Source organism: Antarctobacter sediminis (assembly GCF_019218285.1).
GTDB lineage: Bacteria > Pseudomonadota > Alphaproteobacteria > Rhodobacterales > Rhodobacteraceae > Antarctobacter > Antarctobacter sediminis.
Genome location: NZ_JAHUZG010000001.1, coordinates 1,409,719 through 1,465,036 on the forward strand (window position 1 = coordinate 1,409,719; position 55,318 = coordinate 1,465,036).

A 55,318-nucleotide genomic window follows, 5' to 3' on the forward strand; every position below is an offset into this window, starting at 1 on the left:
GATCCGCGCCCGCGCCCCAACGCGCCGCGACCTTGCGGCTGACCCGATGGTCGACGATCCGGTCGCCCGGATCAAAGACAAACAACGCCGGACTGCGGACGGCCTCGTGCCGCCTGCGATGCACCGCGCGCACCGCGGCGCCCATGGGCAGAACCGCAAGACTGGGATAGCGCGAGGTCCACAATCTTCCGTGCGCCTCGCTGCGCGGGGCAAAACCGATTTCGCGCCCCGCCAGCCAAGGCACCCACCAACGCGCGCCCGGCCATGTGATCAGGGCCGTCTTGGGATCTGCCAGCTTGAAGTTGGGTGAAACCAGAACCGTCCCCGCCACCTCGGCACCCATTGTCTCATGCAGCGCAAGGGTGGCCAGCGTTGCCCCTGTGGAACAGCCCATGACCAAAACACGCCGCCCGATCTGATGTCCGATGGCCAGCGCCTCGGCCATGTCCTCCATCCAGCCCTTGACGCTGGCCTCGGCCATGGCAGCCCCGTCACGGCCATGGCCCCGAAGTCGCGTAAAGAAAAGATTCGCCCCCAAGCCCCGCGCCACGATATCGGGAACCGGGCGAATTTCCTCTGACGCGGCCGAAAAACCGTGAACGTAAACCACGGCCCATTCGGCCCGGGTTTCGGGCGCTTCGGCCCAGATCACCCGTTTTTCGGCCCCAAAGCGCAGATTGGGCACCGCCTGCTCGCTTGCTGCCAACCAAGGATCGACCCCATTCGCCAGCTTTTCGGCATCAAAGGTCACATCCGTCACCACCGGCTCACGCTGGGCAAATGCGCCATAGACACCGCCCGCGGCCATCAAGGCACCCAGTCCCCAAAGCAGGCCGCTCATGCCCCTTCCTCCGCGAATTCTTCGATCCGGGTCCAATCGCTCAGCAATTGCCACCCCGGCAAGCCAACGGTCATCACGTGGCCGCCGCCACCGGCGGGCTGGTCATGGCTGCGATCAATCCCGACGCCCAGCAATTGCGCCCGCAACAATGCCCCGATACCGCCATGGGCAACCACTGCCAGATCGCCCTCGGGCGCCTCGGCCAGCACACGCTTCAGCGTCATCACCACACGGGCCTGCGCGTCAATGGCGCGCTCCCAGCCGCGAACCTTCTCGCGCGGGCGGGCAAAAAAGGCATCTGCCACCGCCTCGAATTCCTCAGGCGGCAGATAACCGGTCGCAGAGCGATCATTCTCATGCAGCGCCAGAACACTCCGCGCCCTCAGCCCCTGCGCCGCGGCAAGGATCTCGGCGCCGTCCACCGCCTTGCGCTCCATGCTGCAAAACACGGACCCGACTGGCGGACAAACCCGCGCAAAAGCCTCGTGCCGCGCGCGCCCCCGATCTGACAGCCGCCATTCGGGCACCGGGACCTCCGGCTCCATCACCACATCCGCATGCGTGATGAAAAACAGCCGCCTCACCCAAGGACCTCGGCAATCGCCGTTTCGATCATGGCCAGGCAATCCGGCGTCGACAGACGATGATCCGCCCCCTTGACCAGCGTCAATCGCAGATCCGGCCCCTCGATATGATCCAGAAACCGCAGCGCGGTTTCGCGGCTGACGGCTTCGTCCTCGGTGCCCTGCAACAATCGCACCGGCCATGGCATCGCCAAGGGCTGTCGCAGAACCAGGTGCTGCCGCCCGTCCTCGATCAGCTTGCGGGTAACCAGATAAGGGTCCTCATAGGCCGAAGGCATCAGCAGATGGCCATCCTCCATGACCTGCCTCCGCTCGTCCTCGGAAAACCCGGCCCAGAACCCGTCCTCGGTGAAATCGGGCGCCGCTGCAATGCCCACGAAACCAGCCACCCGGCTCAGACGCCGAGACAGGATCGACGCGATCCAGCCCCCCATGGACGATCCGACCAGCACCACCGGCCCCGGAGCGGCATGGGTGATCACCGCCTCGGCATCCGCAGCCCAGTCACCGATACAGCCCTCTTCGAACACCCCGCCGGATTGCCCGTGCCCGGCATAGTCCAACCGCAAAAACGCGCGCCCCGCCACCGCGGCCCAGCGCTCCAGATGCACCGCCTTGGTCCCTTCCATGTCCGACCGGTATCCGGACAAAAAGACAATGCAGGGCCCGCGCCCCTCCGTTTTCGCAAAGGCCAGCCGGTCGCCTCTTGGCCCATCGACATGGGACACGCTTGCCATCTCACACCTCCTGTCCTTGCGCCCGAAACCATAACGCCCCGCCCGCCAAAGCAAAATCCGGTTTCGCCTTTCTTCTGTCCTCAAATATCCCGGGGGTGAATTGGCCATCAGGCCAAGAGGGGGCAGCGCCCCCTCAGCCGTCGATGCTTTGCGCAAGGACGCGGCTGATCACCGTCAGGCTTTCGCCGCTCTCTGCCTTCCATGTGTTAAAGGCATCCTGCACCGCCGCCATGGCCTTTTTCGAGGTCGGAGCCTTGTCGATCACCCCTTCGGCCACCAATCGCGCCACGACCGACCCCGACAGGACATAGCTGTCCTTGCCCAGAAATCGCAGCGTGTAGGCCCCGGTCGCCCCGCCCAGCCGCGCGCCATTTGTCTTCAACCAGGCCAGCAGACCGGCAAAATCCTCGGCTGGCCATTCCCCCACCCTGCGCCCAAAGGATCCGGCCTCACTGGCGACCTCCTGCACAAAAACCGCGTTCTGCTGGATCGCCCGCACCTTGGGCGGGCTGCGCACAATGCGCGGATCGGCGATCAGCGCGTCGAACCAATCCTCGGACATCATGGCCACGCGTCCCACGTCGAACCGGTGAAAGGCATCCTCGATGTCGGGCCATTTCCGGTCCACAACGGTCCAGCTGATCCCGGCTTGCAGAATACCCCGTGCCATCTGCGCCAACCAGCGGTCGTCGGGAATCGCGGCCAGTTCGTCGGCGCTCAGAACCTTGGGCATCTCTGCCAGAACCGCCCCACGCCCGCCTTTGCGATCCGCCGCAAGGTCAAGAATTTCCTCGTAGCTGCGCATGTCCCGTCCTCCTGCCAGTTGTCCGGCAGAGTGACAGAGAGACCGAGGTGGGGAAAGACTGCATTGAGCGCCGATACCCCATGGCCTTACCCTGCACGCGGGCAGCTTGGCGTTTCGATGACAGAGTATCCGCTGACAGATTTTCGCATGCAGGACGGCTCGCGCAATTTCCTGACGCTGCCAATTCATGTCGGGCCCCGCGTCCTGTGGCGCAGCCTGCGGCCTCTGGCTCTGGTCAAGCGCGGGCGAATCCTTTTGACGGTGACGGACAGCTGGATCACCTATCACTGGAAGGGCTGGCCCATGTCCATCCACGATCCCTATGGCGAATATTGGTTCTACGCCGAAGACGCCCTGACGCCCGAACCCGTCCTGCACGCCATACGTGACCATTTCCTCGCCGTCGCCCTGTAAATTTCTCCTTCGCCGATCCGCGCTTGACACGCGCATTCTGCGGGCGCAGAACCGCCGCACACATATAACCCGCAACCGGGCGTTCCGTGGGCGCCAAACCGACGAGGAGACTAGGCCGATGAGCCAGATTTCCCTGACATTTCCCGACGGCTCGAAACGTGACTACGACAAGGGCATAACCCCTGCCGAAGTGGCCGCGAGCATTTCCAAATCGCTTTCAAAAAAGGCGATCTCGGCCACCGTGGGCGATGCCCACTGGGACCTGCAATGGCCGATCGACAGCGATGCGACCATCGCCATCAACACGCTGGCCGACGATGCCCCGGCGCTCGAGCTGATCCGCCACGATCTGGCGCATATCATGGCCCGCGCCGTGCAAGAGATCTGGCCCGCGGTAAAGGTCACCATCGGCCCGGTGATCGAGAACGGCTGGTATTACGATTTCGACCGCGAAGAGCCCTTCACCCCCGAGGATCTCGGCCTCATCGAGAAGAAGATGAAAGAGATCATCAACAAGCGCGACCCCGTGACCACCGAGGTCTGGGAACGCGCGCGCGCGATCGAATTCTACAAGGCCAATAACGAACCCTACAAGGTCGAGCTGATCGAGGCCATTCCGGGCAACGAGCCGATCCGCATGTACTGGCACGGCCACTGGCAGGATCTTTGCCGCGGCCCGCACCTGCAACACACCGGTCAGGTGCCCGGCGACGGGTTCAAACTGATGAGCGTGGCCGGTGCCTATTGGCGCGGCGACAGCAACCGCGCCATGTTGCAGCGCATCTACGGGGTCGCCTTCAAGAACAAGGAAGACCTGAAAAAGCACCTGCACATGCTGGAAGAGGCCGCCAAGCGCGACCACCGCAAGCTGGGCCGCGAGATGGACCTGTTCCACATGCAGGAAGAGGCGCCGGGCCAGATCTTCTGGCATCCGAACGGATGGAAGATCTACACCACGCTGCAGGACTATATGCGCCGCCAGCAAGGCCGCGACGGCTATGTCGAGGTGAACACTCCGCAGGTCGTGGACCGCAAGCTGTGGGAGAAGTCCGGGCACTGGGACAACTACCAGGAAAACATGTTCATCGTCGAAGTGGACGAGGAACACGCCCGCGAAAAGGCGATCAACGCGCTCAAGCCGATGAACTGCCCCTGCCACGTGCAGGTGTTTAACCAGGGGCTGAAGTCCTACCGCGACCTGCCGCTGCGCATGGCCGAGTTTGGATCGTGCAACCGGTATGAACCTTCGGGCGCTCTGCATGGTATTATGCGGGTACGCGGCTTTACCCAAGATGACGCCCATATCTTCTGCACGGATGAGCAGATCGAGGCAGAGACCGCCAAGTTCATCAAGTTTCTCGCCGGGATCTACGATGACCTTGGTTTCCATAACTGGACGATCAAGCTGTCGACCCGCCCTGAAAAGCGCATCGGTTCCGAAGAAAGCTGGGACCGGGTGGAAAAGGCGCTGGGAGATGCCTGCAAGGCCGCCGGTTACGACTTCGACATCCTCGAAGGCGAAGGCGCGTTCTATGGCCCCAAGCTGGAATTCACCCTGACCGATGCCATCGGCCGCGAATGGCAGTGCGGGACCCTTCAGGTGGACCCGAACCTGCCCGAGCGTCTGGACGCCACCTATGTCGGTCAGGATGGCGCCAAGCATCGCCCCGTGATGTTGCACCGGGCTGTCCTTGGCAGCTTTGAACGGTTCATCGGTATCCTGATCGAAGAACATGCCGGCAAGCTGCCCTTCTGGCTGGCCCCACGGCAGGTGGTCGTCGCCTCCATCACTTCGGAGGCGGATGACTATGTGCAAGAGGTCGTCGACAGCCTGATCAAGGCGGGTGTCCGGGCCGAGGCCGACATCCGCAACGAAAAGATCAACTACAAGGTCCGCGAACATTCCGTGGGCAAAGTTCCGGTGATCCTTGCCGTCGGCCACCGCGAGGTCGAGGAACGGACCGTGACCGTGCGGCGGCTGGGCGAAAAGCAGACGCAGGTCGCCACGCTGGACGAGATCACCGCCGAACTGGTCAAGGATGCGACCCCGCCCGACCTGCGCGGCTGATCCTTGCGCATTGCACCCAATCGGGGCCGCCCACGCCGGGCGGCCCTTTTTCTTTGCGCGATGGCGACGGAAAGACCCCGCTCATGCGTTACAGGCATGACAGATTGCGTGAGAATGCATAGCCCGGCTCGTCCGGCCGGCATCTGGCCTGTAACATTCTGCCGCGCAGCGTCATGGCGGCCGCAGGATTCGTTACAAATCCGCGCCGAACTTCCTTTGTTTCGCGTCATTCCCCTCTCGTGGATCACACGAGACCTGACGGGCGCGTGATGCACGCGGGCGTGAGTCGATCGGATCCCCCCGGCACGGCAATCTGGCTTCACCGACGGGCAGATCAGCCCGAGGCCAAGTTTCGCAACACTGCAAACCACCGGAGGAACTCCAATGTCCAAGACTCTCAAAGCCGCTGCCCTCGTGGGTGCCGTCGCCGCCGCTGTTGCCGCCACCGGCGCACATGCCATGGACCAAGAAAAATGCTTTGGCGTTTCGCTCGCCGGCGAAAATGATTGCGCCGCAGGCCCCGGCACCACCTGCGCCGGCACCTCGACCGTTGACTACCAGGGCAACGCATGGACGCTGGTCGACGCAGGCACCTGCGCCGAGATCGAACTGCCCGCGATGGCCGACGGCACCGCGCGCATGGGCTCGCTGGAAGCGCTGGAGCGTGACCTCCCCGAGGCCTGATCGCACCCCCGGGGCGGGCCCTTGGGCCTGCCCCACCCCAAAAGACGGACGGACCCATGTTCGATACATCCAGCACCCTCCCCCCCTTGCCCGGCGTCGGCTACAAGCCTCAGCATTACTCGGCCATCCTCAACGCTCCCGCCCCGGTGGGCTGGTTCGAGGTTCATGCCGAGAATTACATGGGCGATGGTGGCAGGCCGCTGGCACAGTTGCGCGCCCTGTCCGAACGGTTCCCGATCTCGGTCCACGGAGTTGGCCTGTCGATCGGCGGGCCGGACCGGCTGGACCCTGAACACCTTGCACGGTTGAAGAAGCTGATGGGCTGGCTGAACCCCGCCAGTTTTTCCGAACATCTTGCCTGGTCCACGCATGACAGCCATTTCCTGAACGACCTGCTGCCCTTGCCCTATACATCGGCGACGCTGGCGCGGGTCTGCGACCACATCGACGAGGTGCAGGAGGCGCTTGGCCGCAAGATCTTGCTGGAAAACCCTTCCAGCTATCTGGCTTTCACGGAAAGCACGCTGGAAGAGACCGATTTCATGCAGGAAGTGACCCGGCGCACCGGATGCGGCCTGCTGCTGGATGTGAACAACGTCTTTATCTCGGCGACCAACCTTGGCTACAGCCCGCAAGACTATATCGCCCGGTTCCCGCTGGAGGCGGTGGGCGAAATCCATCTGGCTGGCCACGACGAGGATCACGACGACCATGGTGCGCCGCTGCTGATCGACAGTCATGGACGCGAGGTGGCCGAACCCGTCTGGGCGCTGCTGGATCTTGTTCTGGACCACGCAGGCGCGCGGCCCTTGCTGATCGAATGGGACAATGACGTGCCCGACTGGCCGGTACTGGCAGCAGAGGCCCAGCGGGCCGAGGCCGCGCTGGCGCGGGTGGCGGCCTGAGCGAAGGGGGCGCTGCCCCCTCGGCCTGCGGCCTCACCCCCGGGATATTTTTGGACAGAAGAAACACGAAAGGGTTTCCGATGACTTTGGCCAGCACGACCGAGACCGGCTTTCGCGACGCGCTGCTGCGTGGCGACGCGCCGGTGCCCCATGGCTTGACCGATGGTGCGGGACGGCCTGCGGGGCGGCGTTATGATGTCTATCGCAACAACGTGGCCGTGGCATTGCGCGAGGCGCTGGAAAGTGGCTTTCCAGCCGTGGCCAAGCTGATCGGGGCCGAGAATTTTTCACGCGCGGCGGGGATGTACCTGCGGGCGGAACCGCCTTCGACCCCGCTTATGATGCATTACGGTGCCGGGTTTCCGGCTTTTCTTGAAAAGATCGAGGCGCTGCGCGGCATTGGCTATCTGGGCGATGTGGCCCGGTTGGAACTGGCGCTGCGGCAAAGCTATCACGCGGCGGATTCGGCACCATTCGATGCCACCCGGCTGGCCGCCCTCGACGAGGACGCGCTGATGGCGGCGCGGTTTTCGCTTGCGCCCGAGGTGCGGATCTTGTCGTCGCGCTGGCCGGTTTTGTCGATTTACCGGTTCACGATGGAGAGCGGCCAGCCGAAACCGCCTGCCCGGGCCGAAGAGGTGCTGATCGCGCGTCCTGGTTTCGACCCGCAGTTGAACCTGTTGCCGCAAGGTGGTGCCGGTTTCCTTGCCGCGCTTGGGCGGGGCCAGAGCCTTGGTCAGGCTGCCGAGACAGCCGTTGACGATTTCGACCTTTCCGCGACGCTGACCCTGCTTTTGCAGCAGGGGGCGTTTTCCGACCTTCAGACCGACTAGAGGATCCCATGGACCGTCTCATCACTTTGCATAATTCCGTCTTTGGCCTCGTCGAGCGGCTGGGAGACCAGGTCCTGCCGCTGCTGACACGGCTGGTCTTTGCGGCCACGCTGCTGCGCTATTACTGGAATTCCGCCGGCACCAAGGTCTGGGACCGCAAGGGGGAGGAAGGCCTTTTTGATTTCTTCACTCTGGAATCGGGGACCTATGCGCAGATGTTCCCCAAGGCGTTCGAGGCGGCGGGCTACAACACGTCGAAACTCGGGTTTCATTACGATGTCATTGCCTACGCCGGCACCTATGCCGAGTGGCTCTTGCCGTTGCTGATCGTGATCGGGTTGGTGACGCGTCTGGCGGCGCTTGGCATGATCGGATTTGTCTTTGTGCAGACGGTGGTGGACGTGACCGGCCATGGCGCGGATCTGGGCAGCCTGTTCGACACCCGCTACGAGTTGCTGGATGAACGTTTGCTCTGGGCTTTTGGCCTGCTGATCCTCGTCATCCGGGGCGCGGGGGCGCTGTCCATCGACCGGCTGCTGGGATTGAACCCGGCCCCCCGTGAGGCAATGGCCTGAGCACAGGCCGAAGGGACGGTGGCAGGGGCGGTGCTTTCACCAGAAAGCGAGCGCCCCTTGCCTGGTGTCAGAAATGCGCCTTGGGCTCGTCCGGTTTTCCCGCGGCCAGCGCAAGGACACCGCCAAGTGCCGCAAATCCGATCGGGAACATGGTGAAAACATTGAAGCCGAAGGCATGGTACATCGCCGCCGCCGAAGCCAGCAGCAAAACACCGCCCCACAGCGCGCGCGCCTTGGCCATGGCGCCACCGGCAATGGCCAGCATGGGCGCAAGGAAAGAGACGATGCGCACTGTCTGCGGATCGTCGAACATGCCGAACATCTCTTCGACCTCGCCCATGCGGCTGGCCAGTTCGGTATAGCCGTAGCCAAAGAAGCCGACGATCATGCCGATCACACCGGCGATGATCCCCAGGGTCAGGGCTGCGTTTCTCATCTGTCTGTCTCCTTGCGGCTCAGCCGACACCCAGCGCGGATTGCGCGGCCTTGTCCCAGCCCAGAACGAGGCGCTGTTCCTGGACGATCAGAGGGCGCTTCATGACTGTCGGATGGGCGCGGATCACCGCTTCCGGGGTCAAGGCGCGTGTTTCTTCGTCGAACCCGCGCCAGGTCGTCGACCGCGTGTTCACCAGCTTGTCGCCAAATTCGGTCAGCGCCCGGTTCAGGATGTCCGCCGGCACACCGGATTCACGGACATCGACAAACTCTGCCTCGGGCAAGGCTTTTCGCGCCTTTCGGCAGGTGTCGCAGGTCTTCAACCCGTAGATAATCATGCACAATCCCTTGGCAATTGGCGATCCTGTGCCGTGAGATAGGCAAGTTTTGCGTGAAATGCGAGTGCGGGACTCTTGTATTTCGCCTTTCTGCGCTAATGTCAGACCTGTGATATTCACCTGTTCCGCTTAGGCGCCCTTGGTGTTTCGCGGCCGGATCCGGTGGATATGGCCTTCTCCGTGTCGGGCGGGGATGAACGCGAGGACTTGAATAGGAGCACGGGAATTATGCCGAACGGCACCGTGAAGTGGTTCAACACCACCAAAGGCTATGGCTTCATTGCACCAGAGGAAGGCGGAAAGGACGTTTTCGTTCATATCTCCGCGGTCGAACGCTCGGGATTGACCGGGCTCGCCGATAACCAGAAGGTCAGCTACGAACTGCGCGAAGGACGGGATGGCCGGACCATGGCCTCTGACCTGAAGATTCTCTGAACAAGGGGCGGGCCGCCTTCGGCCCGGAACCCGTTGTCCTGCACATCAAGCCGGGCGGCGTCGCCCGGCCATTCGGTTGATTGCCGTACGGACGGGGTCCTTTCCCTGCCGGACCTATCGCTTTCAAATTAAATGCCGCCTTTTCCTTGCTTTGCGCGGCATCGCGCAGCCTGTACCTTGGCCACGCCGGGCCTTTGCCCTGACCCGTTGATGCGGAGCCCAGACCCGGCATGTCACCGGTTGACCGACCAGAGGTGCCAATGCCGCCGATCAGATGGTTCACATATGCCGCCGTTCTGGCCTCTGTTGCGCTGTTGGTGGCAGGGGTCAACCGTTTGCCGCCTTTGACGCAGGGGGGCCTGCCCCGCACCGGATCGCCGCCGCCCGGCCTTGCCACCGCCCCGGCAGATCCGGCCCTTTGGTGCCGGTCCAACCTGACCGATGTTGATTGCGCCTGCTTCGCCCAAAAGGCCGGTGAGGTCATGAGCACCGCACATGAACCTGTGCAGGGCATGGCCTATGCAAACCGATGGGATCTGGCCCGCGCGCAAGCCGGTCAATCCTGCTGACCCAGCGCCACCAAGGCAGCCCTCCGAACCGCTGACGTCCAACGGATTTCCTCCGAAAGGCCGCTCGTGTTACCTTGGGCAAATTACGAGTCAACTTTTGTTTTTCCGAAGCATTTTGCATCAGGGGGAACACGATGCCTCAACCAACTGGCAAAGGCCGGCCCGTGACCGGCACTGATTTCAACGACATTCTGCAAGGGTTCGCACAGCGCATCATCGGCGGCGACGGCGACGATGAACTGATCGGTTCTGGCAACGGCGAAACGATCATCGGCGGCGATGGCAGCGACCGGATCATCGGCAACGGCGGCCCGGATGTGATCTTTGGCAATGGCGGGATCGATACCGCCGTCTTTACCGGCAGCCTTCAGGATGCGATCCTGACCGAGGGCAATGGCGGGCGATTGTTTGTCGAAACCGCCCTTGGAACCGCCGAGACAAGGCAGCTTGAGTTCCTCGAATTCGACGATTTCATCTTTGCTGTCGGGCAGAACAACGCGCCATTTACCCGCCCTGACCATGCAGCCACGGATGAGGACACGCCATTGGCGGCGATCAACGTGACGGGCAATGACTTTGACATCGAGGGCGATGCCGTCACCCTGTCACTGGTCAGTACGACATCGACCATGGGCGCTGCGATCTCGGTCAACCCGGATGGCAGTATCGCCTATGATCCGACCGGCGCCCCACAGTTGCAAGGGTTGGACACGGGTGACACGGCAACCGACAGTTTTCTTTATCAACTGACTGACAGCGAAGGAAATCTGTCGCCGCTTCAGGTTGTCCTTGTCGATGTGACGGGCATCACGGACGCGACTCTGATCGACTTTGACGAAGGCATCAGCCGGACGTTCAACATCAGCTACGTCAACAATCTCTTTGCCGTCCGCACCGGCAACTATACCGAAGACGGCATGTCCTTTGGCTGGACCGTCGAAGACAAGAACAGCCCCCGCATCTTTTCCAACCCGCCACGGGTCAATCCACCGGACCCGGTCAACGACACGGCCGAGGACGGCAACAACGCCTTTTATTTGCCGAACGACAGCTGGAGCGGCGGGCTGGATCGCGCCACGCTCGCCTATTCGGACCCGGGCGGGTTCCATATCCTCGACTTTGACGTCCTGGGGGATGACGGGCTGGACGAAAACGGCTCTGTCATCTTTTCCATGACCGGGGCTGACGGCAGCACGCGCTACACGCTTAGGGGTGCCGATGACGGATTGGATGAATGGGACCTTCTCACCTACGAAGTGGTGAACGGTTCCGCCGTGCTGGTCGACAGCCTTGCGGATGTTCCGCTGGACACAGCCTTGGCCGAAGTGGGCGAACTGATCTATTTCACCGCCACCCTTTCGATCAACGAAGACAATCGTTTTCCCTACGATCCGGGCACAGGGATCGGCATCGACAACCTGTTGATCGGCTAAGGCGGCAGGCGGCGCGCGTTACGCCGCCTGCAATCTGCGGGCCTCTTCCCCGGCCAGCCGGATCAGCAGTTGCATATAGGGTTTTTCAAGATCCTCGGTCCGTACCGCCGCATACAGCCGGCGGGTCAGCCCCTCTTTTGTCAGCGGGCGGGTGATATAGTCCGAGCTGTATTTCACCTCGCGCACAACCCAATCGGGCAGCACGGAAACGCCCCGGTTCGAGGCGACCAGCAACAGGATCACCGCCGTCAGTTCCACCTGCCGGATGGCGGCGGGCTCTACCTTGGCCGGGGTCAGCAACTGGCTGAAGATGTCCAGCCGCGCGCGGTCCACCGGATAGGTGATCAGCGTCTGCCCCCGGAAATCCTCGGCCTCGATCCAGTCCTTTTCCGCCAGCGGATGCGACGCGGAGGCCACGAAAACCGGGCTGTAGTCAAAAAGCGGCACAAAGGTCACGCCCGCCAGTTCCTCGGGATCGGAGGAGATCACCACATCCACCTCTTCCTTCATCAGCGCAGGCAGCGCGTCAAAGGCCAGCCCGGGCCGGATATCCACGTCCACATCACCGAACTGCTTGCGAAAACCTTCGAGCACCGGGAACAGCCATTCGAAACAGGCGTGGCATTCGATGGCAATGTGCAGGCGCCCGGCCTTGCCACTGCGCAACCCGTCGAATTCGGCCTGCACCGCCTCGACCTGCGGCAGGATCTGCTCGGCCAGCCGCAGCAGGCGCATCCCCGCCGCCGACAGCTTCATCGGCTTTGAACGGCGCACGAACAATTCGACCCCTGCCTGATCCTCCAGCCCCTTGATCTGATGGCTCAGCGCGGATTGCGTGATGTTCAGCATGTCCGCCGCCCGCGCCACTCCGCCCGCGTCATGGATGGCCTTGATGGTTCGAAGGTGACGAAATTCGATATGCATCGGCGCTTCCTCGCATCCACCTCATGTTGATCTTGAGATTTATGAGTTTGTCTCACAATGCTGCGCGTGCGACAAGGGCTGCAACAGATCAGAGGAACTTCGCAAATGCAGCGCCCCGAAATCTCTTTCGAATTCTTCCCGCCCAAGAACATCGAGGCGACCTTTCGTCTCTGGGACGCGGTACAGGTTTTGGGACCGCTGGCGCCGCGTTTCGTTTCGGTGACCTATGGCGCGGGCGGAACCACCCGCGACCTGACCCGCGACGTGGTGGCCACGCTGCACCGCCATTCCGGCCTGAGGACGGCGGCGCATCTGACCTGCGTCAATGCCACCCGTGCCGAGACCCTGGCCATCGCCGAAGGCTTTGCCGAGGCTGGCGTAACCGACATCGTTGCCCTGCGCGGCGACCCGCCCAAAGGCGCGGCGGGCTTTGCTCAGCATCCCGACGGTTTCGCCAATTCCATCGAACTGATCGAGGCGCTGGCCCAGACCGGGCGCTTTGCGCTGCGCGTCGGTGCCTATCCCGATTGCCACCCCGAAGCCGCCAGCCAGCAGGCCAATATCGACTGGCTCAAGCGCAAACTGGACGCCGGTGCCGAAGAGGCCCTGACCCAGTTCTTCTTCGAGGCCGAGACTTTCTTCCGCTTCCGCGATGCCTGCGCCAAGGCGGGCATCGACGGCGACAAGCTGGTGCCGGGTATCCTGCCGATCGAGAACTGGAACGGCGCGCGCCGCTTTGCCGAAAGCTGCGGCACGCATATCCCGACATGGGTGTCGGACGCCTTCGAAAAGGCCCAGCGCGACGGTCGCGAGGATCTGCTGGCCACCGCCATCTGTACCGAGCTCTGCTCGGACCTGCTGGAACAGGGCGTGGACAAGCTGCATTTCTACACGCTGAACCGTCCGGAACTGACCCGCGATGTCTGTTTTGCGCTGGGCGTCACGCCCGAGGTCAATCTCGAACGGGTTGCCTGAGCGGCAGCGCCCAAAAGGACGGTGGGCGGGGCGCCTTTCGCGCCGCAGGCGCGGAACAGCGTCCGACCACCGGCCCCTTCATTACCGGAACATCGGCGGACGCGCGTCCATCCAGACGCCACCCGCCTTCCCGCTTTCGGCCACCGCGAACACCGCCGCCATGGATCGCAGGCCATCCTCGGCCCGTGGATACAGATCTGCCGCCGGATCCATGTCGCGCCCCTCCTTGCGCGCCCGGATCCCCTCGGCAAGGTCGGAATAGAGGTTGGCAAAAGCCAACGGCATCCCCTCTGCATGGCCCACTGTCACCCGGCTGGCGCGATCCGCCTCGGGCGACAGACCCGGCCCGCCACGTTCCATGACCTCCAGACGCCCGCCCAGCGGCATCCAGTACAGTTGGTTCGGCTGTTCCTGCGCCCAGCGCAGGCCGCCCTTCTCGCCAAAGACCTGCAAGGTCAGCCCGTGCTGACGCCCCAGCGCGATCGACGAGGTCCAAAGCCGCCCCGCCGCGCCACCGTCAAAGCGCAGGTTCACCTGCGCGTCATCCTCCAACACGCGGCTGTCGATACAACTCACCGTATCCGCCGAAAGCCGCGTGACCTCTTGCCCGATGACAAAGGACGCCATGTGCAGCGCATGAATCCCGCAATCGGCGAATTGCGCCGAAACGCCGGCCTGCGCCGGGTCATAGCGCCAGCGCACGCGCGGATTGTCCGCGTCAGCGGCATCGGCATGGTGCCCATGGGCGAACTCTGCCACCACCATGCGCACACGGCCCAGATCCCCCCGCGCCACCATGGCCCGCATGTGCCGCACCAGCGCATAGCCGGAATAGCCATAGTTAACCGCGCAGATACGTCCGCTCTCACGCGCGAGGCCGACGATTTCCTCACCTTCCTCCACGGTCATGGTCATGGGCTTTTCACACAGCACGTGAAACCCGGCCTCCAGATAGGCCTTGGTGATTTCGAAATGCGTCGCGTTTGGCGTGGCCACGGTGACAAGGTCGACCCGGTCGTCGCGCCCCCGCTCCCCCTCCAGCATCTCGCGCCAGTCGCCATAGGCCCGATCGGCGGCCAGCCCCAGCCGCTGACCATAGTCGCGGCCCGCCTCGGGCCGGTGGTCCAACGCCCCCGCGACAAAGTCAAAAGCCCCGTCCAGCCCCGCGCCCAACCGATGCGCCGGGCCGATCTGACTGCCTTCGCCGCCCCCGATCATGCCCCAGTTCAATCTTGCCATGCCCTGTCTCCTCCCCGGACTGCTCAAAACTCGCTGACCCGCGCCCAGCCGCCCGAAGCAACCGAAGCCCGCGCCGCCGCGATCACCCGATGCACCTCGACCCCGTCGGCAAAGCTGGGCCAGACCGGCGCGCCCCCGTCGATGGCCGCAAGGAAATCCTTGGCCTCGATGATGATCTGATCCTGATAGCCGGTGCCATGCCCCGGCCCCGGACAAAACCCGCGATAATCCGGGTGCGCCGGACCGGTCAGCACCTTGGTAAAGCCCGCCCGCTCGGCGGGGGCCGTGCCATCACAAACCCACAGCGCGTTCTGATCCTCCTGATCGAACCGCAGCGCGCCTTTGTCCCCCGTGACCTCGTAGGCATAGCCCATCTTGCGCCCCGTCGCGACGCGGCTGGCAAAGAGATGCCCGCTGGCACCACTCTCAAAGCGCAGGGTCATCAGAACCTGGTCATCATTGGTGACGGTCACGCCGTTACGCTCGGGAAAAACCGTCTCGATCATCGCGTGAACCTCGGCAATCCGCCCGCCCAGCGCCAGCGCCGCGTTCACCGGATGCGGCGCCAGATCGCCAAGACATCCGTTCGCCTCGCCCTGCGACCGCCATGGCGGCAGGATCGAGGTCAGGTGAAAATCCTCGGTATGTTCGATGCGCAGATGATGCACCCGGCCCAGTTCACCCCTGCCGATCAACTGGCGGGCAAATTGCGTCGCCGGTGTCCGGCTGTAGTTATAGGCGACCATATTCGCCACACCGGCGCGCTCCGCCGCCGCTTGCATGGCCCGCCCCTCGGTCAGGTTCAGCCCCATGGGTTTCTCGCACAGCACCGGCTTGCCCAGCGCCAGGGCCGCCTCGGCAATCTCGCGATGAGTGGATTGCGGCGAGGCGATCACCACCGCCTCGACCTCCGGGTCCGCGACCAGCGCCTGCCAGTCGCGCGCCCCGCGCTCGAACCCATAGGCCTCTGCATAGCGCGCCCCGCTCTGGGGCGAGGATCCGGCGATGCTGACCAATCGCGGTTTCAGCCGCGTTTCGAACACCGTCCCCACGGCGGCCATGGCGGCGGAATGCGCCTTGCCCATGTAGCCGCCGCCAATGATCCCGATCCCGATCCGTGGCATCGCTCCCCTCCCCTGTTAGCGCAAACCAGCCTTGCAAGCGCCAGCGGATGGGAACAAGCGCTATTTCGGCGCGCGCTTGGTCAGGCCCAGTTTTTCTCTCACCGCTGAGGGAGTCATCACCCGCGCGCCAAGATTTTCGATGATGCCCACGGCCCGATCCACCAGCTGCGCATTGGTTGCCAACACGCCCTTGTCGAGGAACAGGTTGTCTTCCAGACCCACACGCACATTGCCCCCCGCAAGGACCGAGGCAGCCACATAGGGCATCTGGTGCCGCCCCAGCGCGAAGGCGCTAAAGGTCCAGTCGTCCGGCACATTGTTCACCATGGCCATGAAGGTGTTCAGGTCATCCGGCGCGCCCCAGGGCACCCCCATGCACAGCTGCACCAGCGCGGGGCCGTCCAGCACCCCTTCCTTGACCAGTTGTTTGGCGAACCACAGATGGCCGGTGTCAAAGGCCTCGATCTCCGGCTTCACGCCCAGCGCCGTCATCCGCGCGCCCATGTCACGCAACATGCCGGGCGTATTGGTCATGACGTAATCGGCCTCGGCAAAGTTCATCGTTCCACAATCCAGCGTACAGATTTCCGGCAGGCACTCGGCCACATGGGCCACCCGCGCCTCGGCCCCGATCATGTCGGTCCCTTCCGCCTTCACCGGCAACGGTGCCTCGGTCGAGCCAAAGACGATGTCCCCGCCCATGCCCGCCGTCAGGTTCAGCACCACGTCCACCTCGGCATCGCGAATGCGTTCTGTCACCTCGCGGTACAGCGCCAGATCGCGCGAAGGCGCGCCGCTCTCCGGGTCACGCACGTGGCAATGCACCACCGCCGCACCGGCCTTGGCCGCATCGATGGCGCTGTCGGCGATCTGCTTGGGCGAGCGCGGCACGTGCGGGCTGCGGTCCTGCGTCCCGCCCGAACCAGTCACCGCGCAGGTGATAAAGACGTCCCTGTTCATCTCAAGCGGCATTGATGCCTCCCTCTGCTTGTCTCATGGTCAAACGGATCAGCGCATCCGCCGCAACCGCCCGCGTCGCGGTAGAGATCAACGGGTTGATCTCCACCTCTTCGATGTCATCCGCATGCGCCGCGACAAAAGCCTGCACCGCCTGTACGGCCGCCACAATGGCCTCCATCTCCGCGCCCGCGGCCCCGCGATAGCCCGCCAGCAAGGGCGCGATCTTCAACCGGCCCAACGCGTCGCGCACATCCTGCGCCGTGACCGGCAACAACAACACCTGCGTGTCGTCCAGAATCTCGGTCCAGACCCCGCCCGCGCCCAGCGTCAGCACAAAACCATGCGCCGGGTCGCGCAATACCCCCAGCAACAATTCCACCACCGCGCCCCCGACCATCTCCTCAACAAGATAGCCCGCCGCGTCCATGGCCTCCGCCGCCGCACGGACGGCCTCACCCGTCTCCAGGTTCAGCCGCACCGCGCCCGCCTCGCTCTTGTGAGCAAAGCCTTCGCCCTTCAGCACCACGGGAAATCCGACCCGCCCCGCAGCCGCACAGGCCTCCAGGGCCGACGACACCCGCTCGAACCCCGGCACCGCCAATCCCGCCCGCGACAGCGCCGCCTTGGCGACCGCCTCGGGCAGAACACCATCCTGTGCTTCTTCTTGGTCCAAATACTCAATTTCCGACGGCTCAGCTTCCACCAACACCGGGAGCGGGGCACAGCCGCGGCCCAGAAAGGCCGCCGCCGAAATCGCCTCCTGCGCCGCGGCCATGTCACACAGCGGCACGATCCCACGTGCCACCAGCCGTTCGGCCACCACTTCGGGCAGGGTTTCGACGATGCTGGCAAGGATCGCCATCGGCGCCTCCGCCTGCACAGCGGCCACCGCCTCGATCACCACGTCCCAATCCTCTGCCGAACAACGGTCAGCGCGGGGGAAATCCAGCACCACCACCCCAAGGCCCAGATCCTCACCCCACATCAACCCGTCGAAACAGGCCGTGGTCGCGGTCAGGTCACCCCAGATATAGGTGTGGTAATCCAACGGGTTGGCCAGCGCCACCTTGGGGCCCAGCGCCGCCCGCAGCGCCGCCTGCTGTGCGGGCACCAGCGCAGGGAATTCAATGTCGAACCCCAGCGCCGTATCCGCCATCAGGCTCGCCTCGCCGCCCGAGCACGAGGCCGACACCACCCGGTTCGACGCCAATGGCCCTGCCACATGCAGGATCTTGAGGGTCTCCAACAGTGCCGACAGCGACGACACCTGCGCCACGCCGATCCGCCGCAGAAAGGCACGCGCCCCCGCATCCGACCCGGTCAGCGAGGCTGTGTGCGACACCCCCGCCGCATTTGCCTGTTCCGAGGCCCCCAGCTTCAGCGCCACCACCCGTTTGCCCAGATCCCGCGCCCGCGCCGCCAGTACCTCGAAACCGCGTATGTCCTTGATGCCCTCGATGTACAGGCCCAGCGCCGTGATACGCTCATCCTCCAGCAAGGCCATGCCCAGCGCGCCCAGATCCACCTGCGCCTGATTGCCGACGGTCCCAAGAAAGGCAATCGGCAGCCCGCGCTTCTGCATGGTCAGGTTCAGCGCCACGTTCGAGCTTTGCGACAAGATCGCAACGCCCCGCTCGACCGGCACCATACCATGCTGGTCCGGCCACAAGGGCGCCCGGTCCAGCGCATTGACAAAGCCATAGCAGTTCGGACCAAGAACCGGCATCGCGCCCGCAGCAGACAGCAGCTCCGCCTGCAAGGCGGCGCCATCGCCCAGTTCCGCCTGCGCCTCGGCAAAGCCCGAGGCGAAACAGATCGCCCCGCCCGCGCCCCGCGCCGACAGCAGGCGCACCGCCTCGACCGTGGCCTCGCGGTTGATGCCGATAAAGGTCGCGTCGGGCACCCCGGGCAGGTCCTCCAGATGCGCAAAGGCGGGCAGCCCGCCCACGTCGGCGCGTTTCGGATGCACCGGCCAGATCGGCCCGTCGAACCCCATCTTGCGACACTCGCGGATCACATTGGCGCACCATGCCCCGCCGCCGATCACGGCAATGGAACGCGGGCGCAACAGGCGCGACATATCCGTCATCTCACATCCTCTCCAACTGCCGTAGGGCGGGATTTACCCCGCCTCGCCTCACGCTCCCAGCGGCCGAAAGATCTCGCGGCTGATGATATGGCGCTGGATCTCGCTGGTGCCGTCCCAGATCCGCTCGACCCGCGCATCACGCCAGAACCGCTCGATCGGGAAATCATCCATCAACCCCATACCGCCGAAGATCTGCAAGGTCGTATCCGTGACCCGCGCCAGCATCTCGGTTGCATAGACCTTGGCCGAGGCGATCTCGCGGTTGGCGGGCAACCCCTGGTCCAGCCGCCAGGCCCCCGACAGGGTCAGCCAGTCGGCGGCGTCGATCTCTGTCACCATGTCCGCGACCTGAAAACTGACGCCCTGGAACTTGGCGATTGCCTGCCCGAACTGCTTGCGCTGCGCCGCGTAATCCACGGCATAATCGAAACAGCGCCGCGCCCGGCCCACGGAAAAGGCGGCGACGGTCAGCCGCGTGGCGTAAAGCCATTCGTTCATCACGTCAAAACCGCCGTCGACCTGCCCCAGAACCTGCGCATCCGGCAGGCGGCAATCGGTGAATTCGAGGATGCAGTTCTTGTAGCCACGATGCGAAACCGAGTTGTAACCGTCGCGCACCTCGAACCCCGGATGCCCGCGATCCACGAGGAAACAGGTGATCCGTTTCTTGGGGCCTTTCGGTGTTTCATCCACCCCGGTTGCGATGAAGACGATAAAGAAATCCGCATGTTCCGCGCCCGAGATAAAGTGCTTGGTGCCGTTCACGACCCAATCGCCGCCCTCCCGCACCGCCGAACATTTCATCCCCCGCACATCCGAGCCCGCATCCGGTTCGGTCATGGCCAGCGCGTCCATGCGCTCGCCCCGCACGGCGGGCAGCAAATAGCGTTCGCGCTGTTCGCCTTCGCACGCCATCAGGATGTTCTGCGGACGGCCAAAGAAATGCGTCAGCGCCATGCTGCCACGGCCCAGTTCCCGCTCGACCAGCGTGAAATCAAGGTGCGACAGGCCCGCGCCGCCCACCTCTTCGGGGAAATTGCAGGCGTAGAAGCCCAGATCCAGAACCTTGCGCTTGATCTCTTCGCCTAGTTCATGCGGCACCTGCCCGCTGCGCTCGACCTCGGCCTCATGCGGATAGATCTCGTTCTCGACAAAGCTCCGCACGGTCGAAACGATCATCTCCTGTTCGTCGCTCAATCCGAACTGCATGGCACCCTCCGCTTGCGTGATGGCGCCACTAGACGGTAGATCGCAGGTCATGGATATGCAGAACGCCCCAGAAAATCCGCAGAATGCGACACGCCACGTGGCGGTCCTGTTGTTTCCGCGCTTCTCGAACCTCTGCCTTGCCAATGCGGTCGAACCGCTGCGCGCGGCGAACGCGCTGTCACGCAAACCGCTTTATTCCTGGCAATACATCGGGCTGACGCGCGAGACGCTGACCTCTTCCTCGGGGCTGCCGGTCGCGCCCGAAGAAACGCTGGCCCGCCATCCCGGCGGCGATTACCTGATGCTGCTGCCCAGCTATGACACCGAACATCTGACCACCCCTGACACGCTGCGTGCCCTGCGCGCGGCGCGGCGACGGTTTGACACGCTGGTCGGGCTGGACATGGGCAGTTGGCTTCTGGCGGCGGCGGGGCTGCTGGACGGACGGCGCGCAACCCTGCACTGGGACGAACTGGACCGCTTTGCCGAAACCTTCCCCGAGGTCGAGGCCCTGCCCGACCGCGTGGTGCAGGACGGCGACATCCTCAGTTGCGGCGGCGGCACCACGGCGCTGGAACTGATGCTGAACCTTGTCGGCCAGCACCACGGCCCGCTGCTGCGGTTGGAAACGGGCGCGCTGTTCATGCATGGCGAACGGCCCGAGCCAAAAGACCTGCCGCCCCGCCTGACCGACGATCAACTGGTCGAGGCGGCGGTCTCGATCATGCGCCGCCATGTCGAGGCTCCCCTGCCCGTCGCCGCCGTGGCGCGCCGTCTTCAGGTCACGCCCCGGGCGCTGGAACGGCGCTTTCGCGACGTTCTGGGCCGCGGCCCCGGCGCCACCTACCGCGCGCTGCGCCTGAACGCCGCGCGTCGCCTGGTGGAACAGACCCGCCTTTCGATCAGCGAAATCGCCACCCGTTGCGGATACGAGGATGCCTCTGCTCTGACCCGGGCCTTTCGCACGGCCTTTGGCGAAACGCCCCGCGACTTGCGCAAGTCGCCCTGACGTCACCTTCGGACTTGCCCGATCTGAAATAACATGTATGACAAGGTGACAAGCGACATGCACTAATATATCACCTCGGGAGGAGGAGCATCATGACCGTTCACGCGGGCTCTAACGTGAGCCTTGCGCGCCGCGCCTGGTCAATCCGGCGGCTTGCGCTGCGCATGGCAGAGGTTCAGGGACAGGGCTATATCGGTCAGGCGCTTGGCGTGGCCGATGTATTGGCCACCAGCTATTTCCACGCGCTGACCTACCGCCCCGAGGACCCTGACTGGGAAGGCCGCGACCGCTTCTACCTCTCGATCGGCCACTACGCGATTGCGCTTTATTCCGCGATGATCGAGGCTGGCATCCTGCCCGAGGATGAGCTGGAAACCTACGGCATGGACGATTCACGCATGCCCATGTCCGGCATGGCCGCCTATACCCCGGGGATGGAAATCACCGGCGGTTCGCTGGGCCATGGCCTTGGCATCGCCGTCGGTGCCGCGCTGGGACTGAAACGCAAACAGAACCCGGCTTTCGTCTACAACCTGATGTCGGACGGCGAACTGGGCGAAGGCTCCACCTGGGAGGCGGTCATGGCCGCCACATCACACCGGTTGGACAACCTGATCTGCGTCGTTGATTTCAACGACCAGCAGGCCGACGGCCCGACGACCCAGGCCCTGGCCAAAGGTGCCGAAGCCCCGAAATGGGAGGCCTTCGGCTGGCACGCCCAAGAGGTGGACGGCAATGACCTGAACGCGTTGGTCACAGCCTTCGACACAGCGCGCGCCCTCACCGATCCGCGCCCACGCGTCATCATCTGCAAGACCCAGATGTGCAAGGGCGTGCCCTTCCTCGAAGACCGCGAGATCACCCATTTCGTCCGCGTCGAACCTTCGGAATGGGCCCGCGCCATCGCCATCCTCGACGAAACCATCCCGGCCTGAGACGGAGCAGAAAAGATGCAAGAAGCCCCCATCGGCGCCCTCTCCCGCCGCAAGTCCAAATACACCGCCCGCCAGGTCCCCGTCAGCGAAAGCGGCGAACGCCTGACAACCTCCGCCATGATCGCCTCGCTGGATGCCGAGGGCCGCGAAACCGTCGCCGCGCCTTTCGGACAGGCGCTCTGCGACCTGGCAAAGACACGCGATGACATCGTCGGCCTGACCGCCGACCTGTCGAAATACACCGATCTGCATGTCTTTGCGAAAGAGCATCCCGACCGCTTTTACCAGATGGGCATGGCGGAACAGGTGATGATCTCCACCGCCGCCGGTCTGGCCCGCGAAGGGTTCACCCCATTCGCCACCACCTATGCCGTCTTTGCCTCGCGCCGCGCCTATGACTTCATCATCATGGCGATTGCCGAGGAAAACCTGCCGGTCAAAATCGTCTGTGCCCTGCCCGGGCTGACCACCGGCTACGGCCCCAGCCATCAGGCAACCGAAGACCTCGCGATTTTCCGCGGCATGCCCAACCTGACCATCGTCGATCCCTGCGACGCGACGGAAATCACCCAGGCCACACATGCCATCGCCGACCACCCCGGCCCGGTCTACATGCGCCTCCTGCGCGGCAAGGTGCCCGATGTGCTGGGCGAATACGGCTACCGGTTCAAGCTGGGCAAAGCCCAGCTGATCCACGGCGGCAACGACGTGCTCTTCATCTCCACCGGTTTCATGACCATGCGCGCACTGGACGCCGCCAAGGCGCTCAAGGCCGATGGCACCGATTGCGCGGTCCTGCACGTGCCCACGCTGAAACCGCTGGACACGGAAACCATCCGCGCCGAGGCCGCCAGAACCGGCCGCCTCGTGGTCACGCTGGAAAACCACACCATCGTCGGTGGATTGGGAGAGGCCGTCGCCGCCGATCTCATGCGCGCGGGCATCCACCCGGCCTTCCACTCCATCGCCCTGCCGGATGAATTCCTCGATGCCGGCGCCTTGCCCACGCTGCACGATCAATACGGGCTCTCGGTCAAAGCCATCACCGCCAGCGTCAAATCAAGGCTCTGACCCGCCGCTTCTTCTGTCCGAAAATATCCCGGGGAGTCGCGGCACCGCCGCGACGGGGCAGAGCCCCTCCCCGGCCAGCCACGGGAAACCACCATGCTTCTAGCGAACAAGACCGCCATCATCACCGGCGCTGCCAGCGCCCGCGGCCTCGGCAAGGCCACGGCACAGCTCTTTGCCGAACACGGCGCGCGCATCGCCGTGCTGGATCTCGACGGCGAGGCCGCCCGCGCCGCCGCAGCCGACCTGCCGGGCGAAGGCCACATCGGCCTCGCCTGCGACGTCACAAGCAAACCCCAATGCGCCGCCGCCGCGCAAACCGCGATCGACGGTTTGGGTCAGGTCGACATCCTCGTGAACAACGCCGGCATCACCCAGCCGCTGAAGCTCATGCAGATCGAACCGCAGAACTACGAGGCCGTGACCGACGTCAACCTGCGCGGCACGCTCTACATGAGCCAGGCGGTGATCCCGCATATGCGCGAGCGCAAGACCGGCAGCATCGTCAATATCTCCTCGGTCTCGGCGCAGCGCGGCGGCGGCATTTTTGGCGGACCGCATTATTCCGCCGCAAAGGCGGGTGTGCTGGGCCTGACCAAGGCCATGGCCCGCGAACTGGCCCCCGACGGCATCCGGTCAAACGCGATCTGCCCGGGCTTTATCGCCACCGACATCACCGGCGGCGCGCTGACCGACGAGATGATGGAACAGATCCTCTCGGGCATCCCCATGGGCCGCGCCGGGGCGGCCAGCGATGTGGCCGGTTGCTGCCTTTTCCTCGCCTCCGATCTCTCGGCCTATGTCACCGGCTCCGAGGTCGACGTGAACGGCGGGTCGCTGATCCACTAAAAACGCAAAAGGCCCCGCGACGGGGGCCTTTTCCTTTTCCGGGCAGGCTTTTACTCTGCCGCGACCGTGGTCTGGCGCTGCTCGCCCAGCCCTTCGACCCGCACAACCATCTCGTCACCCGGCTTCAGGAAGCGCTGCGGTTTCATGCCCATGCCCACGCCCGAGGGCGTGCCGGTGGCGATGATGTCCCCCGGTTGCAGCATCATGAATTGCGACATGTAGCTGATGATCTCGGCCACGGAAAAGATCATGTCCGACGTATCGCTGTCCTGCACCGTCTCGCCGTTCAGGTCGAGGCTCAGCTTCAGCGCCTGCGGATCCGGCACCTCGTCCGCCGTCACCAGCCAGGGGCCGGTCGGGCCGAAGGTCGGGGCCGACTTGCCCTTGACCCATTGGCCGCCGCGTTCGATCTGGAATTCGCGCTCGCTCATGTCGTTGATGACGCAATAGCCCGCCACGTGGGACAGCGCCTCCGCCTCGCTTACGTAAGAGGCCGCCTTGCCGATCACCACGCCCAGTTCGACCTCCCAGTCGGACTTGACCGAATTGCGCGGGATCACCACCGGGTCATAGGGACCGGACAGTGCCGAGGTCGCCTTTGAAAACAGGATCGGTTCCTTCGGCGGCTCCGCGCCGGTTTCGGCAGCGTGTTTGGCATAGTTCAGCCCGATGCAGAAAAAGTTCGGCACCGAGGCAAGGCACGAGCCGATGCGCCCCGGTTCCGCCACCAGCGGCAGGCTGGCGGGATCAATGGCCCGCAGCGCCTCCAGCGCCTCCAGCGAAACGGACGCACCGGCGAAATCGCTCACATGGGCCGACAGGTCGCGCACCTGTCCGTCCGCATCCAGCATCCCCGGTTTTTCCTGACCCGCCGGGCCAAATCGCAGTAGTTTCATGTCGCTCTTTATCCTTGTGTCTGAGTCTTGTCTGTCTGGTCGCTCATTGCACGGGTTCAGGCGTATCACCGCCTTCGGCCGTGCCCGAGGACTCGAAAAAATCGGCCACGTTGATCAGCAGGTGATCCAGATGCGCCTGTAAATGCGCCTGCGCCGCCGTCGCATCGCGCGCGCGCAAAGCCGCCACGATCTGTGCGTGTTGGTGCAGGACGCGGTCCCGCGATCTTTTGCGGCTGGCCGAAAGATACCGCGCCCGCCACAGCCGGGCCAGAAGCGACTGGTGCATCTCGGCCAGCACCGGATTGCCCGCCGCCTGCGCGATGGCACGGTGAAAGCTCATGTCGATCTCAAAGACCTCCAGCATGTCGAGACTGTCGTAGTCGCGTTCCATCTGCTCGGCCACGCGGGCGATCTCGTCGATCTCTTCGGCGCTGGCGCGCTCACAGGCCAGCCGGGCCGACAGAACCTCCAGCGCGGACATGACCTCGATGTTCTGAGCCACCTCTTCAAAGCTGGGCTGGGCCACAATCGGAGAGCGCGCCGGACGCAGTTGCACCAGCCCTTCCTTGGCCAGCATTCGAATCGCTTCGCGCAGCGGCGTGCGGCTGACGCCCATCTCGGCTGCATGGTCGCGTTCCTTGACCGGGGTGCCGGGTTGCAGCACGCCCCGCAATATGTCCCGCCGCAACCGAGTCGCAATCTGCTCTGGCAGTGTCTCTTCCGACATGGCGCAGTCCACCTCCCTGAATCCGCACCCTTTTTTCCGCCCCTTGGGACGAACTCTCATGAGGGAAATTTGGTATACCAAAAATCCTTGCCTGTCGACATGGCTTTGGTTAGCTTGCTTTCACGCGATGGTATACCATCCGGGGACGGGGCTTGCCCCGATAACCATACGGCGGGGGGGAGCCCGCCACAGGGAGGAACAAATGAAGAAGTTTCTGACGACGGCCGCGGCCGTTGCCATTGCTGCATCCGCGGCCAGCGCGCAGGACGTGACCCTGCGTATCCAGACCCACTATGCATCCGAGCACCCCTCGGGCGTTCTGGCAGCCCAGTTCGCCGATGACGTGCAGGTCATGTCGGGCGGCGAAATCAGCATCGAGATGTTCTACAGCTCGTCCGTCGTGGCCACGACCGAAACCTTCGACGCCGCCATCAACGGCATCCTCGACTGCGACATGACCGGCGGCGCCTACCAGACCGGCAAGAACCCGGCGTTCCAGTTCGTCGGCGACATCATGGGCGGTTACGACACCCCGTGGCAGCAGATCTCGTGGCTGTACTACGGCGGCGGTTACGACGCGGCGCAGGAACTGTACAACGCACAGGGCATGCAGCTGATCGGCTGGTGGCTCTACGGTCAGGAATCGCTGTCCTCGTCCAAGCCGATCGCCGGCCCCGACGACCTGAAGGGCTGGAAGTTCCGCTCGCCCCCGGGTCTGGAAACCGAGATTTTCACCGAAATGGGCGCCACGCCCATCGTGATGGATTTCACCGAGATCTTTACCGCGCTTGAAACCGGCATCATCGACGGCGCCGACGCATCGGGTCTCTACAACAACGTGGGTCTGGGCCTGTACGACATCGTCAAGCACGCCACCTACCCCGGCTTCCACTCGATGCCGTCGGACCACCTGGCTTGCAACCAGGCCGTCTGGGAAGGTCTGAGCGAACAGCACCGCCGCATCATCGACACCGCGATGCAAAAGCTGACGCTGCACACCGCCCTGTCGAACGAGAAGAAGAACGCCGAAGCCGCGGCTGAACTGACCGCCGCTGGCGTGACGCTTTACGACTGGTCGCCGAAGGACCGCGCGGACTTCCGCAAGGCGGCGCAGACCGCTTGGGATGGCTGGGCCGCAAAGACGCCCGAAGCAGCCGCTCTGGTGGCAAGCCACCGCGAGTACCTGACCGCACTTGGCCTCATCGCCGAGTGATCGCCGGGCTGACCGCCTCGTGACACCGCGGCGAGCCTTTCCCAAGGCTCGCCGTTTTTGTCTCTGCCCCCCGACGGGACCGCAGGGCACACGAGGGGGCAGCTGCTCCCTTTCCTCACAAATGGAGTGACCGCGCATGCAACAGGACAGCGTCTGGCTGGGTTCTCTCAGGGCCCCCGTCCGCGCCGCGATGATCGGCTTCGCCGGCCTGACCATCGCCCTCTGGGCCATTCTCGTCGTCAATCAATTCATCTCGTCCGAGGCCATCGGCATGCACGAGATGATCCGCCCCAAGGGCAAACCCATGGTGATCCTCACCCTGGCCAGCTTTGCGCTCGCGCTGTTCTTTGCCTCGCTTTACCTGAGCGACGACAAGGGCGCGATCGAACAAGACCGCACCGGTCCCTTCGACATCCTCTCACTGGTCTGTTCGCGGCTGGCCATGATGTCCATCGCCTTCATCGTGATCGTGATGTTCTACGAGGTCGTCTCGCGCTATGTCTTCAACCAGCCGACCATGTGGGCGAACGAAATGTCGCTCTGGATCGCCAGCTTCCTGTTCCTGCTGGCCGGTCTCTATGCCATGCAACAGCGCAGCCACATCCGCATCTATGTCATCTACGACATGATGCCCCGCTGGATGCAAAAGGCGGCCGACTGCGTGTCCGTCCTGCTGATCTGGGTCTTTACCTTCTGCCTTGTCTGGGGCGGCTACAATGACGCCATGCGCCGGATGCTGCGGATGGAAACCTTCGGCACCGCCTGGGATCCACCGCTGCCGGGCACCGTGAAACCGGCCATCCTCATCATCATCGTACTCGTCGCCATTCAGGCCCTGTCGAACCTGATCGCCGACTGGAACCGCGCGCCGGAACACCACAACCCGGCCGACGAAATCGACGAAACCGAGATCGAAAACATCCGCCGCACCTTGGAAGGGGACAACAAGTAATGGTCGATATCGGCACTCTCTCCCTTATCCTGCTGCTGGCGATGTTCGCGTTGCTGGCCATCGGGATGCCGCTGGGCTTTGCCTCGGCCTTTCTCGCTGTGGTCACGCTGGTCCTGAAATTCGATGTCGACATCCTGTTCCGCACATGGGGCCAGGGGCCGTTCAACGTGCTGGGCCAGGCGGTCTATCGACAGATGACGAACTACGTGCTGATATCAGTACCACTCTTCATCTTCATGGCGGCCTTGCTGGAACGATCCGGCATCGCGCGGGACATGTATTCCTCGCTCAATGTCTGGCTTAGCCGCGTGCGTGGCGGCATCGCCATCGTGACCTCGGTCATGGCTGTCATCATGGCCGCCATGTCGGGCATCATCGGCGGCGAAGTTGTCCTCCTGGGCCTGATCGCCCTGCCCCAGATGCTGCGGCTGGGGTACAACCAGAACCTCGCCATCGGCACCATCTGCGCCTCGGGCAGCCTCGGCACCATGATCCCGCCCTCGATCGTCCTGATCTTCTACGGGCTGGTGACGGAAACCTCGATCAAGGCGTTGTTCACCGCCTCCTTCCTGCCCGGCTTCATGCTGGCCAGCTTCTTCATCGTCTACATCATCATCACCACCCAGCTTTCGCCGGAAAAGGCCCCGCTGCCGCCCGAGGAACCGGGCGCGCCGAAGGGCCGTGAAAAGGGGCTGATGTTCCTCGGCTTCCTGTCGCGCTTCGGCATCTGGGTGACCGTGGTGCTGATCGGCCGCGCGCTGTTCTTCACCGTCACCGGTGTGAACGAAGTGGTCGAAGGCGTCGATCCGATCTTCCTCGGCATGGTCTCCGACCTGCCCTGGCTGGCGGGTGCGCTGGTGCTCTTCATCGTGGTGGTTTTTGTCATCGTGGGACGCGAACGCACCGCGCAGGGATGGGAGATGGGCAAGGGCCTGGTGGCGCCCATCATCGTCATCGGCGTGGTGCTCGGCTCGATCTACGGCGGCATCACCGGCATCACCGAGGCGGCGGGCATGGGCGCCGTGGCGGTCTTTGTCATCGGCCTGATGCGGCGTGAAATGACATGGGAGATCGTCTGGGACAGCCTGATGCGCACGCTGAAATCCACCGGCACGATCATCTGGGTCACCATCGGTGCCGCGGCGCTGGCCGCCGCCTACACGCTGGCCGGTGGCCCGCAATACGTGGCCAACATGATCGTCGGGTCGGACATGCCGACCATGGGCGTGATCCTGGTGATGATGGTGATCTTCCTCATCATGGGCATGTTCATGGACTGGGTCGGCATCGTGCTGCTCATCATGCCGGTCTTCCTGCCCATCGTGGTCCGCCTCCCGGCGGAAGAGATCGGCTGGCTCGGCCAAGTGGAGGCGCGCTATATCCCGATCTGGTTCGGCGTGGTCTTCTGCATGAACATGCAGGTCAGCTTCCTCTCGCCGCCCTTCGGACCCGCCGCCTTCTACCTGAAATCGGTGGCCCCGGCGCATATTTCGCTGACCGACATCTTCCGCGGCTTCCTGCCCTTCATCGCCCTGCAACTGCTGGCGCTGACGGTGCTTCTGGCATGGCCGCCCATCGTCACGATCTTCCTGTGACGTCCGGGGGACCGGCCCAGCCCGGTCCCCCATTCCCCCCTCAGGCGTCTCTTGTGTGAAATTACTCCGGGGCGCCCCAACAGGCGACGGGGCCAGCCCCCGCAGGAGCCCCGCCATGCCCCTCATGCTGACTTCCGAACAGGTCCACCAGTTCGACACCCAAGGCTACCTCGTGGTCGACAACGTGCTGGACAGCGCAACGCTTGACGCGGTCAAGGCCGAATACACAGTGCTGCTGGATCGGCTCTATGCCGGGTGGCAGGCAGAGGGGCGCGTGCCGCCGGGTGACCACCTGGATTTCTGGCAGAAACTTCTGGTCTCCTACCGCGCCGGCTGCGACTGGTTCCAGCCGATGGACATTTCGCTGCCGGGCGGAGAAATCGCCGCCGATACGCCTTTCCACTTCGGCCCCGCCGTCTTCGACATGCTGACCAACCCGCGCTTGCTGGATATGGTCGAGGACCTGCTCGGCCCCGAACTGACCTCGAACCCGATCCAGCACGTCCGCCTGAAACCGCCCGCCGACACCCTGCACGGCGACGAACTGCGCGCCCATGTCACCTCCACCGACTGGCATCAGGACCGCGCCGTCGCGCACGAAGACGGCGACCGCACACAGATGGTCACCGTCTGGCTGGCAATCTCGGATGCCACGGTGGAAAACGGCTGCCTTCAGGTGGTGCCCGGCAAACCCCGGATGTACCCGCACTGCCCCCAGAAACAGACCGCCATCGCCCCCGGCCATCTGGACATGGATCGGGCGGTCCCCCTCCCGGTCAAGGCCGGCGGCGCGGTGCTGTTCCACCCGCTCACCCCACATGCCTCGCTCGACAACCGTTCCGATGCCTTCCGGTGGAGCTTTGACATCCGCTTCAACGTCACCGGCCAGCCCACTGGCCGCGGGCATTTCCCGTCTTTCGTCGCCCGCTCGCGCAGCGCGCCGCAGACCGAAGAACGCGACTGGCGCGCATGGAAGGCAAGCTGGGAGGCCGCCCGCGCCCGCCTCGCCCCCGAACCGCATATCCCCATCCACCGCTGGTCCGCCGACAGCCCCGTCTGCGCCTGATCCCGCTTCCCTGCCTTCTTCTGTCCCCAAATATCCCGGGGGGAGCCGAAGGCGGGGGGCAGCGCCCCCCTTCAACAGCCGAGCCAAGACATGCCCCAGACCGTCCGCCTCTCCGACGCCGACAACGTCGTCACCGCCGTCACCCCGCTGGAAACCGGGCAGGACGGCGCCACCCAACTGATCCCGCGCGGCCACAAGCTTGCCACGCAGGACATCGCCAAGGGCGCGCCCGTCATCAAATACGCGCAGGTCATCGGCTACGCCGCCGAGGACATTGCCGCCGGTGCCCATGTCCACACCCACAACCTCGACTTCCGCAATGTCGATACCGAGTATGAGTTCGGCACCAACCTGCGCCCGGCCACCCCGGCCACCAAGCAGGATACCTTCATGGGCTACCGCCGCGCCTCGGGCCGCGTGGGGACGCGCAACTACATCGCGGTGCTCACCTCGGTGAATTGTTCCGCCACCGCCGCGCGCAAGATCGCCGCCCATTTCACTGACGACCGGCTGGCCGCCTATCCCAACGTCGACGGCGTCGTGGCCTTTGTGCATGGCACCGGCTGCGGCATGGCCGGTCAGGGCTCCGAAGGCTTCGAGGCGCTGCAACGGGTCATGTGGGGCTATGCCCGCAACCCCAATATCGGCGGCGTGCTGATGGCCGGTCTGGGCTGCGAGATGAACCAGATCGACTGGCTGGTCGAGGCCTATGGCCTGCAACCCGGCCCGCTGTTCCAGTCGATGAACATTCAGGACGTGGGCGGGCTGCGCAAAACCGTGGACCTGGGCATCGCCAAGATCGAAAAGATGCTGCCCGAGGTGAACAAGGCCACGCGCAGCGAATGCCCGGCATCAGAACTGATGGTGGCCCTGCAATGCGGCGGCTCGGATGCCTGGTCGGGCATCACCGCAAACCCGGCGGTGGGCTATGCCTGTGACCTGCTGGTCGCGCAGGGCGGCACCGGCGTGCTGGCCGAAACGCCCGAAATCTACGGTGCCGAACACCTGCTGACCGCCCGCGCCGTCGACCGTGCCACCGGCGAGAAACTGGTCGGCCTGATCCGCTGGTGGGAAGATTACACCGCCCGCAACAAGGGCTCGATGGACAACAACCCCTCGCCCGGCAACAAGAAAGGCGGGCTGACCACCATTCTTGAAAAAAGCCTCGGCGCGGCGGCCAAGGGCGGCACCACGCCGCTCACCGGTGTCTACAAATACGCCGAGCCGGTGACGGCAAAGGGGTTCACCTTCATGGACAGCCCCGGCTACGATCCGGCCAGCGTGACCGGCCAGATTGCCAGCGGCTGCACTCTGGTCTGTTTCACCACGGGGCGCGGCTCGGCCTTTGGCGCGAAACCCAGCCCCTCGATGAAGGTCGCCACCAACACCGAGATGTTCAACCGCATGACCGAGGACATGGACGTGAACGCCGGCACCATCCTGACCGAGGGCAAATCGGTCGAAGAAGTGGGCCGCGAGATCTATCAGATGTGGCTGCGCATGGCCTCCGGCGAACAGACCAAATCCGAGGCGCAGGGCCTGGGCGATTACGAATTTGTGCCTTGGCAGATCGGCGCGGTGATGTGATGACCGCTCCCTTACCCCTCTGCGTGATCGGCGCGGGCAGCATCGGGCGACGTCACATCGAGGTCGCCAGTGCCTCGCCTGCCATCCGCCTGACGGCGGTGGTCGAACCGCAGGCCGAAACCCGCGCCGAACTTGGCCAAGGGGGCCTGCCCGTGGTCGCCACGCTGGACGAGGTGCCAAAAGACACCCGCGCCTGCGTCATCGCCACTCCGACACCGGATCACATGCCCTCGAGCCTTGCCGCGCTGTCGCGTGGCTGGGCGGTGCTGGTGGAAAAACCCTTTGCCGATACGCTCGACAATGCCCGCAGCATGATGGCGGCTGCCGAAACCGCCGGTTTGCCGCTGATCGTCGGGCACCACCGCCGCTGTCATCCCTATGTCATGGCCATGCGCGACGCCCTGCCCCAGATCGGCCCGCTTGTGGGACTTCAGGGCTTTTGGTCGGTGCGCAAGCACGACAGCTATTTCGATGCGCCATGGCGTCGCCTGCCCGGCGCCGGACCCCTGGCCAGCAACCTCAGCCACGAGATCGACCTGCTGGGATTCTTGACGGGCCTGCCGGTCGAGGTCACGGCCCTCACCTCTTCCGCCACGCGCGGCCTGGTGATCGAGGATACCGCAGCCCTTGCCTTCCGCTTTGAAAACGGCGCGCTTGGCTCTTTCCTGATGTCGGATGCCGGGGCTTCGCCCTGGTCGTTCGAGGCGAGCTCGTCGGAAAACCCCGCCATTGCCGGATCGGATCAGGATTACCTGCGTTTCACCGGCCCCCTCGGGGCGCTAGCCTTCCCGTCGCTGACCCGCTGGGGCGCAAGCGGTCCGGGAGAGGTCGAATGGTCCAAACCGCTGAAATGTATCCCCGGACCGCAGTTTGACCGGATCGACCCGCTCCGCGCCCAGATCGACCGCTTTGCCGCTCTTTTGAATGGCGGAACGGATGATGTTCTTTGCCGTCCCGAAAACGGTTTTGCGGCGCTGGAAATGACATTGGCCACGGCTTTGTCCGGGCAGACCCACCGCCCCGTCCGACGCGGCGAGGTGCCGGGAGATTTCACTGGAGTTCTGACATGAGACTTGCAGGCAAACGCGCCTTCATCACCGCTGCCGGACAGGGCATCGGCCGCGCCATCGCCGCGGCCTACGCCCGCGAAGGCGCCGAGGTCACCGCCACCGACCTGAATGCCGACCTGCTGGAAGGGCTGACCGGAACCGCCTTCGCGCTGGACGTGACCGACAAAGCCGCGCTGACCGAGGCGATCCAGCAGGCCGCGCCGGATGTGCTGGTGAACTGCGCCGGTTTCGTGCACGCAGGCACCCTGCTCGAGGCGACGGACGAGGATTTCGACTTTGCCATGATGCTGAACGTCCGCTCGCAGTTCCATGCCATGCAGGCGGCGCTGCCGGGCATGATCGAACGCGGCGGCGGCGCCATCGTCAACATCGCCTCCATCGCGGGCAGCATCGTGGCCGCGCCCAACCGCTGCATCTATGGCACCTCCAAGGCGGCGGTGATCGGGCTGACCAAATCGGTGGCCCTTGACTACGTGACCAAGGGCATCCGGGTGAACTGCATCTGTCCCGGCACGGTCGACAGCCCCTCGCTGCACGACCGTCTGCGCGCCATGGGCGACTACGAAGAGGCGCGCCGCGCCTTCGACGCCCGCCAGCCCATGGGCCGCATCGGCACGCCGCAGGAAATCGCCCATCTTGCGGTCTACCTTGGCTCCGACGAAAGCGCCTTTACCACCGGGCAGGCCCATGTCATCGATGGCGGATGGGCGACCGGCTGATCAGGCACGCTGGTCCCTTTTTCTTCCAGTCCCCCGATTTCAACTCCGTTTTCCCCTGACCTGTCGATTGCGCCCAAGATATGTCCGAAGCCAAACCCCGCGAAGACCGCACCGCCGCCGGTGTCCTGCTGATGGCCCTCGCGGTCGTCGGCTTCACCTGTATCGACAGTTCGGCCAAATGGCTGATCGTCGGCGGAATGCCCGCGCTCCAGGTGGTCTTTGCCCGCTACACCGGGCATTTCCTCGTCGCCACGGCGATCTATGCCGCGCAAGAGGGGCGCGGCGCCTTCGTCTCGAACGCGCCCTGGCGGCAACTCTTGCGCAGCCTCTTCCTGCTGGGCAGCACCGTCTGCAATTTCACCGCGCTGCAGTTCCTGCCGATCACCGTGACCACCACGATCATGTTCGCCGGCCCCATCGTCGTCACCCTGCTGGCGATCCCGATCCTCGGCGAAACCGTCGGCCTGCGCCGCATCATCGCCGTCTGCGTCGGCTTCATCGGCGTGATCGTGGTGATGCAGCCCTGGGGGGTCAGCTTTCACCCCGCCATGTTCCTCTCGCTTATCGCGCTCTGCATGGCGGCGCTCTATTTCATCATGACCCGCCTGCTGGCCGGGATCGAAGGAAATGCAACGCAGCAAATCTGGTCCAGCGGCTTTGCCGCGCTGGCCCTGCTGCCTTTTGTGCTGACCGGCTGGGTCTGGCCGCAGGGCAGCGGCTGGATCGCCTTTGTCCTGATCGGCATCTTTGGTGCCAGCGGCCATATCGCGGCCGTCACGGCACACCGCTGGGCCGATGCCTCGATCCTCGCGCCGGTGATCTACATCCAGATCTTCCTCGCCGCGCTGGCTGGCGTGCTGCTCTTCGACACATGGCCCACGATCTGGACACTGGGCGGAGGGGCGATCATCATCGCCTCCGGCCTTTATATCTGGCAACGCGAACGGGCCGTCCGGGGCCGTGTCCGGCGCCCGGTGCCCAGCACGCGCTGAACGGTCAGCCGCGCCCGATATAAGGCATGGCCGAGGCCATCACCGTCATGAACTGCACGTTCGCCTCCAGAGGCAAAGACGCCATGTGCAGCACCGAAGACGCCACGTTCGACACATCCATCACCGGTTCGACAGCGATGGACCCATCCGCCTGCGGCACGCCCTTGGTCATCTTCTCGGCCATGTCGGTCAGCGTATTGCCGATGTCGATCTGCCCGCAGGCGATGTTGTAAGGCCGCCCGTCCAGCGACAAGGATCGCGTCAGCCCGGTGATCGCATGTTTCGACGCCGTATAAGGCGCCGATCCCCAACGCGGCACATAGGCCGAAACCGAGCCATTGTTGATGATCCGCCCGCCCATCGGCTCTTGCCGCCGCATCCGGCCAAAAGCCGCCCGCGCACAAATGAACGACCCGGTCACATTGATGTCGATGCAGCGCCGCCAATCCTCGACGCTGATCTCGTCCACCGGGCCGCCCATGACGGACACCCCGGCATTGTTGAACAACACGTCGATCCGGCCCCATTCGGCCATGGCCTTGTCAAAGGCCGCGTCGACCTGCGCCTCGTCCACCACGTCACAAGGCAAACCCAGCGCGTTGTCATGGCTGTCGGCCATCTCCGCCACGGTTTCGGGCGTCCGGCCAACGATGCCAACCTTCCACCCCGCCGCCAGAAACGCCTCGGCGCAGGCCTTGCCGATGCCGCGCGCACCGCCCGTAATGATGATCGTTTGCGCCATGGCGCACCCCTCCCGTTTTCTTCTGTCCAAAAATATCCCGGGGGAGCGCCGCAGGCGCGGGGGCAGCGCCCCCTCTTCCCCCCTGCGTCGAAACCGCCTCAGTGATTGTCCCGCGGCAGATCCTTGGCAATCCGCTGGTAGGCCGTGGCCAGTTCCAGACAGCCGCCATCGCCCAACTGCCCCACATGGGTGCGATAGATCTCCTGCCATGGGGTCTGGCTCTTGATCTCCGGCGCCTCCCATGCGTCGATCCGCGCCTGCCATTCCGCCGCATCCACCAGCGCATCCATACGGCTGGCATTCAGGTCCAGCCGGACCCGGTCGCCGCTGCGCAGGTGCGCCAGCCCGCCGCCCACAACCGACTCGGGTGAGGCATTCAGGATCGACGGACTTTCCGAAGTGCCGGACTGCCGCCCGTCCCCCACGGTCGGCAGATGGTTGATCCCCGCCTTGATCAAAGCATCTGGCGGCTGCATGTTTACCACCTCGGCCGAGCCGGGATAGCCCACGCACCCCACCCCACGGATAAACAGCACCGTTTCCTCGTCGATTCCCAGCGCGGCATCGTTGATCCGGTCGTGGTAATCTTCGGGGCCTTCGAATACCACGGCCCTGGCTTCAAAGACCCCTTCACTGCCGGGTTTCGACAGGAACCGCTGCCGGAAATCCTCTGAGATCACGCTGGTCTTCATCAGCGCGCTGTCGAACAAGTTCCCCGACAGCACCTTGAACCCGGCATTGGTCCGCATCGGACTGTCGTACCGCTTGATCACATCGGTATCCAGACTGTCGCAACCGGCCAGGTTCGCGCCCATGCTGTTGCCCGTGGCGGTCATCGCATCAACGTGCAACCGTCCCGCCGCCATCAATTCGCCCATGACCGCGGGCACGCCGCCCGCACGGAAAAAGCTCTCTCCCAGATATTCGCCCGCCGGCTGCATGTTCACCAGCAAGGGCACGTCAAAGCCGATGGTCTCCCAATCCTTGACGTTCAGGTCCACCCCGGCATGGCGCGCAATCGCCTGAAGATGCGGCGGCGCATTGGTCGATCCGCCAATGGCGGTATTCACCACGATGGCGTTTTCAAAGGCCTCGCGTGTCAGAATGTCCGAGGGTTTCAGATCTTCATAGACCATCTCGACGATGCGCTGCCCGGTCTCATAGGCCATGGCCATGCGCTCGCGGAAGGGCGCGGGGATCGCGCTCGACCCGGTCAGGGTCATGCCCAGCGCCTCGGACATGGCGTTCATCGTGCTGGCCGTGCCCATGGTGTTGCAATGGCCCAGAGAAGGGGCCGAGGAACAGACCCGCGCCATGAACTCCTCGTAATCGATCTTGCCCTCGGCCAGCAGGCGGCGGCTTTCCCAGACAATCGTGCCCGACCCGGCGCGCTTGCCCTTCCACCATCCGTCCAGCATCGGCCCGCCGTTCAGCCCGATGGCGGGGATGTCCACCGTCGCCGCGCCCATCAGCATGGCAGGCGTGGTCTTGTCACATCCGGTGGTCAGCACCACCCCGTCGATGGGATAGCCGTGCAACACCTCGACAAGGCTCAGATAGGCAAGGTTGCGGTCCAGCGCCGCGGTAGGCCGCTTGCCTGTCTCCTGAATCGGGTGAACGGGAAACTCCATCGGGATGCCGCCCGCCTCGCGGATGCCCGCCTTGATCCGGTCCATCAGGAACACGTGGATCTTGTTGCAGGGGGCCAGATCGCTGCCGGTATTGGCAATGCCGATGATCGGTTTTTCGCCCTGCAATTCCTCGCGGGTAAAGGCCTGGTTCTGATACCGCTCGACGTAGAGCGCGGTCATGCCCGGGTTGTTGGGATTGTCGAACCACTCCTGCGAGCGGAACCGCTTGTTGGCGCGCGTATCGGACATTGACCTCTCCCTTTGGCATGCCCGCTGATTCCCGCGGGTCTGTCGGCTTGTGAAAGCATTTCAATTTGGTATACCAAATGCAAGCCACCTCGCAGGAGGCAAGGCAACCGAGGGCGCAAACCGCCCCATTCCGGGAGGAATTTTCAAATGAGAGACCGCCTCGCCGCCTGTCTCGCGGCCCTCTGCCTGCTTGCCCCGGCCCTGCCCGCGCAAGCCGATCCGCGGCTGGATCTCGACAGCGTTCAGACCTGTCTCGATACCGCGCTGGAACTGGGCAAGAAACCCACAGGCTGCGTCGATGCCGCCCATGCACCTTGCCTGCAAATCTCGCCGGAAACACCCGCCGTCGCAGGTCTTTGCTTTTCGGATGCGCGGCAGGAATGGTCCGACGCCATCGGCACCCGCATGTCCGAGTTGAGCGCAAATGCCCCCGAAAGGATCGCCGCGCTGGCGGGGATCGAGGTGAAATACGATCTGCTCTCCTCGCTGGTGCAATGTGACCGGATGGAGGAACTGGCCCTGCTACGCGAACTCCCCGCCGCCGAGATCCAGTTGCAAAAGGCACGCTGTACCGCGACCGCCTCGGGGCTGGCTTATATCCGCCTGCTCTGGCGCCTGCCCGATCCCGAAGCCGAATAACATACGCCCCCAAAGGAGACAGATCCATGATCGGAGAACCGCCCCGCCTGACCATCGTCAAAGGCGCGCCCCGCCCGACCAAGGCGCAGATCGAAGCCCTGCAAGGCGTTGAAACCGCCTTCCTGTGTGACGCCATGGGCGGCATGGGCGCAATGGCCACCCCCGTCGCACCCATAGGGTTCGGTCGCGATCTTGACTGTCACGCCGTGGGTCCGGCCCTCGTAGCCGACAGCGGACCCTCCGACATCATCGCAACACTTGCAGCGGTGAACCTGCTGACGCCGGGCGATGTCGTCGTCCACGCCGCACACGGGTATCAAGGCTCTGCCACCATCGGGGATCAACTCTCGGGTATGCTGAAAAACGCCGGCGCTGCGGGCTTTGTCACCGATGGGCCGATGCGCGACTACGCCGGTATCGTCTCCGCCGGACTGCCTGCATGGTGCACCGGGCTCAACCCCAACTCACCCTTCACCTCCGGCCCTGGGACATTGGGCGGACGCGCCGTCGTAGGTGGCTGCGCGGTCGCCACCGGCGACATGATCGTCGCCGACCGCAACGGCGTCGTGGTGATCCCCTACGCCGACATCGACAAGGTGATCGCCCGGGTTCAAGATGTCCAGAAACTCGAATCCGAACTGGAAACCAAGGTCAAGGATGGCTTCTGCGCACCGCTCGACATCGACGCCATGCTGGCAGACGGCTCGGCGGTAGAAACCGGGTAAAGGGGGCTCTGCCCCCCGGCTCTTCGAGCCTCCCCCCGAGGTATTTCAAAACCAAAGAAGCAAGCGCAGGCCCCACCCTTCTTTGGTTCTTAAAATACCTCGGGGGAGTCGACCGAAGGGCGACGGGGGCAGAGCCCCCGCAACGTCTGGATGCAATAGAGTCCCCAGTCATGCAAAGGCGCTTTTTGCGCCGCCGCTTTGCTGCGTCTTGAAGATCGAACTATTGTCCACGGCCGGTGGCAAGGGCATACGCACTGGCACCTGCGCCAGTCGTGGCTCAAGAGCAAGTTGGCCGGTGATCAGGCGATCTTGCAGGTCATCCCAGAACCTACGTTGTCCCAGCGAGTGGATATAGCTCGAGGCCCCGAGCAGGGGCCAGGCGTCGGCAGCAGCGCATTCGTAGAACAGGATCTTGCGCGCACGCTCCGAAACGTTGGGTGCCGAACCATGCAGCATCCGCACGTGATGCACCGTCATGTCGCCGGCCTTGCCCGTCAGCGTCACGATCTTGTCCTTTTCAAACAAGGGATCCTCCGGGTTGATCGCACCGCAGAAGGTTCCGTTTGCATGGTGGCTCAGCACCGGGCCCTTGTGCGTTCCCGGGATCACCAGCAGGGGGCCGTTTTCCTCCGTCACGTCCTCCAGCATCAGCCCCACGGCAAGCAGTGTGTCATTTGTGGCTGGGTAAAAAGCCCAGTCCTGATGCCATTCCACCGCCGCCCCGCCACCCGGCGCCTTGCAGTTCAGCTTGGCCGTGTTCAGCACAGTGTCCGGCCCGAGCAGATCGTTCAGTACCCGCGTCACCCCCGAGTGTTTGAGAATGCGGTCATAGACCGGGTGTTGCTTGTGCGGCAGTTTGATCCGGGTCAGGCGCGGTTGGTCTGGCGTATGCCCCTTGTCCAGATCGAACCGTTCGTCGCTTTGGCTGACCTCGCGCGATTGGTTGATCAGCGCCTCTGTCACCGATTGCAGTTCGGCCAGTTCCTCTGGCGTGACCACCTGTTCAACCTTGAGATAGCCGTTCTGGTCATAAAATTCCTTTTGAGTCTGGCTCAGCATTGCGCGTCTCCTCCCTGAATTGCATTGATGGTATCGATACCATTGCTTGCGTGGTATCGATACCATCCTATGATCGCCCCTGTCAAAGGGGACGATGATGAGCGATCAGAGAAAATGGGTGACCATGGGCGATGTCGCCCGTCACGCCGGCGTCGGCAAGATCACGGTCAGCCGCGCCCTGCGCACCCCTTCCAAGGTCAGCCCCGCGACCCTTGAAAAGATTCAGCAAGCCGTGATGGCCCTGGGCTACGTGCGGGATGAAACCGCCGGTGCGCTGTCCTCACAACGTTCGCGCATCGTGGGCGCATTGGTCTCGACGCTGGAACAGCCGGTCTTTGCCTCGACCATTCGCGGGCTTGAGGAAGGGTTGAGCGCGGGTGGGTTGCAGTTGCTGCTGGGCAGCACCCGGTACGAGCCGGAGAAAGAGGCGCTGATGGTCTCGACGCTCTTGGGGCGGCGGCCCGATGCGCTGATCCTGACCAGCACGCAGCACAGGAATGACACCCGCCGCCTGCTGGAAAATGCCGGTATCCCGGTGATCGAGCTATGGGAATTGCCGCAGAGGCCAATCTTTGCAGCGGTCGGGTTTTCCAACCGGGCCGCCATGGCGGACCTGACCGGGCATCTTTTGCGTCACGGCCGCCGACGCCCCGCCTTTCTGCGGACGGACCGCGCCAACGACCCCCGCGCAGATCAGCGCGAGGCAGGCTATCGCGCCGCCCTTGGCGAACTGCCCCCGCGCGTGCATTTCGTCCCGCCCGAAGACGACCGCACGGGGCCGGATTTCGGGGCGCGCGGGCTGACCGAGGTGCTGGAGCGCTGGCCCGATACAGATGCGGTGATCTGCGTCAGCGATGCTTTGGCCGTGGGCGCGATCTGTGAAGCGCGGCGGCGCGGTCTGGACGTGCCGGGGGCTCTGGCCGTGACCGGCTTTGGCGACACCGACGTGGCAGGTGCTTCGGCGCTGGACCTGACAACCGTGCGCATCGACGGTGCCGCGATCGGACAAGCGGCGGCACGACTGACCCTTGCCGCCACCGCCGATCAGCCGCTGCCGGAAAAGATCATCGACATCGGCTATACCCTGATGCGCCGCGCGACGGGTTAACGCCCTTTGCCGGTCTCCTCTTCCAGGTCCAGCCCGTTCATCCGCGCGATGTGATCAGAGATCCACGGCACATAGTCCTCGGCGAACCCCTGAGCCTCGACCTGGGTGAAATACTGCCGCGTTGCCGACAGCATCAGCGTCAGCGCCCCGGCCTCGGCAGCCATGGCATTGGCATAGCGCACGTCTTTGGAGGCATTGGCGATCGAGAACTTATGCGCATCGCGGTTCCGGTTTACCGCGTAATCCATGAAGGTATCGAAGAAACCGTTGCCCAGCCGCGACGATCCGATCACCCGCTGCACCGTCGCGGGCGGAATTCCCACCTTTGCGCCCAGCGCCGTTACCTCGGCATATAGCGCGGCATAGCTCATGGCGATGGAGTTCATGATGAGCTTCATCTTGTGGCCCGCGCCCACGGGGCCCACGTGGTTGATATTGCCCGCCCAACATTCCAGCACCGGCAAGATACGCGCATAGACCTCTGGATCGGCGCCCACCATGGCGTCCAGCGTGCCCTCCTCGGCCTCCCTGGGGGTGCGGCCCAGCGGGGCGTCGACCATATGCCCGCCCTTTTCCGCCAGCTCACCCGCAAGGGTCAGCGTCACGTTTGGGTCCGAGGTCGAACAATCCACCACGATCAGCCCCGTTTTCGCCCCGGCAAGGAGTCCGTCCGGCCCGCGAAAGACGCTTTCCACCTGCGGTGCGTTGCCAAGGCAGATGTGTATCACCTCGCAGGCCTCGGCCATCTCGCGCGGGGTGGCGACCTCGACCGCGCCGCGCCCCACAAGGTCGTCGACCGGTGCGCGGTTGCGGTTGCCTTTGATGACCAGTGGGTGCCCCTTTTCCAGCAGGTTCTTTGCCATGCCATGTCCCATCAGGCCGACCCCGATGAACCCGACCTTTGCCTTTGCCGTCATGCGCTCCCTCCCCTGTGGCGCGACCGGGTGGGACGGCGGGCGGGGCGATGCGGGCCAAAGGACCGCGAGCGGCGTCGCGCCGCTCCCCGCCTGCCGTTGACATTCCCGCCCCGGCTGGTTTCATTGCAAATGGTATACCAAACGGGCCGCCATGCAAGCAGGCCCGAATCCACCCGGGAGGATCACCATGACAGCGACACGGGCACCCGCCCCATGCTGAGTTTTGCGCTGGCGGTCTTTTTCCTGATCATCACCCCCGGCCCCGGCGTCCTGTCGACCGCCGGGCTGGGTGCGGCCTATGGGTTCCGGCCCGGGCTGGCCTATGTGCTGGGCCTGTTCATCGGCACCAACCTCGTGGCGCTGGCGGTGATCTCGGGTCTGGCGGCGGTTGTGCTGTCGGTGCCGGTGATCCGCACGGTGCTGATGGTGGCCTCGATCGGATACCTCGTCTACCTCGCCGCGCGCATCGCCTTCGCCGGCAGCCGCCTCGCCTTTATCGAGGCCAAGGCCCCGCCCGCAGTCCTGTCGGGCATCCTGTTGCAGGCGATCAATCCCAAGGCCTATGCGGTCAACACCACGCTGTTTGCGGGCTTTCCCTTTGCGCCAGAAAACCTGCTGTTCGAAACCGCCGCCAAACTGGTCATCGTCAACGCGATCTGGATCCCGATCCACCTTGGCTGGCTCTATGCCGGGGCCACGCTGCATCGGCTGAACCTGCCTGAGTCCGCCCATCGCAAGATCAACTACGCCATGGCCGCCTCGATGCTGCTGGTCGTGGCCCTTGCCATTTTTGCCGCCGGAGGCACCCATGCCCAATGACGCCGCCATCGCAGAGCTTGCCGCCCTGCTGGGCGACCGCCTGACCACCAGCGCCGCAGACCGCAATCTGCACGGACAGAACGAAACCTATTATCCCGACACGCCGCCCGATGCCGTGGCCTATCCCGAAACCACGCAAGAGGTTTCGCAGATCCTGGCCATCTGCAACCGCCACGCCTGCCCTGTCACCGCCTATGGCGCGGCCAGTTCGCTGGAGGGGCAGCACCTTGCCCTGCACGGCGGGATCAGCCTCGACATGGCGCGCATGAACCGCCTCTTGTCAGTCCAGCCCGAAGATCTGACCTGCACCGTGCAACCAGGGATCACCCGCAAGCAACTGAACGAGGAACTGCGCGCCACCGGTCTTTTCTTCTCGGTCGATCCCGGCGCCGATGCCTCGGTCGGCGGCATGGCGGCCACCCGCGCCTCGGGCACCACCGCCGTGCGCTATGGAACGATCCGCGACAATGTCCTTGGGCTGGAGGCCGTCATGGCCGACGGCACGGTAATCCGCTCGGGCACCCGGGCGCGCAAATCCTCCACCGGCTATGACCTGACCCACCTGCTGATCGGCTCCGAAGGCACGCTGGGCATCATGACCGAACTGACGCTGAAACTGCATGGCACGCCGGAATGCATCACCGCGGCCACCTGCCGCTTTGCGGATGTGCAACAGGCGGTGGCCTGCGTCATCACCACCATCCAATGCGGCATTCCAATGGCCCGGATCGAACTGTTGGACCACATGATGGTGCGGGGGTTCAACGCCTATGCCGACGCCGGCTTGCCGGAAATGCCGCATCTCTTCCTCGAATTCCACGGCGCTCCCGCCGCCGTCGCGGAACAGATGGCCAGCTTCGAAGACATCGCCGGTGAATTCGGTGCCGAGGGCTGGCAGACCGCCACCACGACCGAGGACCGCACCGCGCTCTGGGCGATGCGCCACAATGCGCATTACGCCTCGGCCGCTCTGGGCAAAGGCAAACATATCTGGCCCACCGATGTCTGTGTCCCGATCTCGCATCTGGCCGAGGCGGTGGCGCAGTCGCAGGCCGATGCAGAGCGCCTTGGCCTGACCGCCACCATCGTCGGCCATGTGGGCGACGGCAATTTCCATGCGGGCCTGTCGGTCGATCCGCAAGACCCCGACGAAATGGCCCGCGCGCATGAATTCACCCACGCGCTGGGTGAAACCGCCCTGCGCCTTGGCGGAACGGTTTCGGGCGAACATGGCATTGGCATAGGCAAACAAAGCTTTATGAAAGCCGAGCACGGCGCGGCATTGTCCTACATGTCCGCCATCAAACAGGCCTTCGATCCCAAAGGCATTCTCAACCCGGGCAAGCTTTTGCCCGCAGACCTCCAAGCAAAGGCAGCTGAATGACCCGCTTTCTGTCCCTCGGCGAAATCATGGTGGAAATGGCCCCCGCCCCCGAAAACCCCGGCCTCTATCGGCTGGGCTACGCGGGCGATACCTTCAACACCGCGTGGTATGCGCGCCGCCTGCTGCCCGCGACCTGGACGGTCAGCTATGGCACCGTCCTCGGCGAAGACGCCATGTCCGACGATCTGGCCCGGTTCATCGGCGCACAGGGCCTGTCAAACGACGCCCTGCGCCGCACCCCGGACCGCACCGCCGGCCTTTACATGATCCAGACACGGGACGGCGAACGCAGCTTTTCCTACTGGCGCGGCCAATCCGCCGCCAAGCTGCTGGCCGACGATCCCGACTGGCTGGACCAGATCCTTGCGGATCGTGCGATGATCCAGTTCTCGGGCATCTCGCTGGCCATCCTCGCACCCGAGGCGCGCAAGACGCTCTGCGCCGCGCTGGGTCGGGCCCGGGCCGCCGGAGCCCATGTGGCCTTTGACACCAACCTGCGTCCCCGCCTGTGGGAAAGCGCCGAAGCCATGCGCTCGGGCCTGTTGATGGGGGCCAGTGTCTCGGACACGGTCCTGCCCAGCTTCGACGAGGAACAACTGGCCTTCGGCGACGCCAGCCCCGAAGACACGGTCCAGCGCTACCGCGCCTCCGGTGCCACCTGCGTGGTAATCAAGAACGGCGGCGCGCCCTGTCACGGCTGGTCCGAAACCGACGGCACCGTCACCACCACACCGCCAACCGTCGCCCGTATCGTCGACAGCACCGCCGCCGGCGACAGCTTTGGCGCGGGCTTCCTCGCTGCGCGCGCCACGGGCGCTTCGCTGGCCACCGCCATGACCCGCGCCGCGGCCCTGGCAGCACAGGTCATCCAGCACCCCGGCGCGCTGGCGCCGCAGATCTTCGAAACAGGAGAACCCGCATGAATATCCTCATCATCGGCGGCGCAGGGCTGATCGGCCAGAAACTCGCCCGCGCCCTCGCCGAACGCGGCACCCTGCGCGGCAAGACGATCTCACGCATGGTGCTGGCCGACGTGATCAACCCCGCCGAGATCGTCGCCCCCTTCGAGGTCCGATACCAATCCTGCGACATCACCGATGCCGCCTCGGTACAGCAAATGATCCCGCAGGACACCGATGTGATCTACCTGCTGGCCGCCGTGGTCTCCGCCCATGCGGAACAGGATTTCGACTTTGGCTACAAGGTCAATATGCAAGGCACGCTGAACGTGCTGGAACGCGCCCGCGCCCTTGGCACGCAACCGGTGCTGGTCTTCACCTCCTCTATCGCCGTCTACGGAGGCGAGGTTCCCCAACCCTTCACCGATGACAGCCTTCTCAATCCGCAGATCAGCTACGGCACGCAAAAAGCCATCGGCGAACTGTTGGTAAATGACTACTCACGCCGGGGCTTCATCGACGGACGCGGCTTCCGCCTGCCGACCATCTCGGTCAGACCCGGCAAGCCGAACCGCGCAGCGTCGGGCTTCATGTCCTCGATCTTCCGCGAACCGCTTCAGGGCCAGACCGCCAACTGCCCGGTCGACCCGGATTTCCACCACTTCTACCTCAGCCCGCGAAAATGCGTGGAAAACCTCGTCAAAGGGGCCGAGATCCCGCGCGAAGACCTTGGCCTGAACCACTGCATGACCATGCCCGGCCGCATGTGGACCATCGCCCAGATGATCGACGCCATGACCGCGGTGGCAGGCCCCGAACCCGCCAAACTCATCACCTGGAACCCGCAACCGGAAATCGCCGGGATCCTGAAAGGCTGGCGCAATGACATCCGCCCCGAAAAGGCGCTGCACCTCGGCCTAGAACCCGACGACAGCTTCGAGGACAATATCCGCCATTTCCTTCAGGACGACCTGCCCGCCTGATCCCCGCCCTTCTTCTGTCTTCAAATATCCCGGGGGGAGGCTCGCAGAGCCGGGGGGCAGCGCCCCCTCCCCATCAACCACGGAGCGCCACAATGCCAGAATTCGCCATCTATCCCAGCCTCAAGGGCAAGACCGTCTTCATCACCGGCGGCGCCTCGGGCATCGGCCTTGAAATGGTCAAGGCCTTTGCCGCACAGGGCGCGCGCACCGGGTTCGTCGATTTCAACCGAGAGGCGGGCGAAGCGCTGGCCGCGGAAACCCTGGGCGAGATTGCCTTTGAATACTGCGACCTGCGCGACATCGACCAGTTGAAAACCGCCTTTGCCGCGCTGGCCGCCAAGCTCGGTCCGGCCACGGTGCTGGTCAACAATGCCGCCCGCGACGACCGCCACAGCTGGGAAGAGGTCACGCCCGAGTATTGGGACGAGAGGATGCAGACCAACCTGCGCCACATGTTCTTTGCCATTCAGGCTGTGGCGCCGGGCATGATCGCCGCCGGTGGCGGGTCGATCATCAACATGGGATCGAACAGCTGGTGGGAAGCTGGCGGCGGCATGCCTGCCTATACAACCGGCAAATCCGCCGTACATGGCCTGACCCGGACCATGGCCCGCGATCTGGGCGACCACCGCATCCGCGTCAATGCCATCGTACCCGGCTGGATCATGACCGAACGGCAAAAGGAGCTTTGGGTGACGCCCGACGCGATCGAGAAACACCGCCAGCGTCAGTGCCTGCCCGACCTGATCGAACCGGTCTATCTGGCGCGGATGGCGCTGTTCCTTGCCTCGGACGACAGCGCCATGTGCACCGCCAATAACTACATGGTCGAGGCAGGCTCTATCTGAGGCGGCGCCACCGCTTTGCCGCAGGCGAAGCGAGGGAGCTTTGCCCCCTCTGCGCGTTCCGCGCATTCACCCCCAGAGTATTTCTCCCAAGAAGAAGCACAGGGACGAACGGGCGACGGGGTTTTGTCCTGTCGTCCCTGCGTGGGGGCGGACACCGTGGAAGGCTCCGCGCCCGGTGGCGTTATTCTGCTGCCATCTGCGCCGTGGGGGTCGAGAGCGAGATTGCCATTTCCTCTTCGGTCATGCCTTCCTCGACCCCTTCGAAGAGCGGGGTCGACAGGTAGCGTTCGCCGGTATCGGGCAGCATGATCAGGATGGTCGACCCGGCGGGTGCCTGTTCCGCCACCTGCATGCCGACCGCAAAGCTGGCCCCGCCCGAGATGCCGGTGAAGATTCCTTCTTCGGCGGCAAGGCGGCGCGACCATGCGATTCCGTCCGGACCCGCCACCGGCAGAAGTTCGTCGAAATATCCTTTGTCGATGCTTTCCTGCAGCACCCACGGGATGAAATCCGGGGTCCAGCCCTGGATCGGGTGCGGTTCGAAATTCGGGTGGCCTTCGGTTGGCTGATGGGCCGCGTTGCGGGTGTTCACATAGCCCGACCCGACAATGGCGGCATTGGCGGGTTCGCTGAGGATGATCCTTGTCCCGGGGCTTTCCTTGCGCAGCACGCGGGCCACACCGGTGACGGTGCCGCCGGTGCCATAGCCGGTCACGAAGTAATCGAGCTTGTCATCCGCGAAATCGGCAAGGATTTCGCGCGCCGTGGTGCTTTCGTGGATGTCGGCATTGGCCTCTGTTTCGAACTGGCTGGCAAGGAACCAGCCATTGGTTTCCGCCAGTTCCTTGGCCTTGGAATACATGCCGAAGCCCTTCAGCCCCTTGGGTGTCAGCACCACCTTGGCGCCGAGAAAGCGCATCAGCCGCCGCCGTTCCACGGAAAAGCTTTCGGCCATGGTCACCACCAGCGGATAGCCCTTGGCCGCGCAGACCATGGCCAGCCCGATGCCGGTGTTGCCGCTTGTGGCCTCGACCACGGTCTGGCCCGGTTTCAGCGCGCCGGATCGTTCCGCCGCCTCGATGATATTGACGGCCAGCCGGTCCTTGACCGAACCGGCGGGGTTGAAGGCTTCGAACTTGACGTAGACGTTCACGCCCTCGGGCGCGATACGGTTGATGCGGATCGCCGGCGTGTTGCCGATCGTGTCCAGCACGCTGTCATAGCGGCGTCCCCGGCCTTCGGTGCTGCGTTGTGTCATGGCGGTCTCCCTGGGTTCGGCCCTGTCTGGCCCCTGTCCGTAGCCAGACTATCAGATTCGCCGCAACAGGCAGAGCTTAGGCCGCCGGGGTCATCCAGTTGTCCAGCGCCTGCCCCAGAGCGGTCCAATCGGTGTATTCGTGATCGGCGTCCAGATCCGCCTGCGGGTCCTTGGCGGCCACGATCCGGCGCATGACGAACCGGCGAAAGATGTCATATTGCGACGGCTTATAAGCACCGGCCACTTGCAGAACCTTGCCGGGGGTCCAACTGGTCACCAGCGCGAAATCCTGCATGATCCGATCCAGATCTGCCCAATCCTCGGCATCGTGACCGGCCGCCGCCAGCGAGACCGACAGGAACAGGGTCTGCGGCCGCGACAGGAAACCGGCCTGTTCCGCCACGAAGTCCCCCATGTCGTGCTGGTAGTGGCCCACATGGACCGAGGCTGCGAGGATGATCCGGTCGTACCTCGACAGGTCGAGGCCATCGGCCTCGGCCACCGGCAGCAATTCAACCGCGTGCCCCTGATCGGCAAGGCGATCCATCACGAAACGGGCGATCTTGCGGGTCTGTCCCTCACCCGTGGCGTAGGCAATCAGAATTTTCATAGATATTCCTCCGAACAATGTCCGGAGGATGACGCGGCGTCGCCCGCCGCGCCTTGACCGAGGTCATGTTTCACCGCCCGCCGGGCGCGCAGGGCCTTAGTTGACCGGCGTCACCAGCGGTTTGCCTTCGAGAAAGGCCGCGACATTGGCCAGTTGCAGTTCTGCCATGGCGGTGCGTGTCTCCACGCTGCCAGAACCTTGATGCGGTTGCAGAACAACGTTGTCCAGTTTCAGGAAACGCGGGTCGATATTGGGTTCGTTTTCGAACACATCCAGCCCCGCACCCGCAATGGCACCGGATTCCAGCGCATCCAGCAATGCGCCTTCGTCGATGGTGGTCCCGCGCGAGATATTGACGACGACGCCACGCGGCCCCAGCGCCTCGATCGCCTCGCGTGTCACATGGCCCTTGGTGTCCGGTCCGCCGACCAGCGCGATCACCAGGAAATCCACCGCCTTGGCGAGCGAAACCACGTCCTGATGCCAAGTCCAGCCCGGCGTCTCTTTTTCAGAGCGCGAAGTATAGTGGATCTCGCATTTGAAGGCGGCCAGACGGTCGGCGATCTCGCGCCCGATGCGGCCCAGCCCGACGATGCCCACGGTCGACCCGGACACCTTTCGGTTCAGCGGGATCTCTCCTTCGGCGGCCCAGCGGCCCGAGGCCACATGCGCGTGGCCGCGGATCATGGTGCGCGCCTGTGCCAAAAGCATCGCCACGGCAAGATCGGCCACGTCGTCCGACAGGACGTCAGGCGTGTTGGTCACGGCAATGTTGCGCGCGCTGGCCGCGCCCACGTCGATGGCATCATAGCCCACGCCGTAGTTGGCGATCACGCCAAGCTGCGGGAACAGGTCCATCTGATCGGGGCCAAAGGGCGCGTGGCCCTTGTAGGCCACCGCGCGGATGCTGGCACGCAGGCTTTCGTCCAGCCCGGCCATTTCGTCCGGCCCTTCGACAAAGGCCGCCGGATAGGCCCCGCTCAGCCGGTCCCGTTCATCGGGCTTGAAGCTCTTGCCACAGATCAGCAGTTGCGTATCGCTCATGTCCCTGCCCTTTCGTCACAGAAGTTTGCGGATGCGCGACAGCGCCTCCAGGATGTTCTCGGTTGAGTTGGCGTAGGAAAACCGCAGGTATCCTTCGCCCCATGCCCCGAACGACGTCCCCGCCACCGTGGCCACGCCGGCCTCTTCGAGGAACCGGGTTTCCGCCTGTTTCGAGGTCATCCCCGTGCCCTCGACATTCGGGAAGGCATAAAAGGCGCCCGCCGCATCGGCGCAGCGGACACCGGGCAGCGCGTTCAGTTCGCGCACGATGACCTCGCGGCGCGCGTCAAAGGCGGCGACCATGTCGCGCACCGCGTCCTGCGGCCCTTCCAGCGCGGCAATGGCGGCATATTGCGTCGCCGCGTTCACGCAGGAATGGTCATTGATGCAAAGCCGCGTGGCATGATCGACCAGCGCGTCGGGCCAGACCGCGTAGCCGATCCGCCAGCCGGTCATGGCGTAGGTCTTGGACCAGCCGTCCAACAGGATCAGCCGGTCGCGGATTTCCGGGTAGTTCAGCAACGAGACATGCTCGCGCCCGCCATAAAGCATGTTGGAATAGATCTCGTCCGACATCAGCGCCACCTGCGGGTGGTCCTGAAGACCGGCCACCAGCTTGTCGATCTCTTCCTTGGGGGTCACGCCGCCGGTGGGGTTGGCGGGAGAGTTGATGATGATCAGCCGCGTCTTGTCAGTGATCTGGCCCAGCACCTCGTCGGCGGAAAAGGCGAAATCGTTTTCCTCTTTCAGCGCGATCGGCACAGGGGTGGCACCGGAATACTTGATGACCGACTCGTAGATCGGGAAACCGGGGTTGGGATACATGATCTCTGCCCCCGGTTCGCCGAACATCAGCACGGCAAAGAACATGGTGGGCTTGCCGCCGGGCACGACCACCACGTTGTCGGGGTTCACCTCTGCCCCGTGGCGGCGGTGCAGATCGGCCGCCACCGCCTGCCGCAGCGCCGGAATGCCATTGGCAGGGGTATAGCCGTGGTGCCCATCGCGCAGCGCCTTGATCCCGGCCTCGACGATATGATCCGGCGTGGCGAAATCCGGCTGGCCGATGCCAAGGTTGATGATGTCCCGCCCCTCGGCGGCCAGCTTGCCCGCCCGCGCCAGCACCACAAAGGCCGATTCCGTGCCAAGCCGCGACATGCCCGCCGCCAGTTTCAACTCGCTCATTGGTCCCTCCCCCGGCGCCGCGGGCGCCCTGCATTGGCGTTTTGGTATACCAAACCGGGGGCAAGGAAAAGCCGATAACCCGGCCACGGTCCGCCGCTCACGCGATTGACTCGCCGCCCCCAGATTGTTTACAAGGAAACCAATTTGCCGCGCCAGCGGCGACCTGGGGAGGAGTAACCGCCATGACGGCGCAACCGGACATCATGGGCGATGGCCTGATCACCTACGAACTGGACGGCGACGTGGCCGTAATCGGCCTGAACCGCCCGGAAAAGCGCAACGCCCTGTCGGACCGTTTCGTCATCGCCCTCGGCGAAGCCGCCGCCCGCGCCACGGGCGAGGCCCGCGCCGCCGTGATCCACGGCCATGGCAAGAACTTCTGCGCCGGTCTGGACCTTGCCGAACATTCGGAAAAACCGCTGTTCGAGGCGGTCAAGGGCTCGCGCCTCTGGCACCGCACCTTCGAAACCATCGAACTGGGCGAGATCCCCTTTGTTTCGGCCATCACCGGCGCGGCGGTGGGCGGCGGCTTTGAACTCGCGGCCTCGACCCATATCCGCGTGGCCGAGGACAGCGCCTTTTTCGCCCTGCCCGAAGGCACACGCGGCATTTTCGTTGGCGGCGGCGGATCGGTCCGCATCGCCCGCATGATCGGCTCGGCCCGCATGGGGGACATGATGCTGACCGGGCGTTCCGTCACGGCCACCGACATGGAACGCTGGGGCGGTGTGTCCTACGTCGTGCCCGACGGCACGGCGCTGACCCGCGCCCGCGAGATCGCGCACCGCATGGCCCAGAACGCCGAATTCACCAATTACGCCATCCTGAATGCCCTGCCCCGGATCGCCGACATGTCCTCCGACAACGGGCTGTTCACCGAGGCCATGGTCGCCTCGCTGGCCACCATGACCCCCGAGGCCAAGCAGCGCCTGCGCGACTTCCTCGAAAAGCGCGCCGCCAAGGTGCAGGCCCCCACCAGCTGACCCCGGGACAAGGAGGAGACAGACAGATGATGAACGCAGACGACCTGATCGCCATCGACTTCCACACCCACGCCGAAGAACCCTGCTGCGGCCCGCGCGACGACGGCTACGACGATTTTCAAGCCGGCATGGCAAAGTACTTCAAGAACCCCGCCGGGGCCTCCGGCATGTTGCCGTCGGTCCAGCAAACCGCCGCCTATTTCCGCGAACGCAGGATCGGCGCGGTCATCTTCCCGGTCGATGCCGAACGCGAAACCGGCTTCCGCCGCTACTCCAACGAAGAAGTGGCCGGCATCGCCGCCGAGAACGACGACATCCTCATCCCCTTCGCATCCATCGATCCCGCCAAGGGCAAGGCCGGCGCCCGCGAGGCACGCCGCCTCGTCAGGGACTTCGGCGTCAGGGGCTTCAAGTTCCACCCCACCATGCAAGGCTTCTATCCCAACGAACGCTGGGCCTATCCGCTTTACGAGGCCATCGCCGAGGAAGGCGCGATCATGCTCTTCCACACCGGCCAGACCGGCGTCGGCTCGGGGATGCGCGGCGGCATGGGGATGCGGTTGAAATATTCCAACCCCGTCCACGTGGATGACGTGGCGGTGGATTTCCCCGACACGCCCATCGTGCTGGCTCATCCGTCTTTCCCCTGGACCGAAGAGGGCCTGATGGTCGCCCAGCACAAACCCAACGTCTATATCGACATGTCCGGCTGGTCGCCGAAATACTTCCCCAGGATTTTCGTGCAATACGCCAACACGATCCTGAAGAAAAAGATGCTCTTCGGTTCCGACTGGCCCGCCATCACCCCCGACCGATGGCTGGCCGACTTCGATGAACTGGACATCCGGGAAGAGGTCAGACCGCTGATCCTAAAGGAAAACGCCCGCCGCCTACTCAAGATCTGAGCGCCCCTCCCAAGGCCGCCCCTTCTTCTGTCCCGAAAATATCCCGGGGGTGAATTGGCCGTCAGGCCAAGAGGGGGCAGCGCCCCCCCCCCTCAGACCGGCCACCGGGCGCGCCGCCCGGCGACCCCCAAAGACGGAGCTTCCCATGACCCACCCCCGCGTCATCATCGCCGGTGCCGGCATCGGCGGCCTCGCCACCGCGCTGACGCTGCACCAGATCGGCCTGCCCTGTACCGTCTATGAATCCGTGCGCGCGCTGAAACCGCTGGGGGTGGGCATCAACCTGCAACCCAACGCGGTGCGCGAACTGATGGATCTTGGCATCGGTCCCGAGGTTCTGGACCAGTGCGGCCTGCCGGTGCGGGAATGGGCACTGGTCGGGCTCAGCGGCGCCGACATCCATGCCGAACCCCGCGGCCTGACCGCCGGATACCACTGGCCGCAATATGCCGTTCACCGGGGCCGCTTTCACATGGCACTTTACCAGGCGGTGATTGACCGGCTTGGCCCCGGGGCCGTGCAATGCGGGCGGCGCGTCACCGCCTATTCGCAGACAGCCCAGGGCGTGACCGTCCACCTCGAAAGCCCTGACGGGCCGCAAAGCGACACCGCCGACCTGCTGATCGGGGCCGAGGGCATCCATTCGCCGATCCGCGCCCAGATGCACCCGGACCAGCCGCCGATTCACTGGGGGGGCGCACTGATGTGGCGCGGCACCACCCGGGCAAAGCCGATCCGCACCGGATCCAGCTTTGTCGGCCTTGGCACCCACCGGCACCGCATGGTGATCTACCCGATCTCCGCCCCCGATGCCGACGGTCTGGCCGAAATCAACTGGATTGCCGAACGCACGCTGGACGAGGGCGAGGACTGGACCGAAACCGGCTGGTTCCGCGAAGTGCCCATCGACAGTTTCGTGCATCATTTCGACCCGTTCCGCTATGACTGGCTGGACGTGCCTGCGCTGATCCGCGGCGCGACCCGCGCCTTCGAGAACCCGATGATCGACCGTGACCCCGTGTCCACATGGGTAGACGGGCGCGTCGCGCTGCTGGGGGATGCGGCCCACGCCATGTATCCGACCGGTTCGAACGGCGCGAGCCAGGCGGTGATCGACGCCCGAACGCTGGGCGCCTGCCTGCTGGATCACGGCGCGACCCCGGCCGCTCTGACCGCTTATGATGACCTGTTGTGCGGCCCGGTATCAAAGCTTGTGCTGCGCAATCGCGGCGCTGGCCCGTTTGGCCTGCTCAATATCGTCGACGACCGCTGTGGCGGCGTCTTTGACAATATCGACGACGTGATCCCAGCCGCCGAGCGCGAGGCTTTCCTTGCCGATTACAAGGCCGCCGCCGGCTTTGCCATCGAGACCCTGAACGCCGCGCCACCGATCATTCCCAAGAACGCAAGACTTTCATCGCATTTGACGCGAGAATGACGAAATCCTCTCATTTTTTCATGCCAAGCCCCTCACGGATGCGATGAACTCTTGGCTTCCCGGGCCGGAAAGCTCGACTGGAAGCCTTCGGTCGGTTAGCGGTAACGGGCGCGCCGAAGGGGTGGGGAGGACGCAGATAGCTTTCTGCTGACAAGGCCCCGAGGCATTGCTAGGGTTCTGTTCTGGGTGAGGTCCGGGACAAGGGCCCACCCGTACAAGATGCCCGCCTGTCGGGCATTTCGTCCAATGGAGGAGAAAAGAATGAAAAAGATTTTGCTGGCCACAGCGGCCTTTGCTGCCATGGCATCCGCCGCTTCGGCAGAGCGTTACGTCATGATCACCCACACTCAGGGCACTGACCCGTTCTGGCCGGTCGTGGAAAAAGGCGCCAAAGACGCCGCCACCGCCGTGGGCGCGACGCTGGAATACAACTTCGACCCCTCGGGCGACATGTCCGCCATGGCCAAGCTGATCGAAGCCGCCGCCGCCACCGATCCCGATGGCATCATCGTGTCGCTGCCGGATGCCGATGCTCTGGGTGGGGCCATCCGTGACGCGGTGGATGCGGGCATCCCCGTCATCACCATCAACTCGGGCCTCGAATCCTCCAAGGACGTGGGCGCGCTGATGCACGTGGGTCAGCCCGAATATGACGCGGGCAAGGCCGCTGGCGAACGCGCCAAGGCCGAAGGCGTGACCAACGGGCTCTGCCTCAACCAAGAAGCCTACAACACCGCGCTGGTCGACCGCTGCACCGGTTATTTCGATGCCTTCGGCGCCGAACTGAACCAGATCGACGTGTCGAACGACGTCACCCAGATCAAGACCCGCACCGCCGCCGCGCTGCAAGCGGATGAAACCATCGACGGTCTACTGGCCGTTGGCCCGCATGTCTGCGAAGCCGCATGGGAAGCCGTCGAAGAAGTGGGCGCCGACGTGCACCTGTCCTGCTTTGACCTTTCGCCCGGCGTGATGGACCTGATCGAAGCGGGCAATGTCGCCTTCACCATCGACCAGCAGCAGCGTCTGCAAGGCTAT

The 55,318-nt window shown here is 64.4% G+C and carries 56 protein-coding genes (2 of these 56 running past the window's edge); 34 read left to right on the forward strand and 22 right to left on the reverse strand.

Features of this window, described 5'->3' with window-relative positions; genetic code table 11:
• From KJP30_RS06840 to KJP30_RS06855, 4 genes are all read right to left on the reverse strand, one after another.
• On the reverse strand, positions 1-841 hold the 5' portion of the coding sequence (locus KJP30_RS06840) for an alpha/beta hydrolase (protein ID WP_218448221.1). 125 nt of this gene lie to the left of the window's left edge; the window shows 841 of its 966 coding nt (coding positions 1-841); the start codon lies at positions 839-841; the stop codon falls past the left edge of the window.
• The gene (locus tag KJP30_RS06845; RefSeq protein ID WP_218448222.1) at positions 838-1,425 is read right to left on the reverse strand and encodes a histidine phosphatase family protein; all 588 of its coding nucleotides are present in this window, start codon (positions 1,423-1,425) and stop codon (positions 838-840) included. The genes KJP30_RS06840 and KJP30_RS06845 overlap by 4 nt, the downstream gene beginning before the upstream one ends.
• Positions 1,422-2,162, reverse strand: a complete 741-nt coding sequence (locus KJP30_RS06850) for an alpha/beta hydrolase (protein WP_218448223.1) — start codon at positions 2,160-2,162, stop codon at positions 1,422-1,424. Before KJP30_RS06850 ends, KJP30_RS06845 begins: the two co-directional genes overlap by 4 nt.
• 133 nt (positions 2,163-2,295) lie before the next feature.
• A complete protein-coding gene (locus tag KJP30_RS06855) occupies positions 2,296-2,967 on the reverse strand; it encodes a DNA-3-methyladenine glycosylase I (RefSeq protein ID WP_218448224.1) in 672 nt (223 codons plus the stop codon).
• A gap of 63 nt (positions 2,968-3,030) precedes the next feature.
• On the opposite strand from KJP30_RS06855, the gene KJP30_RS06860 reads away from it, so the two are divergent.
• The 6 genes from KJP30_RS06860 to KJP30_RS06885 all read left to right on the forward strand — a co-directional run bounded on the left by KJP30_RS06860 (position 3,031) and on the right by KJP30_RS06885 (position 8,446).
• Positions 3,031-3,381 carry a hypothetical protein gene (locus KJP30_RS06860; RefSeq protein ID WP_218448225.1) on the forward strand — a complete coding sequence of 117 codons (351 nt, stop codon included), beginning with the start codon at positions 3,031-3,033 and terminating at the stop codon, positions 3,379-3,381.
• Positions 3,382-3,499: 118 nt separating this feature from the next.
• The gene (gene thrS, locus KJP30_RS06865) at positions 3,500-5,449 is read left to right on the forward strand and encodes a threonine--tRNA ligase (protein WP_218448226.1); all 1,950 of its coding nucleotides are present in this window, start codon (positions 3,500-3,502) and stop codon (positions 5,447-5,449) included.
• Positions 5,450-5,833: 384 nt separating this feature from the next.
• The gene (locus tag KJP30_RS06870; protein ID WP_218448227.1) at positions 5,834-6,133 is read left to right on the forward strand and encodes a BufA1 family periplasmic bufferin-type metallophore; all 300 of its coding nucleotides are present in this window, start codon (positions 5,834-5,836) and stop codon (positions 6,131-6,133) included.
• A gap of 56 nt (positions 6,134-6,189) precedes the next feature.
• Entirely contained in the window at positions 6,190-7,038 is an 849-nt protein-coding gene (gene bufB / locus KJP30_RS06875) for an MNIO family bufferin maturase (RefSeq protein ID WP_218448228.1), read from the forward strand.
• Positions 7,039-7,118: 80 nt separating this feature from the next.
• Entirely contained in the window at positions 7,119-7,871 is a 753-nt protein-coding gene (locus KJP30_RS06880; RefSeq protein ID WP_218448229.1) for an HvfC/BufC N-terminal domain-containing protein, read from the forward strand.
• A gap of 8 nt (positions 7,872-7,879) precedes the next feature.
• Entirely contained in the window at positions 7,880-8,446 is a 567-nt protein-coding gene (locus KJP30_RS06885; RefSeq protein WP_218448230.1) for a DoxX family protein, read from the forward strand.
• Between the two features lie 67 nt (positions 8,447-8,513).
• Here the strand turns inward: KJP30_RS06885 and KJP30_RS06890 are convergent, their stop codons facing one another.
• Positions 8,514-8,882 carry a hypothetical protein gene (locus KJP30_RS06890; protein WP_218448231.1) on the reverse strand — a complete coding sequence of 123 codons (369 nt, stop codon included), beginning with the start codon at positions 8,880-8,882 and terminating at the stop codon, positions 8,514-8,516.
• Between the two features lie 19 nt (positions 8,883-8,901).
• Positions 8,902-9,219 carry an ArsC/Spx/MgsR family protein gene (locus KJP30_RS06895; RefSeq protein ID WP_218448232.1) on the reverse strand — a complete coding sequence of 106 codons (318 nt, stop codon included), beginning with the start codon at positions 9,217-9,219 and terminating at the stop codon, positions 8,902-8,904.
• Between the two features lie 228 nt (positions 9,220-9,447).
• Between KJP30_RS06895 and KJP30_RS06900 the strand changes: the two genes are divergently transcribed.
• The 3 genes from KJP30_RS06900 (at position 9,448) to KJP30_RS06910 (ending at position 11,656) form a co-directional block, all read left to right on the forward strand.
• On the forward strand, positions 9,448-9,654 hold the full coding sequence (locus tag KJP30_RS06900; RefSeq protein WP_218448233.1) for a cold-shock protein: 207 nt from the start codon (positions 9,448-9,450) through the stop codon (positions 9,652-9,654).
• 260 nt (positions 9,655-9,914) lie between these two features.
• Positions 9,915-10,223, forward strand: a complete 309-nt coding sequence (locus KJP30_RS06905; protein ID WP_218448234.1) for a hypothetical protein — start codon at positions 9,915-9,917, stop codon at positions 10,221-10,223.
• 164 nt (positions 10,224-10,387) lie between these two features.
• The gene (locus KJP30_RS06910; RefSeq protein WP_218448235.1) at positions 10,388-11,656 is read left to right on the forward strand and encodes a cadherin-like domain-containing protein; all 1,269 of its coding nucleotides are present in this window, start codon (positions 10,388-10,390) and stop codon (positions 11,654-11,656) included.
• An 18-nt stretch (positions 11,657-11,674) separates the two neighbouring features.
• On the opposite strand, the gene KJP30_RS06915 is transcribed toward KJP30_RS06910, so the two are convergent.
• Entirely contained in the window at positions 11,675-12,580 is a 906-nt protein-coding gene (locus KJP30_RS06915) for a LysR family transcriptional regulator (protein WP_218448236.1), read from the reverse strand.
• Between the two features lie 105 nt (positions 12,581-12,685).
• On the opposite strand from KJP30_RS06915, the gene metF reads away from it, so the two are divergent.
• Positions 12,686-13,555 carry a methylenetetrahydrofolate reductase [NAD(P)H] gene (gene metF, locus KJP30_RS06920; protein WP_218448237.1) on the forward strand — a complete coding sequence of 290 codons (870 nt, stop codon included), beginning with the start codon at positions 12,686-12,688 and terminating at the stop codon, positions 13,553-13,555.
• Positions 13,556-13,636: 81 nt separating this feature from the next.
• Here the strand turns inward: metF and KJP30_RS06925 are convergent, their stop codons facing one another.
• Genes KJP30_RS06925 through KJP30_RS06945 form a run of 5 tightly spaced genes read right to left on the reverse strand, consistent with a single transcriptional unit; the run spans position 13,637 to position 20,176 of the window.
• Positions 13,637-14,794, reverse strand: a complete 1,158-nt coding sequence (locus KJP30_RS06925) for a Gfo/Idh/MocA family protein (protein ID WP_218448238.1) — start codon at positions 14,792-14,794, stop codon at positions 13,637-13,639.
• 23 nt (positions 14,795-14,817) lie between these two features.
• Positions 14,818-15,918 (reverse strand): Gfo/Idh/MocA family protein, encoded by a 1,101-nt coding sequence (locus KJP30_RS06930; RefSeq protein ID WP_218448239.1) that lies wholly within the window; start codon positions 15,916-15,918, stop codon positions 14,818-14,820.
• Positions 15,919-15,978: 60 nt separating this feature from the next.
• Complete coding sequence (gene bcoG, locus KJP30_RS06935; protein WP_218448240.1) at positions 15,979-16,890, reverse strand: 3-dehydrocarnitine:acetyl-CoA trimethylamine transferase BcoG; 912 nt, start codon at positions 16,888-16,890, stop codon at positions 15,979-15,981.
• Complete coding sequence (locus tag KJP30_RS06940) at positions 16,880-18,967, reverse strand: acetate--CoA ligase family protein (RefSeq protein ID WP_218448241.1); 2,088 nt, start codon at positions 18,965-18,967, stop codon at positions 16,880-16,882. Before KJP30_RS06940 ends, bcoG begins: the two co-directional genes overlap by 11 nt.
• A gap of 48 nt (positions 18,968-19,015) precedes the next feature.
• Positions 19,016-20,176 carry an acyl-CoA dehydrogenase family protein gene (locus tag KJP30_RS06945; RefSeq protein WP_218448242.1) on the reverse strand — a complete coding sequence of 387 codons (1,161 nt, stop codon included), beginning with the start codon at positions 20,174-20,176 and terminating at the stop codon, positions 19,016-19,018.
• Between the two features lie 55 nt (positions 20,177-20,231).
• On the opposite strand from KJP30_RS06945, the gene KJP30_RS06950 reads away from it, so the two are divergent.
• The 4 genes from KJP30_RS06950 to KJP30_RS06965 all read left to right on the forward strand — a co-directional run bounded on the left by KJP30_RS06950 (position 20,232) and on the right by KJP30_RS06965 (position 24,037).
• On the forward strand, positions 20,232-21,185 hold the full coding sequence (locus KJP30_RS06950) for a GlxA family transcriptional regulator (protein WP_218448243.1): 954 nt from the start codon (positions 20,232-20,234) through the stop codon (positions 21,183-21,185).
• 92 nt (positions 21,186-21,277) lie between these two features.
• Positions 21,278-22,120 carry a transketolase gene (locus tag KJP30_RS06955; protein WP_218448244.1) on the forward strand — a complete coding sequence of 281 codons (843 nt, stop codon included), beginning with the start codon at positions 21,278-21,280 and terminating at the stop codon, positions 22,118-22,120.
• Positions 22,121-22,135: 15 nt separating this feature from the next.
• Positions 22,136-23,191 (forward strand): transketolase family protein, encoded by a 1,056-nt coding sequence (locus tag KJP30_RS06960; RefSeq protein ID WP_218448245.1) that lies wholly within the window; start codon positions 22,136-22,138, stop codon positions 23,189-23,191.
• 93 nt (positions 23,192-23,284) lie between these two features.
• Complete coding sequence (locus KJP30_RS06965) at positions 23,285-24,037, forward strand: SDR family NAD(P)-dependent oxidoreductase (protein WP_218448246.1); 753 nt, start codon at positions 23,285-23,287, stop codon at positions 24,035-24,037.
• Positions 24,038-24,087: 50 nt separating this feature from the next.
• Here the strand turns inward: KJP30_RS06965 and KJP30_RS06970 are convergent, their stop codons facing one another.
• Positions 24,088-24,933 (reverse strand): fumarylacetoacetate hydrolase family protein, encoded by an 846-nt coding sequence (locus KJP30_RS06970; protein WP_218448247.1) that lies wholly within the window; start codon positions 24,931-24,933, stop codon positions 24,088-24,090.
• A gap of 43 nt (positions 24,934-24,976) precedes the next feature.
• Positions 24,977-25,660, reverse strand: a complete 684-nt coding sequence (locus KJP30_RS06975) for a GntR family transcriptional regulator (RefSeq protein ID WP_218448248.1) — start codon at positions 25,658-25,660, stop codon at positions 24,977-24,979.
• A 202-nt stretch (positions 25,661-25,862) separates the two neighbouring features.
• Between KJP30_RS06975 and KJP30_RS06980 the strand changes: the two genes are divergently transcribed.
• The 8 genes from KJP30_RS06980 (at position 25,863) to KJP30_RS07015 (ending at position 34,854) form a co-directional block, all read left to right on the forward strand.
• The gene (locus KJP30_RS06980; protein ID WP_218448249.1) at positions 25,863-26,873 is read left to right on the forward strand and encodes a TRAP transporter substrate-binding protein; all 1,011 of its coding nucleotides are present in this window, start codon (positions 25,863-25,865) and stop codon (positions 26,871-26,873) included.
• A gap of 136 nt (positions 26,874-27,009) precedes the next feature.
• Entirely contained in the window at positions 27,010-27,825 is an 816-nt protein-coding gene (locus KJP30_RS06985) for a TRAP transporter small permease subunit (protein ID WP_218448250.1), read from the forward strand.
• Positions 27,825-29,420 (forward strand): TRAP transporter large permease, encoded by a 1,596-nt coding sequence (locus KJP30_RS06990; protein WP_218448251.1) that lies wholly within the window; start codon positions 27,825-27,827, stop codon positions 29,418-29,420. The genes KJP30_RS06985 and KJP30_RS06990 overlap by 1 nt, the downstream gene beginning before the upstream one ends.
• A 115-nt stretch (positions 29,421-29,535) precedes the next feature.
• On the forward strand, positions 29,536-30,486 hold the full coding sequence (locus KJP30_RS06995; protein ID WP_246594370.1) for a phytanoyl-CoA dioxygenase family protein: 951 nt from the start codon (positions 29,536-29,538) through the stop codon (positions 30,484-30,486).
• Between the two features lie 90 nt (positions 30,487-30,576).
• A complete protein-coding gene (locus KJP30_RS07000; protein ID WP_218448252.1) occupies positions 30,577-32,073 on the forward strand; it encodes a UxaA family hydrolase in 1,497 nt (498 codons plus the stop codon).
• Positions 32,073-33,143 (forward strand): Gfo/Idh/MocA family oxidoreductase, encoded by a 1,071-nt coding sequence (locus tag KJP30_RS07005; RefSeq protein WP_218448253.1) that lies wholly within the window; start codon positions 32,073-32,075, stop codon positions 33,141-33,143. Before KJP30_RS07000 ends, KJP30_RS07005 begins: the two co-directional genes overlap by 1 nt.
• Positions 33,140-33,862, forward strand: coding sequence for an SDR family oxidoreductase (locus KJP30_RS07010; protein WP_218448254.1), 723 nt, complete (start codon positions 33,140-33,142; stop codon positions 33,860-33,862). The genes KJP30_RS07005 and KJP30_RS07010 overlap by 4 nt, the downstream gene beginning before the upstream one ends.
• 80 nt (positions 33,863-33,942) lie before the next feature.
• Positions 33,943-34,854 carry a DMT family transporter gene (locus KJP30_RS07015; protein ID WP_218448255.1) on the forward strand — a complete coding sequence of 304 codons (912 nt, stop codon included), beginning with the start codon at positions 33,943-33,945 and terminating at the stop codon, positions 34,852-34,854.
• A gap of 4 nt (positions 34,855-34,858) precedes the next feature.
• Here the strand turns inward: KJP30_RS07015 and KJP30_RS07020 are convergent, their stop codons facing one another.
• Positions 34,859-35,596 (reverse strand): SDR family oxidoreductase, encoded by a 738-nt coding sequence (locus KJP30_RS07020; protein ID WP_218448256.1) that lies wholly within the window; start codon positions 35,594-35,596, stop codon positions 34,859-34,861.
• A 98-nt stretch (positions 35,597-35,694) separates the two neighbouring features.
• Complete coding sequence (locus tag KJP30_RS07025; protein ID WP_218448257.1) at positions 35,695-37,476, reverse strand: IlvD/Edd family dehydratase; 1,782 nt, start codon at positions 37,474-37,476, stop codon at positions 35,695-35,697.
• A 147-nt stretch (positions 37,477-37,623) separates the two neighbouring features.
• On the opposite strand from KJP30_RS07025, the gene KJP30_RS07030 reads away from it, so the two are divergent.
• A complete protein-coding gene (locus KJP30_RS07030) occupies positions 37,624-38,115 on the forward strand; it encodes a hypothetical protein (RefSeq protein WP_218448258.1) in 492 nt (163 codons plus the stop codon).
• A 26-nt stretch (positions 38,116-38,141) separates the two neighbouring features.
• Complete coding sequence (locus KJP30_RS07035) at positions 38,142-38,840, forward strand: RraA family protein (RefSeq protein WP_218448259.1); 699 nt, start codon at positions 38,142-38,144, stop codon at positions 38,838-38,840.
• 168 nt (positions 38,841-39,008) lie between these two features.
• Here KJP30_RS07035 and KJP30_RS07040 read toward each other — a convergent pair whose 3' ends face one another.
• Complete coding sequence (locus KJP30_RS07040) at positions 39,009-39,899, reverse strand: phytanoyl-CoA dioxygenase family protein (RefSeq protein WP_218448260.1); 891 nt, start codon at positions 39,897-39,899, stop codon at positions 39,009-39,011.
• Between the two features lie 97 nt (positions 39,900-39,996).
• On the opposite strand from KJP30_RS07040, the gene KJP30_RS07045 reads away from it, so the two are divergent.
• Positions 39,997-41,007, forward strand: coding sequence for a LacI family DNA-binding transcriptional regulator (locus KJP30_RS07045; RefSeq protein ID WP_218448261.1), 1,011 nt, complete (start codon positions 39,997-39,999; stop codon positions 41,005-41,007).
• On the opposite strand, the gene KJP30_RS07050 is transcribed toward KJP30_RS07045, so the two are convergent.
• Positions 41,004-41,924, reverse strand: coding sequence for an NAD(P)-dependent oxidoreductase (locus KJP30_RS07050; protein WP_218448262.1), 921 nt, complete (start codon positions 41,922-41,924; stop codon positions 41,004-41,006). The genes KJP30_RS07045 and KJP30_RS07050 overlap by 4 nt on opposite strands.
• Before the next feature lie 129 nt (positions 41,925-42,053).
• Between KJP30_RS07050 and KJP30_RS07055 the strand changes: the two genes are divergently transcribed.
• The 5 genes from KJP30_RS07055 to KJP30_RS07075 all read left to right on the forward strand — a co-directional run bounded on the left by KJP30_RS07055 (position 42,054) and on the right by KJP30_RS07075 (position 46,857).
• Entirely contained in the window at positions 42,054-42,743 is a 690-nt protein-coding gene (locus tag KJP30_RS07055; RefSeq protein WP_425515699.1) for a LysE family translocator, read from the forward strand.
• Complete coding sequence (locus tag KJP30_RS07060) at positions 42,733-44,127, forward strand: FAD-binding oxidoreductase (protein ID WP_218448263.1); 1,395 nt, start codon at positions 42,733-42,735, stop codon at positions 44,125-44,127. The genes KJP30_RS07055 and KJP30_RS07060 overlap by 11 nt, the downstream gene beginning before the upstream one ends.
• A complete protein-coding gene (locus KJP30_RS07065; protein WP_218448264.1) occupies positions 44,124-45,050 on the forward strand; it encodes a sugar kinase in 927 nt (308 codons plus the stop codon). Before KJP30_RS07060 ends, KJP30_RS07065 begins: the two co-directional genes overlap by 4 nt.
• On the forward strand, positions 45,047-46,009 hold the full coding sequence (denD, locus tag KJP30_RS07070) for a D-erythronate dehydrogenase (protein WP_218448265.1): 963 nt from the start codon (positions 45,047-45,049) through the stop codon (positions 46,007-46,009). The genes KJP30_RS07065 and denD overlap by 4 nt, the downstream gene beginning before the upstream one ends.
• 92 nt (positions 46,010-46,101) lie before the next feature.
• Entirely contained in the window at positions 46,102-46,857 is a 756-nt protein-coding gene (locus KJP30_RS07075; RefSeq protein ID WP_218448266.1) for an SDR family NAD(P)-dependent oxidoreductase, read from the forward strand.
• A gap of 181 nt (positions 46,858-47,038) precedes the next feature.
• Here the strand turns inward: KJP30_RS07075 and KJP30_RS07080 are convergent, their stop codons facing one another.
• The 4 genes from KJP30_RS07080 to KJP30_RS07095 all read right to left on the reverse strand — a co-directional run bounded on the left by KJP30_RS07080 (position 47,039) and on the right by KJP30_RS07095 (position 50,954).
• Positions 47,039-48,115: a PLP-dependent cysteine synthase family protein gene (locus tag KJP30_RS07080; protein ID WP_218448267.1), complete on the reverse strand. Its 1,077-nt coding sequence runs from the start codon at positions 48,113-48,115 to the stop codon at positions 47,039-47,041.
• Positions 48,116-48,191: 76 nt separating this feature from the next.
• Complete coding sequence (locus tag KJP30_RS07085) at positions 48,192-48,725, reverse strand: flavodoxin domain-containing protein (RefSeq protein ID WP_218448268.1); 534 nt, start codon at positions 48,723-48,725, stop codon at positions 48,192-48,194.
• Between the two features lie 96 nt (positions 48,726-48,821).
• Positions 48,822-49,769 carry a 2-hydroxyacid dehydrogenase gene (locus KJP30_RS07090; RefSeq protein WP_218448269.1) on the reverse strand — a complete coding sequence of 316 codons (948 nt, stop codon included), beginning with the start codon at positions 49,767-49,769 and terminating at the stop codon, positions 48,822-48,824.
• Between the two features lie 15 nt (positions 49,770-49,784).
• A complete protein-coding gene (locus KJP30_RS07095; protein WP_218448270.1) occupies positions 49,785-50,954 on the reverse strand; it encodes a pyridoxal phosphate-dependent aminotransferase in 1,170 nt (389 codons plus the stop codon).
• Positions 50,955-51,136: 182 nt separating this feature from the next.
• On the opposite strand from KJP30_RS07095, the gene KJP30_RS07100 reads away from it, so the two are divergent.
• From KJP30_RS07100 to KJP30_RS07115, 4 genes are all read left to right on the forward strand, one after another.
• The gene (locus KJP30_RS07100; RefSeq protein ID WP_246594371.1) at positions 51,137-51,937 is read left to right on the forward strand and encodes a crotonase/enoyl-CoA hydratase family protein; all 801 of its coding nucleotides are present in this window, start codon (positions 51,137-51,139) and stop codon (positions 51,935-51,937) included.
• A 29-nt stretch (positions 51,938-51,966) separates the two neighbouring features.
• Positions 51,967-52,842 (forward strand): amidohydrolase family protein, encoded by an 876-nt coding sequence (locus KJP30_RS07105; protein ID WP_218448460.1) that lies wholly within the window; start codon positions 51,967-51,969, stop codon positions 52,840-52,842.
• Positions 52,843-52,987: 145 nt separating this feature from the next.
• Positions 52,988-54,280 (forward strand): flavin-dependent oxidoreductase, encoded by a 1,293-nt coding sequence (locus KJP30_RS07110; RefSeq protein ID WP_218448271.1) that lies wholly within the window; start codon positions 52,988-52,990, stop codon positions 54,278-54,280.
• A gap of 261 nt (positions 54,281-54,541) precedes the next feature.
• Positions 54,542-55,318: the 5' portion of a sugar ABC transporter substrate-binding protein gene (locus KJP30_RS07115; RefSeq protein ID WP_218448272.1), read on the forward strand. The gene runs 135 nt beyond the window's last position; the window shows 777 of its 912 coding nt (coding positions 1-777); it begins with the start codon at positions 54,542-54,544; its stop codon lies off the right edge, out of view.

Coding starts and splice junctions, on each gene's coding strand:
- thrS (WP_218448226.1), top strand. CDS start 3,500: ATGAGCCAGATTTCCCTGACATTTCCCGACGGCTCGAAACGTGACTAC.
- KJP30_RS07030 (WP_218448258.1), top strand. CDS start 37,624: ATGAGAGACCGCCTCGCCGCCTGTCTCGCGGCCCTCTGCCTGCTTGCC.
- KJP30_RS06900 (WP_218448233.1), top strand. CDS start 9,448: ATGCCGAACGGCACCGTGAAGTGGTTCAACACCACCAAAGGCTATGGC.
- KJP30_RS06905 (WP_218448234.1), top strand. CDS start 9,915: ATGCCGCCGATCAGATGGTTCACATATGCCGCCGTTCTGGCCTCTGTT.
- KJP30_RS06965 (WP_218448246.1), top strand. CDS start 23,285: ATGCTTCTAGCGAACAAGACCGCCATCATCACCGGCGCTGCCAGCGCC.
- KJP30_RS06955 (WP_218448244.1), top strand. CDS start 21,278: ATGACCGTTCACGCGGGCTCTAACGTGAGCCTTGCGCGCCGCGCCTGG.
- KJP30_RS07040 (WP_218448260.1), bottom strand. CDS start 39,899: ATGCTGAGCCAGACTCAAAAGGAATTTTATGACCAGAACGGCTATCTC.
- KJP30_RS06855 (WP_218448224.1), bottom strand. CDS start 2,967: ATGCGCAGCTACGAGGAAATTCTTGACCTTGCGGCGGATCGCAAAGGC.
- KJP30_RS07045 (WP_218448261.1), top strand. CDS start 39,997: ATGAGCGATCAGAGAAAATGGGTGACCATGGGCGATGTCGCCCGTCAC.
- KJP30_RS07020 (WP_218448256.1), bottom strand. CDS start 35,596: ATGGCGCAAACGATCATCATTACGGGCGGTGCGCGCGGCATCGGCAAG.
- KJP30_RS06885 (WP_218448230.1), top strand. CDS start 7,880: ATGGACCGTCTCATCACTTTGCATAATTCCGTCTTTGGCCTCGTCGAG.
- KJP30_RS07080 (WP_218448267.1), bottom strand. CDS start 48,115: ATGACACAACGCAGCACCGAAGGCCGGGGACGCCGCTATGACAGCGTG.
- KJP30_RS06970 (WP_218448247.1), bottom strand. CDS start 24,933: ATGAAACTACTGCGATTTGGCCCGGCGGGTCAGGAAAAACCGGGGATG.
- KJP30_RS07050 (WP_218448262.1), bottom strand. CDS start 41,924: ATGACGGCAAAGGCAAAGGTCGGGTTCATCGGGGTCGGCCTGATGGGA.
- KJP30_RS07055 (WP_425515699.1), top strand. CDS start 42,054: ATGGTATACCAAACGGGCCGCCATGCAAGCAGGCCCGAATCCACCCGG.
- KJP30_RS06975 (WP_218448248.1), bottom strand. CDS start 25,660: ATGTCGGAAGAGACACTGCCAGAGCAGATTGCGACTCGGTTGCGGCGG.
- KJP30_RS07015 (WP_218448255.1), top strand. CDS start 33,943: ATGTCCGAAGCCAAACCCCGCGAAGACCGCACCGCCGCCGGTGTCCTG.
- metF (WP_218448237.1), top strand. CDS start 12,686: ATGCAGCGCCCCGAAATCTCTTTCGAATTCTTCCCGCCCAAGAACATC.
- KJP30_RS06950 (WP_218448243.1), top strand. CDS start 20,232: ATGCAGAACGCCCCAGAAAATCCGCAGAATGCGACACGCCACGTGGCG.
- KJP30_RS06890 (WP_218448231.1), bottom strand. CDS start 8,882: ATGAGAAACGCAGCCCTGACCCTGGGGATCATCGCCGGTGTGATCGGC.
- KJP30_RS06940 (WP_218448241.1), bottom strand. CDS start 18,967: ATGACGGATATGTCGCGCCTGTTGCGCCCGCGTTCCATTGCCGTGATC.
- bcoG (WP_218448240.1), bottom strand. CDS start 16,890: ATGCCGCTTGAGATGAACAGGGACGTCTTTATCACCTGCGCGGTGACT.
- KJP30_RS06980 (WP_218448249.1), top strand. CDS start 25,863: ATGAAGAAGTTTCTGACGACGGCCGCGGCCGTTGCCATTGCTGCATCC.
- bufB (WP_218448228.1), top strand. CDS start 6,190: ATGTTCGATACATCCAGCACCCTCCCCCCCTTGCCCGGCGTCGGCTAC.
- KJP30_RS07060 (WP_218448263.1), top strand. CDS start 42,733: ATGCCCAATGACGCCGCCATCGCAGAGCTTGCCGCCCTGCTGGGCGAC.
- KJP30_RS07100 (WP_246594371.1), top strand. CDS start 51,137: ATGACGGCGCAACCGGACATCATGGGCGATGGCCTGATCACCTACGAA.
- KJP30_RS06870 (WP_218448227.1), top strand. CDS start 5,834: ATGTCCAAGACTCTCAAAGCCGCTGCCCTCGTGGGTGCCGTCGCCGCC.
- KJP30_RS07105 (WP_218448460.1), top strand. CDS start 51,967: ATGAACGCAGACGACCTGATCGCCATCGACTTCCACACCCACGCCGAA.
- KJP30_RS07000 (WP_218448252.1), top strand. CDS start 30,577: ATGCCCCAGACCGTCCGCCTCTCCGACGCCGACAACGTCGTCACCGCC.
- KJP30_RS07075 (WP_218448266.1), top strand. CDS start 46,102: ATGCCAGAATTCGCCATCTATCCCAGCCTCAAGGGCAAGACCGTCTTC.
- KJP30_RS07035 (WP_218448259.1), top strand. CDS start 38,142: ATGATCGGAGAACCGCCCCGCCTGACCATCGTCAAAGGCGCGCCCCGC.
- KJP30_RS07090 (WP_218448269.1), bottom strand. CDS start 49,769: ATGAGCGATACGCAACTGCTGATCTGTGGCAAGAGCTTCAAGCCCGAT.
- KJP30_RS07005 (WP_218448253.1), top strand. CDS start 32,073: ATGACCGCTCCCTTACCCCTCTGCGTGATCGGCGCGGGCAGCATCGGG.
- KJP30_RS06930 (WP_218448239.1), bottom strand. CDS start 15,918: ATGCCACGGATCGGGATCGGGATCATTGGCGGCGGCTACATGGGCAAG.
- KJP30_RS07110 (WP_218448271.1), top strand. CDS start 52,988: ATGACCCACCCCCGCGTCATCATCGCCGGTGCCGGCATCGGCGGCCTC.
- denD (WP_218448265.1), top strand. CDS start 45,047: ATGAATATCCTCATCATCGGCGGCGCAGGGCTGATCGGCCAGAAACTC.
- KJP30_RS07065 (WP_218448264.1), top strand. CDS start 44,124: ATGACCCGCTTTCTGTCCCTCGGCGAAATCATGGTGGAAATGGCCCCC.
- KJP30_RS06850 (WP_218448223.1), bottom strand. CDS start 2,162: ATGGCAAGCGTGTCCCATGTCGATGGGCCAAGAGGCGACCGGCTGGCC.
- KJP30_RS06915 (WP_218448236.1), bottom strand. CDS start 12,580: ATGCATATCGAATTTCGTCACCTTCGAACCATCAAGGCCATCCATGAC.
- KJP30_RS06880 (WP_218448229.1), top strand. CDS start 7,119: ATGACTTTGGCCAGCACGACCGAGACCGGCTTTCGCGACGCGCTGCTG.
- KJP30_RS06990 (WP_218448251.1), top strand. CDS start 27,825: ATGGTCGATATCGGCACTCTCTCCCTTATCCTGCTGCTGGCGATGTTC.
- KJP30_RS06895 (WP_218448232.1), bottom strand. CDS start 9,219: ATGATTATCTACGGGTTGAAGACCTGCGACACCTGCCGAAAGGCGCGA.
- KJP30_RS06945 (WP_218448242.1), bottom strand. CDS start 20,176: ATGCAGTTCGGATTGAGCGACGAACAGGAGATGATCGTTTCGACCGTG.
- KJP30_RS06925 (WP_218448238.1), bottom strand. CDS start 14,794: ATGGCAAGATTGAACTGGGGCATGATCGGGGGCGGCGAAGGCAGTCAG.
- KJP30_RS06995 (WP_246594370.1), top strand. CDS start 29,536: ATGCCCCTCATGCTGACTTCCGAACAGGTCCACCAGTTCGACACCCAA.
- KJP30_RS07085 (WP_218448268.1), bottom strand. CDS start 48,725: ATGAAAATTCTGATTGCCTACGCCACGGGTGAGGGACAGACCCGCAAG.
- KJP30_RS07095 (WP_218448270.1), bottom strand. CDS start 50,954: ATGAGCGAGTTGAAACTGGCGGCGGGCATGTCGCGGCTTGGCACGGAA.
- KJP30_RS06985 (WP_218448250.1), top strand. CDS start 27,010: ATGCAACAGGACAGCGTCTGGCTGGGTTCTCTCAGGGCCCCCGTCCGC.
- KJP30_RS07010 (WP_218448254.1), top strand. CDS start 33,140: ATGAGACTTGCAGGCAAACGCGCCTTCATCACCGCTGCCGGACAGGGC.
- KJP30_RS07025 (WP_218448257.1), bottom strand. CDS start 37,476: ATGTCCGATACGCGCGCCAACAAGCGGTTCCGCTCGCAGGAGTGGTTC.
- KJP30_RS06960 (WP_218448245.1), top strand. CDS start 22,136: ATGCAAGAAGCCCCCATCGGCGCCCTCTCCCGCCGCAAGTCCAAATAC.